At 58.3% G+C, this 57,671-nt stretch carries 54 protein-coding genes (2 of these 54 only partly in view); 29 read left to right on the forward strand and 25 right to left on the reverse strand.

Features of this window, described 5'->3' with window-relative positions; translation table 11 throughout:
• The 3 genes from rpoZ to QWJ10_RS08530 form a co-directional block, all read left to right on the forward strand.
• Nucleotides 1–73 carry the 3' portion of a DNA-directed RNA polymerase subunit omega gene (rpoZ, locus tag QWJ10_RS08520; protein WP_010796444.1) on the forward strand. It extends 200 nt beyond the left edge of the window, so the window shows 73 of its 273 coding nt (coding positions 201–273); the start codon falls outside the window, past its left edge; it ends in the stop codon at nt 71–73.
• 50 nt (nt 74–123) lie between these two features.
• On the forward strand, nt 124–2,238 hold the full coding sequence (spoT, locus tag QWJ10_RS08525) for a bifunctional GTP diphosphokinase/guanosine-3',5'-bis pyrophosphate 3'-pyrophosphohydrolase (RefSeq protein ID WP_074821129.1): 2,115 nt from the start codon (nt 124–126) through the stop codon (nt 2,236–2,238).
• Between the two features lie 85 nt (nt 2,239–2,323).
• Nucleotides 2,324–2,704, forward strand: a complete 381-nt coding sequence (locus QWJ10_RS08530; protein ID WP_010796442.1) for a RidA family protein — start codon at nt 2,324–2,326, stop codon at nt 2,702–2,704.
• A gap of 39 nt (nt 2,705–2,743) precedes the next feature.
• Here QWJ10_RS08530 and QWJ10_RS08535 read toward each other — a convergent pair whose 3' ends face one another.
• A complete protein-coding gene (locus QWJ10_RS08535; RefSeq protein WP_289925511.1) occupies nt 2,744–3,598 on the reverse strand; it encodes an NAD-dependent epimerase/dehydratase family protein in 855 nt (284 codons plus the stop codon).
• A gap of 275 nt (nt 3,599–3,873) precedes the next feature.
• Here QWJ10_RS08535 and QWJ10_RS08540 point away from each other — a divergent pair, with 275 nt between their 5' ends.
• From QWJ10_RS08540 to QWJ10_RS08565, 6 genes are all read left to right on the forward strand, one after another.
• Entirely contained in the window at nt 3,874–4,809 is a 936-nt protein-coding gene (locus QWJ10_RS08540; protein WP_074821121.1) for a hydrogen peroxide-inducible genes activator, read from the forward strand.
• Nucleotides 4,806–6,881, forward strand: coding sequence for an ATP-dependent DNA helicase RecG (gene recG / locus QWJ10_RS08545; RefSeq protein WP_074821118.1), 2,076 nt, complete (start codon nt 4,806–4,808; stop codon nt 6,879–6,881). The genes QWJ10_RS08540 and recG overlap by 4 nt, the downstream gene beginning before the upstream one ends.
• 85 nt (nt 6,882–6,966) lie before the next feature.
• A complete protein-coding gene (locus QWJ10_RS08550) occupies nt 6,967–8,370 on the forward strand; it encodes an aminoacyl-tRNA deacylase and HDOD domain-containing protein (RefSeq protein WP_010796438.1) in 1,404 nt (467 codons plus the stop codon).
• 127 nt (nt 8,371–8,497) lie between these two features.
• A complete protein-coding gene (locus QWJ10_RS08555) occupies nt 8,498–9,604 on the forward strand; it encodes a Gfo/Idh/MocA family oxidoreductase (RefSeq protein ID WP_289925519.1) in 1,107 nt (368 codons plus the stop codon).
• Nucleotides 9,605–9,726: 122 nt separating this feature from the next.
• Entirely contained in the window at nt 9,727–10,365 is a 639-nt protein-coding gene (locus QWJ10_RS08560) for an SCO family protein (protein WP_289925521.1), read from the forward strand.
• A complete protein-coding gene (locus QWJ10_RS08565) occupies nt 10,365–10,763 on the forward strand; it encodes a VOC family protein (protein ID WP_312124224.1) in 399 nt (132 codons plus the stop codon). The genes QWJ10_RS08560 and QWJ10_RS08565 overlap by 1 nt, the downstream gene beginning before the upstream one ends.
• 5 nt (nt 10,764–10,768) lie before the next feature.
• Here QWJ10_RS08565 and QWJ10_RS08570 read toward each other — a convergent pair whose 3' ends face one another.
• Nucleotides 10,769–11,194, reverse strand: coding sequence for a VOC family protein (locus QWJ10_RS08570; RefSeq protein WP_010796434.1), 426 nt, complete (start codon nt 11,192–11,194; stop codon nt 10,769–10,771).
• A 104-nt stretch (nt 11,195–11,298) separates the two neighbouring features.
• On the opposite strand from QWJ10_RS08570, the gene QWJ10_RS08575 reads away from it, so the two are divergent.
• Nucleotides 11,299–12,162: a LysR family transcriptional regulator gene (locus QWJ10_RS08575; RefSeq protein ID WP_289925523.1), complete on the forward strand. Its 864-nt coding sequence runs from the start codon at nt 11,299–11,301 to the stop codon at nt 12,160–12,162.
• On the opposite strand, the gene QWJ10_RS08580 is transcribed toward QWJ10_RS08575, so the two are convergent.
• From QWJ10_RS08580 to prlC, 4 genes are all read right to left on the reverse strand, one after another.
• Nucleotides 12,163–13,713 carry a phospholipase D family protein gene (locus QWJ10_RS08580; RefSeq protein WP_289925526.1) on the reverse strand — a complete coding sequence of 517 codons (1,551 nt, stop codon included), beginning with the start codon at nt 13,711–13,713 and terminating at the stop codon, nt 12,163–12,165.
• A 107-nt stretch (nt 13,714–13,820) separates the two neighbouring features.
• Nucleotides 13,821–14,594 carry a DUF1835 domain-containing protein gene (locus QWJ10_RS08585; RefSeq protein ID WP_289925528.1) on the reverse strand — a complete coding sequence of 258 codons (774 nt, stop codon included), beginning with the start codon at nt 14,592–14,594 and terminating at the stop codon, nt 13,821–13,823.
• Entirely contained in the window at nt 14,594–14,866 is a 273-nt protein-coding gene (locus QWJ10_RS08590) for a YheV family putative zinc ribbon protein (RefSeq protein ID WP_289925530.1), read from the reverse strand. The genes QWJ10_RS08585 and QWJ10_RS08590 overlap by 1 nt, the downstream gene beginning before the upstream one ends.
• Entirely contained in the window at nt 14,863–16,914 is a 2,052-nt protein-coding gene (gene prlC / locus QWJ10_RS08595; RefSeq protein ID WP_289925531.1) for an oligopeptidase A, read from the reverse strand. The genes QWJ10_RS08590 and prlC overlap by 4 nt, the downstream gene beginning before the upstream one ends.
• A gap of 181 nt (nt 16,915–17,095) precedes the next feature.
• On the opposite strand from prlC, the gene QWJ10_RS08600 reads away from it, so the two are divergent.
• Nucleotides 17,096–17,647: a gamma carbonic anhydrase family protein gene (locus tag QWJ10_RS08600; RefSeq protein ID WP_289925533.1), complete on the forward strand. Its 552-nt coding sequence runs from the start codon at nt 17,096–17,098 to the stop codon at nt 17,645–17,647.
• An 84-nt stretch (nt 17,648–17,731) separates the two neighbouring features.
• Here QWJ10_RS08600 and QWJ10_RS08605 read toward each other — a convergent pair whose 3' ends face one another.
• Nucleotides 17,732–20,374, reverse strand: coding sequence for a mechanosensitive ion channel domain-containing protein (locus QWJ10_RS08605; protein WP_289925535.1), 2,643 nt, complete (start codon nt 20,372–20,374; stop codon nt 17,732–17,734).
• 22 nt (nt 20,375–20,396) lie between these two features.
• Here QWJ10_RS08605 and QWJ10_RS08610 point away from each other — a divergent pair, with 22 nt between their 5' ends.
• A complete protein-coding gene (locus QWJ10_RS08610) occupies nt 20,397–20,597 on the forward strand; it encodes a DUF2905 domain-containing protein (RefSeq protein ID WP_289925537.1) in 201 nt (66 codons plus the stop codon).
• Between the two features lie 30 nt (nt 20,598–20,627).
• Here QWJ10_RS08610 and QWJ10_RS08615 read toward each other — a convergent pair whose 3' ends face one another.
• The 5 genes from QWJ10_RS08615 to QWJ10_RS08635 form a co-directional block, all read right to left on the reverse strand.
• Nucleotides 20,628–22,988 carry an FdhF/YdeP family oxidoreductase gene (locus QWJ10_RS08615; protein ID WP_289925540.1) on the reverse strand — a complete coding sequence of 787 codons (2,361 nt, stop codon included), beginning with the start codon at nt 22,986–22,988 and terminating at the stop codon, nt 20,628–20,630.
• Nucleotides 22,989–23,091: 103 nt separating this feature from the next.
• On the reverse strand, nt 23,092–23,421 hold the full coding sequence (locus QWJ10_RS08620; protein ID WP_010796424.1) for a four-helix bundle copper-binding protein: 330 nt from the start codon (nt 23,419–23,421) through the stop codon (nt 23,092–23,094).
• A gap of 39 nt (nt 23,422–23,460) precedes the next feature.
• Entirely contained in the window at nt 23,461–23,772 is a 312-nt protein-coding gene (locus tag QWJ10_RS08625; RefSeq protein WP_162997564.1) for a hypothetical protein, read from the reverse strand.
• A 90-nt stretch (nt 23,773–23,862) separates the two neighbouring features.
• On the reverse strand, nt 23,863–25,515 hold the full coding sequence (locus tag QWJ10_RS08630) for an isovaleryl-CoA dehydrogenase (RefSeq protein WP_289925546.1): 1,653 nt from the start codon (nt 25,513–25,515) through the stop codon (nt 23,863–23,865).
• Between the two features lie 119 nt (nt 25,516–25,634).
• The gene (locus QWJ10_RS08635) at nt 25,635–27,128 is read right to left on the reverse strand and encodes a YdgA family protein (RefSeq protein ID WP_289925548.1); all 1,494 of its coding nucleotides are present in this window, start codon (nt 27,126–27,128) and stop codon (nt 25,635–25,637) included.
• Nucleotides 27,129–27,457: 329 nt separating this feature from the next.
• On the opposite strand from QWJ10_RS08635, the gene QWJ10_RS08640 reads away from it, so the two are divergent.
• Complete coding sequence (locus QWJ10_RS08640; protein WP_197872434.1) at nt 27,458–27,940, forward strand: GNAT family N-acetyltransferase; 483 nt, start codon at nt 27,458–27,460, stop codon at nt 27,938–27,940.
• 241 nt (nt 27,941–28,181) lie between these two features.
• Nucleotides 28,182–29,780, forward strand: coding sequence for a diguanylate cyclase (locus QWJ10_RS08645; RefSeq protein ID WP_289925551.1), 1,599 nt, complete (start codon nt 28,182–28,184; stop codon nt 29,778–29,780).
• A 68-nt stretch (nt 29,781–29,848) separates the two neighbouring features.
• Here QWJ10_RS08645 and QWJ10_RS08650 read toward each other — a convergent pair whose 3' ends face one another.
• Complete coding sequence (locus tag QWJ10_RS08650) at nt 29,849–30,472, reverse strand: glutathione S-transferase family protein (RefSeq protein WP_289925553.1); 624 nt, start codon at nt 30,470–30,472, stop codon at nt 29,849–29,851.
• A 173-nt stretch (nt 30,473–30,645) separates the two neighbouring features.
• On the opposite strand from QWJ10_RS08650, the gene QWJ10_RS08655 reads away from it, so the two are divergent.
• Together QWJ10_RS08655 and QWJ10_RS08660 are read left to right on the forward strand one after the other, a co-directional pair.
• The gene (locus QWJ10_RS08655; protein WP_289925555.1) at nt 30,646–32,037 is read left to right on the forward strand and encodes an aspartate aminotransferase family protein; all 1,392 of its coding nucleotides are present in this window, start codon (nt 30,646–30,648) and stop codon (nt 32,035–32,037) included.
• Nucleotides 32,038–32,059: 22 nt separating this feature from the next.
• Nucleotides 32,060–33,427, forward strand: a complete 1,368-nt coding sequence (locus QWJ10_RS08660) for a glutamine synthetase family protein (protein WP_289925559.1) — start codon at nt 32,060–32,062, stop codon at nt 33,425–33,427.
• A gap of 435 nt (nt 33,428–33,862) precedes the next feature.
• Here the strand turns inward: QWJ10_RS08660 and QWJ10_RS08665 are convergent, their stop codons facing one another.
• Together QWJ10_RS08665 and QWJ10_RS08670 are read right to left on the reverse strand one after the other, a co-directional pair.
• Complete coding sequence (locus QWJ10_RS08665) at nt 33,863–34,402, reverse strand: hypothetical protein (protein ID WP_122041175.1); 540 nt, start codon at nt 34,400–34,402, stop codon at nt 33,863–33,865.
• A gap of 121 nt (nt 34,403–34,523) precedes the next feature.
• Entirely contained in the window at nt 34,524–35,282 is a 759-nt protein-coding gene (locus QWJ10_RS08670) for an SDR family oxidoreductase (RefSeq protein WP_289925561.1), read from the reverse strand.
• A 97-nt stretch (nt 35,283–35,379) separates the two neighbouring features.
• Between QWJ10_RS08670 and QWJ10_RS08675 the strand changes: the two genes are divergently transcribed.
• Nucleotides 35,380–36,024: an HAD family hydrolase gene (locus QWJ10_RS08675; RefSeq protein ID WP_019366526.1), complete on the forward strand. Its 645-nt coding sequence runs from the start codon at nt 35,380–35,382 to the stop codon at nt 36,022–36,024.
• 478 nt (nt 36,025–36,502) lie between these two features.
• Here QWJ10_RS08675 and QWJ10_RS08680 read toward each other — a convergent pair whose 3' ends face one another.
• The 3 genes from QWJ10_RS08680 to QWJ10_RS08690 all read right to left on the reverse strand — a co-directional run bounded on the left by QWJ10_RS08680 (nt 36,503) and on the right by QWJ10_RS08690 (nt 40,798).
• Complete coding sequence (locus QWJ10_RS08680) at nt 36,503–37,423, reverse strand: choline ABC transporter substrate-binding protein (protein WP_289925563.1); 921 nt, start codon at nt 37,421–37,423, stop codon at nt 36,503–36,505.
• A 68-nt stretch (nt 37,424–37,491) separates the two neighbouring features.
• Nucleotides 37,492–39,003 (reverse strand): choline-sulfatase, encoded by a 1,512-nt coding sequence (gene betC / locus QWJ10_RS08685; protein WP_019366524.1) that lies wholly within the window; start codon nt 39,001–39,003, stop codon nt 37,492–37,494.
• 154 nt (nt 39,004–39,157) lie between these two features.
• A complete protein-coding gene (locus QWJ10_RS08690) occupies nt 39,158–40,798 on the reverse strand; it encodes a methyl-accepting chemotaxis protein (protein ID WP_289925567.1) in 1,641 nt (546 codons plus the stop codon).
• Between the two features lie 168 nt (nt 40,799–40,966).
• On the opposite strand from QWJ10_RS08690, the gene QWJ10_RS08695 reads away from it, so the two are divergent.
• Together QWJ10_RS08695 and QWJ10_RS08700 are read left to right on the forward strand one after the other, a co-directional pair.
• Complete coding sequence (locus QWJ10_RS08695; RefSeq protein WP_289925569.1) at nt 40,967–41,902, forward strand: LysR family transcriptional regulator; 936 nt, start codon at nt 40,967–40,969, stop codon at nt 41,900–41,902.
• Nucleotides 41,903–42,004: 102 nt separating this feature from the next.
• Nucleotides 42,005–43,630: a methyl-accepting chemotaxis protein gene (locus QWJ10_RS08700; protein ID WP_289925570.1), complete on the forward strand. Its 1,626-nt coding sequence runs from the start codon at nt 42,005–42,007 to the stop codon at nt 43,628–43,630.
• A 63-nt stretch (nt 43,631–43,693) separates the two neighbouring features.
• On the opposite strand, the gene QWJ10_RS08705 is transcribed toward QWJ10_RS08700, so the two are convergent.
• Together QWJ10_RS08705 and QWJ10_RS08710 are read right to left on the reverse strand one after the other, a co-directional pair.
• A complete protein-coding gene (locus QWJ10_RS08705; protein ID WP_239383260.1) occupies nt 43,694–44,077 on the reverse strand; it encodes a VOC family protein in 384 nt (127 codons plus the stop codon).
• Nucleotides 44,077–45,246 (reverse strand): lactonase family protein, encoded by a 1,170-nt coding sequence (locus QWJ10_RS08710; protein ID WP_289925577.1) that lies wholly within the window; start codon nt 45,244–45,246, stop codon nt 44,077–44,079. The genes QWJ10_RS08705 and QWJ10_RS08710 overlap by 1 nt, the downstream gene beginning before the upstream one ends.
• 194 nt (nt 45,247–45,440) lie before the next feature.
• Here QWJ10_RS08710 and QWJ10_RS08715 point away from each other — a divergent pair, with 194 nt between their 5' ends.
• Nucleotides 45,441–46,457 (forward strand): NAD(P)-dependent alcohol dehydrogenase, encoded by a 1,017-nt coding sequence (locus tag QWJ10_RS08715; protein ID WP_019366518.1) that lies wholly within the window; start codon nt 45,441–45,443, stop codon nt 46,455–46,457.
• A 3-nt stretch (nt 46,458–46,460) separates the two neighbouring features.
• Complete coding sequence (locus QWJ10_RS08720; RefSeq protein WP_010796390.1) at nt 46,461–46,820, forward strand: DOPA 4,5-dioxygenase family protein; 360 nt, start codon at nt 46,461–46,463, stop codon at nt 46,818–46,820.
• 99 nt (nt 46,821–46,919) lie between these two features.
• Here QWJ10_RS08720 and QWJ10_RS08725 read toward each other — a convergent pair whose 3' ends face one another.
• Nucleotides 46,920–47,426 (reverse strand): anti-virulence regulator CigR family protein, encoded by a 507-nt coding sequence (locus tag QWJ10_RS08725; protein WP_177411886.1) that lies wholly within the window; start codon nt 47,424–47,426, stop codon nt 46,920–46,922.
• 300 nt (nt 47,427–47,726) lie between these two features.
• Between QWJ10_RS08725 and pbpG the strand changes: the two genes are divergently transcribed.
• Nucleotides 47,727–48,626, forward strand: coding sequence for a D-alanyl-D-alanine endopeptidase (pbpG, locus tag QWJ10_RS08730; RefSeq protein ID WP_258019740.1), 900 nt, complete (start codon nt 47,727–47,729; stop codon nt 48,624–48,626).
• 181 nt (nt 48,627–48,807) lie between these two features.
• On the opposite strand, the gene trpA is transcribed toward pbpG, so the two are convergent.
• Nucleotides 48,808–49,617: a tryptophan synthase subunit alpha gene (trpA, locus tag QWJ10_RS08735; protein ID WP_125888057.1), complete on the reverse strand. Its 810-nt coding sequence runs from the start codon at nt 49,615–49,617 to the stop codon at nt 48,808–48,810.
• The gene (gene trpB / locus QWJ10_RS08740; RefSeq protein WP_010796386.1) at nt 49,614–50,822 is read right to left on the reverse strand and encodes a tryptophan synthase subunit beta; all 1,209 of its coding nucleotides are present in this window, start codon (nt 50,820–50,822) and stop codon (nt 49,614–49,616) included. Before trpB ends, trpA begins: the two co-directional genes overlap by 4 nt.
• A gap of 99 nt (nt 50,823–50,921) precedes the next feature.
• Here trpB and QWJ10_RS08745 point away from each other — a divergent pair, with 99 nt between their 5' ends.
• Complete coding sequence (locus QWJ10_RS08745; protein ID WP_289925813.1) at nt 50,922–51,812, forward strand: LysR family transcriptional regulator; 891 nt, start codon at nt 50,922–50,924, stop codon at nt 51,810–51,812.
• A gap of 49 nt (nt 51,813–51,861) precedes the next feature.
• On the opposite strand, the gene QWJ10_RS08750 is transcribed toward QWJ10_RS08745, so the two are convergent.
• Entirely contained in the window at nt 51,862–52,182 is a 321-nt protein-coding gene (locus tag QWJ10_RS08750) for a DUF883 family protein (RefSeq protein ID WP_125888055.1), read from the reverse strand.
• Between the two features lie 179 nt (nt 52,183–52,361).
• Between QWJ10_RS08750 and QWJ10_RS08755 the strand changes: the two genes are divergently transcribed.
• From QWJ10_RS08755 to QWJ10_RS08780, 6 genes are all read left to right on the forward strand, one after another.
• On the forward strand, nt 52,362–52,577 hold the full coding sequence (locus QWJ10_RS08755) for a dodecin (RefSeq protein WP_010796383.1): 216 nt from the start codon (nt 52,362–52,364) through the stop codon (nt 52,575–52,577).
• 400 nt (nt 52,578–52,977) lie between these two features.
• Nucleotides 52,978–53,592, forward strand: coding sequence for a LemA family protein (locus tag QWJ10_RS08760; protein WP_019366510.1), 615 nt, complete (start codon nt 52,978–52,980; stop codon nt 53,590–53,592).
• Nucleotides 53,589–54,368 (forward strand): TPM domain-containing protein, encoded by a 780-nt coding sequence (locus tag QWJ10_RS08765; protein ID WP_289925583.1) that lies wholly within the window; start codon nt 53,589–53,591, stop codon nt 54,366–54,368. Before QWJ10_RS08760 ends, QWJ10_RS08765 begins: the two co-directional genes overlap by 4 nt.
• A 15-nt stretch (nt 54,369–54,383) precedes the next feature.
• On the forward strand, nt 54,384–55,001 hold the full coding sequence (locus QWJ10_RS08770; RefSeq protein ID WP_019366508.1) for a TPM domain-containing protein: 618 nt from the start codon (nt 54,384–54,386) through the stop codon (nt 54,999–55,001).
• 59 nt (nt 55,002–55,060) lie between these two features.
• Nucleotides 55,061–56,287 (forward strand): multidrug effflux MFS transporter, encoded by a 1,227-nt coding sequence (locus QWJ10_RS08775; RefSeq protein WP_289925585.1) that lies wholly within the window; start codon nt 55,061–55,063, stop codon nt 56,285–56,287.
• Nucleotides 56,288–56,406: 119 nt separating this feature from the next.
• Nucleotides 56,407–57,423 (forward strand): MerR family transcriptional regulator, encoded by a 1,017-nt coding sequence (locus QWJ10_RS08780; RefSeq protein WP_289925588.1) that lies wholly within the window; start codon nt 56,407–56,409, stop codon nt 57,421–57,423.
• Between the two features lie 23 nt (nt 57,424–57,446).
• On the opposite strand, the gene QWJ10_RS08785 is transcribed toward QWJ10_RS08780, so the two are convergent.
• Nucleotides 57,447–57,671 carry the 3' end of a hypothetical protein gene (locus tag QWJ10_RS08785; protein WP_289925590.1) on the reverse strand. The gene runs 297 nt beyond the window's last position, so 225 of the gene's 522 nt are visible here — the last part of the coding sequence; its start codon lies off the right edge, out of view; its stop codon occupies nt 57,447–57,449.

Genomic DNA, 57,671 nt, shown 5'->3' on the forward strand with positions numbered 1-57,671 from the left:
AGATATCGTTGAAGAAGAGCCGCTGTTCGCTGCTTTCGAAGAAAACAACGAGGCCGATAGCGAGGCGCTGTAAGATGCCGGACCGACGAGCCGTCACGTGGGCCGGCAGGAGATAAGCCATCCATGCCAGCCATAGACACGTTCTCCGAACGGCTCGCGTCCTATTTGGGCCCTGATCAGGTCAACCTGGTCCGCCGCGCCTATTACTACGCCGAGCAAGCTCACGATGGGCAGCGCCGCCGCAGCGGCGAGCCCTACGTGACCCACCCGCTTGCGGTCGCCAATATCCTGGCCGATATGCACATGGACCATCAGAGCCTGATGGCCGCCATGCTGCACGACGTCATCGAGGATACCGGCATTGCCAAAGAGGCGCTCATGGCGCAGTTCGGCGAAACTGTGGCCGAGCTGGTGGACGGGGTCAGCAAACTGACCCAGATGCAATTCGAGACCAAGGCCGAGGCTCAGGCGGAAAACTTCCAGAAAATGGCCATGGCCATGGCGCGTGACATTCGCGTCATTCTGGTCAAGCTGGCCGACCGGCTGCATAACATGCGCACCCTTGATGCCATGCCGCCGGACAAGAGCCGCCGCATCGCCAAGGAAACCCTGGAAATTTATGCACCGATCGCCAACCGGCTGGGCATGCACAACATGTATGCCGAGTTCGAGGATCTGGGTTTTCGGGCCATGCATCCCATGCGCGCCGAGCGTATCCGGCGTGCAGTCAAGGCAGCCCGGGGCAATCGTCGCGAGATCGTCAGCAAGATCCAGGAGTCACTGACCAGCTGTCTGCAGCGTGAAGGGCTTCCGGGCGAGGTGATCGGTCGCGAAAAGCACCTTTACAGCATCTACCAGAAGATGAGGGGCAAGCGTAAGTCGTTCAATGAAATCATGGACGTCTATGCCTTCCGCCTTATCGTCGACAAGGTCGACACCTGCTACCGCGTCCTGGGCGCGGTGCACAGCCTGTACAAGCCGATTCCGGGCCGCTTCAAGGATTACATCGCCATTCCCAAGGCCAACGGGTACCAATCCCTGCATACGACCCTGTTCGGCATGCATGGCGTACCGATTGAAATCCAGATTCGCACCCGCGAAATGGAAGACATGGCTAACAACGGCATTGCAGCGCACTGGCTCTACAAGTCAGGTGAAGAGGAGCCAAAGGGCTCCCACGCCCGTGCTCGCCAGTGGGTAAAGGGTATCCTTGAACTCCAGCAACGCGCCGGCAACTCCCTTGAATTCATTGAGAACGTGAAGATTGACCTGTTCCCGGACGAGGTCTATGTCTTCACGCCAAAAGGTCGGATCATGGAGCTGCCCAAGGGCTCCACGCCGGTCGACTTTGCCTATGCGGTACACACCGATGTGGGCAACAGCTGCATTGCCTGCCGCATCAACCGCCGTCTGGCACCGCTGTCGCAGCCGCTCAACAGTGGCGAGACGGTAGAGATCATTACTGCACCCGGCACACGGCCTAATCCGGCCTGGCTGAATTTTGTCGTGACCGGCAAAGCGCGGACGAATATCCGCCATGCACTCAAGCAGCAGCGCCGATCCGAATCGATCAGCCTGGGCGAGCGTCTGCTCAACAAGGCGCTGGCCAACTTCAATACCCAGCTCTCCAAGATTTCCCTGCCGCGTATCCTGCCGGTTCTGGCGGAATACAAGGTAGTGGTACTCGAAGACCTGCTGGAAGAGATCGGCCTGGGCAACCAGATGGCCTACGTGGTCGCCCGTCGCCTGGTATCGGCCGATGCCGAAAGCCAGGAAGACAAGGCGCAGACCGAAGGCCCGCTCGCGATTCGGGGTACCGAAGGGCTGGTCCTCAGCTATGCCAAGTGCTGTACGCCGATTCCAGGCGACCCGATCGTTGGGCACCTGTCGGCGGGCAAGGGCATGGTCGTCCATCTGGACACCTGCAAGAACATCGCCGAGATTCGCCAGAATCCCGAGAAATGCATCCCGCTCACCTGGGCAAAGGATGTGGTTGGTGAATTCAATGTAGAGCTACGCGTTCAACTGGAGCATCAGCGCGGCCTGATCGCCATGCTGGCGACCAGCGTAACGGCAGTGGATGCCAACGTTGAAAAGATCAGCATGAACGAGCGCGACGGCCGCATCAGCGTGGTTCAGCTGGTGGTCAGCGTGCATGACCGTGTGCACCTGGCTCGGGTCATTCGAAAACTGCGTACGCTTTCCGGCGTCGCCAGCATCACGCGCGTTCGCAGTTAACGAGCCTTTCCACCTATCCTTGATGCCTGCTAGCCTGTCGGTTCTATCGACAGGCTTTTTGTCATCTGGATAAAGGAGCGACTCCATGAGCAAGACCGTGATCCATACCGAGAATGCACCGGCCGCCATCGGCACCTACTCCCAGGCGATCAAGGTCGGGAATACGGTTTACCTGTCCGGGCAGATCCCGCTGGATCCCAAGACCATGGAGCTGGTAGAAGGCTTCGAGGCGCAGACCGTACAGGTATTCGAGAACCTGAAAGCCGTTGCGGAAGCCGCGGGCGGTTCGCTGGCCGATATCGCCAAGCTGAACATCTTCCTGACTGACCTCAGCCACTTTGCCAAGGTGAACGAGATCATGGGTCGTTACTTCCAGCAGCCCTATCCGGCGCGTGCCGCCATTGGCGTAGCAGCGCTGCCCAAAGGTGCCCAGGTGGAAATGGACGGTATCCTGGTTCTGGAATAAGCACGACAGGGCGCAGCCCCACGGCTGCGCCTGCTTGTCCTAGACATTCAGGATAGCGGAATAGCCTTCGCGAAAGCTGGGGTATTGCGGCATCCATCCTAATGCACGGGCGCGCGTATTGCGGCAGCGCTTGCTACCGGCCCGGCGTACGGCAGATTCCTCCGCCCAATGGGTAACGCCTAGTTGCTCACGCAACCACATGACGACATCGTGGAGCGGAGCGGGCTCGTCATCCACCCCCAGGTAAACAGACTCCAGCGCAACGCCCTGTTGATCCGCACTCAACAGATGAGCGAGCAGAGCGGCAGCATCATCAACGTGAATACGATTACCATACAGCGGTGGCTCACTGGCGACGCGATACCCCTGGCGAACCTGATTGAGTAGCCATTCGCGGCCAGGGCCATAAATACCGCTCAAACGCACAGCAGTAGCGGGCAGGCCGCTTGCCTGTGCCACCTGTTCGGCCTCCAGCAGGATCTTTCCGGAATAACCCTCGGGCTCGGTAGCGGCGGTCTCGTCGACCCACTCGCCGTTTTTCTGCCCGTATACGCCAGAGCTGGAAATAAAGACCAGCCGACGCGGCTTCTGCTGGTGCTGTGCAAGCCACGCCAGCACATGCTGAAGGCCCTCGACGTAAGCAGTACGGTAACCGGCCTCATCGTGCTGCGTCGCTGCGGCGGCGTATACAACGTAATCCAGCGGCTCGGTCGGCCATTGCGCTGGCGCTTCCGCAGCTGTCAGGTCGCCTGCGACCGGTAGAATAGCCTTGGGCAGTTGCTCCACCGAGCGGCGCAGCCCATGCACCGTCCAGCCAGCTGCCTGCAGGCGTACACCCAGGCGGCTGCCAACGTCGCCACAGCCGGCAATCAGAACACGAGGGGAGACGGACATAGGAATACCTGCATCAATAGCGATCGAATGGAGTAGCTTGCCGAGTCACGTTTTAAGCCTCAAGCCTTGCAACACAGCTTGGTTCAAAAAAGAGCAGCCGTTATGCTTGCAGGTGATAGTATTTGTTAATTGGTCATTAGCTGACCCGTCTGGCGAACGACTCGGAACGGACGACCTTCAAGCGTCGCCGTCATTTCGGAATGGCGCCTTGCCTGACACCTCGCCGAGCCTCGTGCGCCGCTGTGTATGGAAAGGCTCTAAGGATTGATTCAATCATGACCCTCACTGAACTGCGCTATATCGTAACTCTTGCCCAGGAGCAGCATTTTGGCCGTGCCGCCGAACGTTGCCATGTCAGCCAGCCGACCCTGTCGGTCGGGGTGAAGAAGCTTGAGGACGAATTGGGCATCCTGATCTTTGAACGCAGCAAGAGTGCGGTTCGCCTGACACCCACGGGTGAAAGCATTGTGGCCCAGGCCCAGAAGGTGCTGGAACAGGCCCAGGGTATTCGCGAGCTGGCCCAGGCGGGCAAGAACCAGCTCAGCGCTCCGCTGAAGATCGGCGCCATCTATACGATTGGCCCTTATCTGTTTCCCCACCTGGTTCCCCAGCTGAACCGTGTGGCGCCGGAAATGCCGCTGTATATCGAAGAGAATTTCACGCACGTCCTGCGGGACAAGCTGCGCACCGGTGAACTGGACGCCATCATCATCGCGTTGCCGTTCAGCGAGCCGGACGTTCTGACCAAGCCGCTCTATGACGAGCCTTTCTATGTCATGATGCCCGCACGCCACCCATGGACGGAGCTCAAGTCGATCGACAACTCCCAGCTCAGCGACAAGAGTCTGTTGCTGCTGGGTGAAGGACACTGCTTCCGCGATCAGGTGCTTGAAGCCTGTCCGACAGTGCGCAAGCATGGGGACGAAGCCAAGCATACCCAGGTCGAGTCCTCGTCGCTGGAAACCATCCGCCACATGGTGGCCTCCGGGCTAGGCGTGTCTGTCCTGCCGTTCTCGGCGGTGGAAAGTCATCATTATGCGCCGGGCGTGATCGAGGTTCGCCCGTTCACTGCGCCGGTGCCTTATCGTACGGTCGCCATTGCCTGGCGAGCCAGCTTCCCGCGTCCGCGAGCCATCGAGGTGCTGGCCGACTCGGTACGCCTGTGCTCCGTGGCCCGACCTGAAGCGGCAGGAGTCGTACAACCGGCATGACCGAACTGTCTGCGATCCCGGTCACCGCGCTGAAAGGCATCGGCGCGGCCATGGCAGAGAAGTTGGCCAGGGTAGGGCTCGAGAATCTGCAGGACGTCCTGTTCCATCTGCCTTTGCGCTACCAGGACCGTACCCGGGTCGTCCCGATCGGGGCCTTACGCCCTGGGCAGGACGCTGTTGTAGAAGGCGTCGTAGCGACCGCTGATGTCATCATGGGTCGCCGCCGCAGCCTGCTGGTTCGCCTGCAGGACGGCAGTGGCACATTGAGCCTGCGCTTCTTTCATTTCAGCCAGGCCCAGAAAGATGGCATGAAGCGTGGCACGCACCTGCGCTGCTACGGTGAAGTACGGCCCGGCGCATCGGGGCTTGAAATCTATCATCCAGAATACCGGGCCCTGAAGGATGACGCGCCAGCGCCTGTCGAACAGACACTGACGCCGATCTATCCGACCACCGAAGGGCTGACCCAGCTGCGCCTGCGACAGTTGACCGAACAGGCACTGGAGCGACTGGGGCCGCATAGCCTGCCAGACTGGCTGCCGCCGGAAATGGCAAAACAGTACAAGCTTGGCCCTCTGGCCGAGGCCCTGCGCTATCTCCACCGCCCGCCGCCGGACGCCGATGTCGAGGAATTGGCAATAGGTCATCACTGGGCACAGCGCCGGCTGGTTTTCGAGGAGCTGTTGACCCATCAGCTCTCCCTGCAACGTCTGCGTGAAACCATGCGCGCGCAGCAGGCACCGCCATTGCCACCTGCTAAAAAACTACCCAAACAATACCTGGCCAACCTGGGCTTCAAGCCTACCGGCGCCCAGCAGCGGGTTGGAGCAGAGATCGCCCACGATCTGGCCCAGCATGAGCCCATGCTGCGTCTGGTGCAGGGTGACGTGGGGGCAGGCAAGACCGTGGTCGCTGCCATGGCTGCACTGCAGGCCATTGAGGCTGGGTATCAGGTCGCACTGATGGCACCGACAGAAATCCTGGCCGAGCAGCACTACCTGAATTTTCAACGTTGGTTCGAGCCTTTGGGGCTAGAGGTTGCCTGGCTGGCTGGCAAGCTCAAGGGCAAGGCGCGCGCCGCGTCACTGGAGCGCATTGCGGCCGGAACGCCCATGGTTGTCGGCACGCATGCTCTGTTTCAAAGTGAAGTCCACTTTGCACGGCTGGCCCTGGTCATCATTGATGAGCAGCACCGCTTCGGTGTTCAACAGCGGCTGGCCTTGAGGCAGAAAGGTGTAGAAGGGCGCCTGAGTCCTCATCAGCTCATCATGACCGCAACGCCCATTCCGCGCACACTAGCCATGAGCGCCTATGCGGATCTGGATACCTCGGTGCTGGACGAGTTACCCCCAGGCCGTACGCCGGTCAATACCGTCACCATTACCGATACCCGTCGCGAAGAAGTCGTGGAGCGTGTGCGCGCCGCCTGCCTGGAAGGCCGACAGGCCTATTGGGTGTGTACGCTGATCGAAGAGTCCGAGGAGCTGACCTGTCAGGCCGCGGAAACCACCTTCGAGGAATTGTCGCTGGCCCTGGGCGAGCTGCGGGTCGGCCTGATCCATGGCCGGATGAAGCCCGCCGAGAAAGCCGAAATCATGGCGCAGTTCAAGGCGGGCGAGTTGCAGCTGCTGGTAGCCACCACAGTGATCGAGGTTGGCGTGGACGTACCCAACGCGAGCCTCATGATCATCGAGAACCCCGAGCGGCTGGGCCTTGCCCAGTTGCACCAGTTGCGCGGTCGGGTAGGGCGAGGCAGTGCGGTCAGCCACTGTGTGCTGCTGTTCCATCCTCCGCTGTCGCATATTGGCCGTGAGCGGCTAGCGATCATGCGGGAGACGAATGACGGCTTCGTGATTGCCGAACGGGATCTGGAATTGCGTGGCCCGGGTGAAATGCTGGGTACCCGGCAAACCGGTCTCCTGCAATTCAAGGTCGCCGATCTGATGCGCGATGCCGATCTGCTCCCGGCGGTACGGGATGCCGCTCAGGAACTGCTGGCAAAATGGCCCGCCCATGTCAGTCCACTGTTGGAACGTTGGCTACGCCATGGTCAGCAATACGGTCAGGTCTAAATAAAAGTTTGCGACCTTTGGTCAGAGGCATTCCAGTGCGGCGCGAGGTAGTTATACTGGCTACATCTGGCCTAGCGGAAATACCATGACTGACGTAGCCCACACCTCCGAGCCAACCCCTCATGCACCAGCGCCCATCAAGGAGATGCTGGATAAGCTGGGGGTGTCCTATCGTGAAGTGAATTCCACGATGGGCCTCTCTTCCAATGCCCAACGCGTACAGGCCGTCCTGCTGGATGACTCGACTGGAGTTCTGATGGTTCTGTTTCCGCAGAACCAGCTGCTCGACCTTAACCGTCTATCGGAATTAACCGGCCGCACGCTGACCGTCATGAAGCCTGAACGGCTGTCCCAGGCGCTGCACAAGCACGAACTCAAAGTGCTGCCGGGCCTGCCTACGTTGAGTAGTTCGCCCTGCCTGTATGACGAACGCCTGCTCAAGGAGCCCAACCTGCTGTTGGAGTCTGGCGAGGAAGATGTCTTGCTGGAAGTCTCCGTGGATGATTTCCGTCGCCTGCTGGCCGAGGCCAACCCGGGCCGTTTTGGCGAGCCGCTGCTGGACATTCAACCCAATCAGACGCGCCCGGAAGCGGACGATGCGGAAATCACCCGCGCCGTCACGCATTTCACGGCGCGCCGTATCAAGCAGCGCCTCGATGAGACGCTGGAAATTCCGCCGCTGTCCAAGACAGCTGAGAAAATCATCAAGCTGCGCGTCAATCCCGAAGCAACAGTCGATGATCTGGCCGGCGTGGTGGAAACCGACCCGGCGCTAGCCGCCCAGGTCATCAGCTGGGCGTCTTCTCCGTATTACGCGGCGCCCGGCAAGATTCGCTCCGTGGAAGATGCAATCGTCCGGGTTTTGGGTTTCGACCTGGTCATCAACCTGGCGCTGGGCCTGACACTGGGCAAGACGATCACATTGCCCAAAGACAAGCCGCAAAGCGCAACGCCGTACTGGAAGCAGTCTATCTTTACCGCCGCCGTTATCGAAGGGCTGGCGCGCGCCATGCCACGCAAGGTTCGTCCTGAGATGGGCATTGCCTACCTGTGCGGGCTGTTGCATAACTTTGGCTATCTGGTGCTGGCTCATGTGTTCCCGCCGCATTTCTCACTGATCTGCCGTCACGTGGAAGCCAACCCGCATCTGGACAGCAGCCTGATTGAGCGCCACCTGATCGGCATCACCCGTGAGCAAATCGGCGCCTGGCTGATGCGTAACTGGGAAATGCCGGAAGAGCTGGTAGCCGCACTTCGCTTCCAGGCCTATCCGGCCTATGACGGGCCCAACGCCATCTATGCCAACCTGACCTTCATGGCCGTGCAACTGCTGCGCGCTGAAGGCATTGGCAGCGGCCCGGCACGCCCCATTCCGCCTGAGCTGTATGAGCGCCTGGGGCTGACTCCTGAAAAGGCGCAGGAATGCCTGAGCCGCATCATGGGTGCCGAGGCGGCCTTGCGCGAACTGGCGTCTCAACTGCCTCAGTAAAAACTGCAGGCTAGACGGCTTTCTTCATGAACAGTCGTCCAGCCTGAGGAACTTCACCCCTCGCTTGCTTGCCGACAGAAATAAGGGTCAGGCTTTTCGCCTGCCCATCGAATGGAGGACAAGCAACATGCCAAGTGCAGAGGGCAAGATCCGTTATGCGGTTGTCGCGGGTGGCTGGATTTCCCAGGGTGCGTTCATGCCAGGTGTCGGCCAGACCAGCAATTCGGTCATGACGGCGTTGGTGACAGGCGACCCGGTCAAGGCCGACGAACTGGCCAAACGGTACAACCTCAAGAGCTATCGCTACGAGGACTTTCCGGCACTGCTGTCCTCCGGTGAGATCGACGCCATTTACCTGGCTACACCCAACTTCCGCCACCGCGAATTTGCCGTACCGGCACTTGAGGCAGGTATCCACGTGCTGCTGGAAAAGCCCATGGCCACCAGCGAGGACGATTGTAAGGCCATTATCGAGGCGTCCAAGAAGTCGGGTGCCAAGCTCATGATCGCTTACCGCCTTCACTGCGAGCCGGGAATGGTCGAGATGGTTGAGCGCATTCGCAACGGCGACATTGGCGACCCGCGTATCTTCACTTCCACGTTCACCCAGCCTTTAGACCCTCAGAATCATCGCGCCCTGAATGGCTACTGGGCAGGACCGGTACCAGACATGGGGCCATACCCGCTCAATGCCGTTCGCAACCTGTTTGGTGACGAGCCGATCGAAGTACATGCCGTGGGGGTCAATACACCCGGGCGTGACATCACGACCTATGACGCAGTGTCCGTCACCCTGCGCTTCCCTGAGGAGCGCCTGGCGCAGTTTACCGTCAGCTACAGCGCACCCAATACCGAGCGCTTCCAGGTAGTCGGCTCGAAAGGCGAAATCGAGGCGTCGCCCTGTTTCGGTTTTGGTGAAGGTGTAGCTATCACCTATCGTGCGACCATCGAGGGTGAGACACAGGAACATGAACATCCTGTCGTCGACCAGTTCGGTGGCGAGACCGAATATTTTTCCGACTGCATCCTGAATGATCGGGTACCTGAGATGGACGGTGATGAAGGCTGGCGGGACATTCGGGTGTTGGCTGCCATCGAGCGGGCGCTGGAAACCGGACAGACCCAGACGCTGGAGCCATTGCCGCCCCGCCAGGGTCCTACTCAGGCGCAGGTGCGTACACTGCCGCTCGCCAAGGTGCCGGACTACATCAATACCACCGAACCTACCACCTGATGCTGTTACAGGCCCGCGAAGCGTCTTGAAACGCTTCGCGGGTCGATCCGGCCTGCTGACAATGCGAGGCGGGCCCACATCCAGTACCCTGATGCACATTCCGTTGCTCAAGGTTGTCCGTCATGACCAATGCTCGCCGTCTCGTTTTTATTCTTGCCATCTTTCTTGCCGTGATTGCGGTGGCAGCCCTCGGCTACCGTGTCTATCGAACCGATGCGGCGCCAACACCTGCCGAGCTGATGGACGCGGGCATCGTCATGCTGCCTCAAGGCAAGGCACTTCCTGCACTCAACTTTACGAATCAGGACAAGGAAGCAATTACGCTCGACTCGCTGAAAGGGCAGTGGCGGTTGATGTTCTTTGGCTATACCTTCTGCCCGGACGTCTGTCCGGCGACCCTGGCGCAGCTCAAGCAGCTGTTCACCAAACTGCCTGAAAAGGATCGCAATGCGCTGGGCGTAACGTTTGTAACCGTCGATCCTGCCCGGGATACACCGGAGCGGCTGAAACAATACGTAGAGTTTTTCAACCCAGGCTTCAAAGCCCTGGCAGGTGACATGGCTGACACCCAGACGCTGGCCAATACCGTCGGGATTCCCTTCATTCCGGCCGATACCACCCAGCAGAGCTACACCGTGGACCATGGCGCCAATCTGGTTCTGATCGACCCGAACGGCCGTGCTGTCGGTTATGTACGCCAGCCCATGCAGCTGAACCTGCTGGCCCAGCAATTGCCACGTCTGATGGAAGCCAAGCGCTAATGACTATACGCTTACTGATCAATCTGGATGTCGACGACCTGGAGCGCGGTATCCAGTTTTATACGCAGGCGCTAGATCTGACGGTGCAGCGTAAGCTCTATGATGAACACGTCGTTGAGCTAGCCGGGGCAGATGTTCCGATCTATCTGCTACAAAAGCCAGCGGGTAGCGAAACCGCAGGACAGGTGCGCCAGTACGGCCAGCACTGGACACCTGTACATCTCGACGTTGTAGTCGATAATCTTGATGCTGCCCTGGCAAGGGTGTTAGCCGCCGGGGCTACATTGGAGGGTGACGTCCGGCGTTCGGCATTTCGAGACATGGCCGTGCTTCGTGATCCTTTTGGCCATGGCTTCTGCCTGCTGCGCTTTTATGGCGAACCCTATAGCGACGGCTAATAGCCTCACTTGGCGAATAGTTGACCGATGTCCTTGAACGCCTTGAACTCCAGCGCGTTACCGCAAGGGTCCAGCAGGAACATGGTGGCCTGTTCACCTACTTGTCCCTTGAAGCGCACGTAGGGCTCGATAACAAACGCTGTTTCACGTGCCTTCAGGCGATCCGCCAACGCTTCCCATTCCTCCCATCTCAATACGACACCAAAGTGCGGCACAGGCACATCATGGCCATCCACCGGATTGGTATGGGCATGTTCCTGCGCAGCGGTAGGCGGGTGCTCGTGAATCACCAACTGATGGCCAAAAAAGTCGAAATCGACCCATTGCTCGCTGCTGCGACCTTCAGGGCAGCCAAAAACGTCACCATAAAAATGCCGGGCGGCTGCCAGGTCGTAAACAGGGATAGCCAGGTGGAAAGGGGAGAGCGCCATGAGAAACCTCATCAGTTTGGGCAAGACCCTATTGTCAGCCACAAGCGTTTCGATGGAAAAACGAATATTCTTGCTGCCGAGCAGCAACTATTTTGAGGCTGACAGTGCTTCGGGAATTGAAGACCTTTATTGCAGTTGCACGACATGGCACCTTTTCAGCGGCTGGGCAACAGGTTGGCCTGACGCAGTCGGCAGTCAGTGCACAAATGCGCCAGCTGGAACGCGACCTGGGCGTACGGCTCTTTGACCGGACCGGCCGCGCGGCGCTGCTCAATGCTTCCGGCCAGCAAGCGCTTCCGCTGGCGGAGCAGATCCTCTCGCTGTACGAGCAGATGGCGGCCCCCACAGATGTCGCTCATTGGCAGGGCGAACTGAAGATCGGCGCAATCGCCACGGTTCAAACCGGCGTGCTGCCCGAAGCGCTGATGCGCTTTCGCCAAGATGCTCCCCAAGTGGACCTCAAGCTGATTCCTGGCGTCTCGTTGCAGCTTCTGGGCCGTGTGGACGCTGGCGAAATCGACCTGGCGCTACTGATCAAACCGCCATTTGCCTTACCCAAGGAACTGGATGAAATCCCGTTGGTCCAGGAGCCATTCGTGCTCATCACGCCCGCCACATTGCCAGGCGACGATCCGCTGGCCTTATTGGCAACACAGCCCTTCGTTCGCTATGACCGAGGCTCCTTTGGTGGCCGACAGGTGAGCCGGTTCCTTCAAGAGCACCGGATTGCCGCTCGTGAAGCGCTGGAGCTTGATGAGCTGGAAGCTATTGTCAGAATGGTCGAGTGTGGTCTGGGGGTGGCGTTGATTCCTCAGGCTGGTCTGCAACTGGCTCAGGCGCGCGTGCGGACTCTCTCCTTGGGGCCGCTCACGTTTCACCGTGAGCTGGTCGCCATTTGCCGCCGGGGGCTGCGCAAGCAGGCGGCGCTGTCGTTCTTTTTGGAATGCGTAAAGGCGGCAAAAGGCTGATCAGAGCATACGCTCAAGGCCTACTGCACGCACGATCCAGGCGTTGAATCGGCGCCACAATCCGCCAGGCTCATGGTCCAGCTCATACAGCTTGCCGTCGCGCTCTTCCAGCCAGATCAGCTTGGTTGTTCCGTCGCGGTCGACCCGCTTCACCTGATAGCTGACACCCAAGGCCATACCATCGAGAATCAGCTGACGGACCCGGCCGGCAAGGGCAGGGCTGTCTACCATGATGCCAACCTCGGTATTCCACAGGATAGAACGCGGATCGAAGTTGAAGGACCCGACAAAGGTATGCTCACGGTCAATCACCATGGCTTTGCTGTGCAGGCTGGAAGCCGACTGACCAAAGCTATAAGGCGAGGCATGCAGGCCCTTTTCCGGGCGGTTGCGCATTTCATAGAGCTTGATGCCCTGCTTGAGCAGTCCGTCGCGGTACGGCGCGTATCCGCCATGAACAGCGGGAACGTCCGTTGCCTCCAGCGAGTTGGTCAGCACGCGAATATCTACCCCCTCGTGGGCTTTCTCACCCAAGTATTCCACTCCTGTCTGGGTTGGAACGAAATAGGCGGAGACCAGGAAAAGCTCCTTATGCACGTCGTCAAGGCTGGGCATCAACTGAGTCGTCAGTAACAGGTTTCGGTCCGGCTCGCCCTCTGCCAACACTTTACATGGCGCGTCCCAGAGCGCCTTGCCATTGGCCCAGGTCAGCTCATGAAGCCAACCCTCCATTTGCGGTGCAGTGTCGTAACGGCGCAATCGGTTGTAGAGCGCCGAATCCTTTACCCGCTCGCTGTCCAGGTAGCGCTTGAGCCCCGTGCGCATTCGAGTCAGCGCGTGAGCCGTGGGCGGGCGGCGCAGAAAACCTGTAATGGGCTGGCTGATCTCGCTGTTCCAGTATTGGTCGAAGCTTACGCCGAGCTGATGGGCGACAGGACCCGCTCCAAGCAGGTCGAGGTCCGTGAAATTCATTTCGGGCTTGGCATCGAAATACTCATCCCCCAGGTTGCGACCGCCTACAATGGCTACGCTGTTATCGGCAAGCAATAGCTTGTTATGCATGCGACGATGCTGCTGCGACAAGTGCAGGAAGCGCCCCATGTAACGCGTAACGCCGGTACTGCGACCGATATGCAGCGGGTTGAAGACGCGAACGTCGATGTTGGGATGGGCTGCCAGTGCCGCCAGGGCATAGTCATTACCATCGCTGCTGGTGTCGTCAAGCAGGAAGCGAATCCGCACACCACGGTCAGCAGCGGCCAGCAGCTCATTGACCAGCATGCGCGTGGTCACCCCATCGTGAACAATGTAGTACTGAATATCCAAACTGCGCTGGGCCATGCGGATCAGCTCGGCGCGAGCGGTAAAGGCGTCGGTGCTGGACTCCAGAAGGCGAAACCCTGATTGTCCGGGATGCTTGACGGCCTGCCGTTGAAGCACACTGTTGAGGTGCGTGCCGGCTGGCGCGAGCATGGAGGAGGGAGTTGGTGTCTGGACCTGAGCGCAACCCGTCAACAGGACGAAGGACAGCAGTAATAAACGGGCGTACACAGATTCCCTCCAGGTCGAATGCGTATCCCTTCGACGCTTGCGTTGCGGTTAAATTCAGAAGATCAGGGCAAAAGGCCATGATAAGACCGGCCTGTGCCTGTCATTGTTCAGACCCTTGGCAGGCAGACCATTTGCTGGGAGTAATGCCCCTTTTCAGGCCCTTGCAGGACAAGGAGGCCTCTATGAGCCAAATCGCGGGCACGCCAGCCTAGAAAGGTATCCGTCGCGAAAAATCCTTCGCTGCGTATCATGACTTTGGCTATCACCCGTGCGAGCGGTTGCCATTCTGGCGTGCAATGCTGGAGGAGGATAGTGTCGACCGTTTCGTAGTCGCTGTACCAAAAACCACCGTCTAACCATCGTCTGATACCGGCCTTGGCTTCGACTGCCTCATGCCAGGCTTTAGCCAGATCTTGTTGCTGCTCGGGCAGGATCAGGGCAGGGCTATACAGTTTCTTCAACAACTCAGGTGAACATTGGCCAACCGCACGGCGAGTCTGTACATCGTTACGATGTGTTCCACATGGAACACTGTATAGCGCAACAGGCGCATTGTGCAGAGCGGCAGCGATACGACATAGCAGGAGCTGCTCAGAGGCACTGTCGCCGTGCCAGACGGTGATAGGACGACTGCCTTGTGCTACGTGCTCGAGCCACTTGACATCGTCCGCCAGTTGGCGTGAAAAGTCGGGAGCAACAACACTATCTGGCCAGACGGTCTCCCAGAAGGTCGACCGAACCAGGCAGGGCGGCTGGTGTACGTCTACCAGCGGCCCTACAGCCAGATCGTCACGCATTATCCGTAGCGATGCAGCGGCATCCGCATCAATTACCTGATGGACGCCTTCAGCCGCGGCATCACCACAGACAACGTGCCACATCAGTCAGGCTTGTCCTTCTTGAGCTTGGGATTCGGGAAGAACTGAGCTACTTTGACCTGAGCCGTGGCAGGCTTTGGCTGCTTGGCCGCAGTGACGCGCGTAGGCAATTCCTTGGGAACCGAATTGCCGCGCTCGTCCAGCGTATCCCCATAGCCACAGGAGGCGCACTCGCGATGCGGTACGCCATCCTCGTTCCACATCTTCATCGTGTCCACCGTCTGGCAGGCGGGGCACACGGCCCCGGCGATGAAGCGTTTTACCGGTCCGCTCATGCAGCCTCCTCGGTAAGACCGGAATGGCGTAGCAGCGCGTCGATACTGGGCTCACGGCCGCGGAAGTCCACGAACAGCACCATCGGCTCTAGCGAACCACCGCGGGCCAGGACGGCCTCACGGAAGGCGCGGCCGGTTTCGGCATTGAACACACCTTCTTCCTCGAACTTGGAGAAGGCATCGGCTGACAGGACTTCCGCCCACTTGTAGCTGTAATACCCCGCGGCGTAACCGCCGGCGAAGATGTGAGCAAAGCTGTTGGCGAAGCGATTGTAGGCCGGCGGACGCATAACCGAGACTTCATCGCGGATGGATTCCAGCACGTCCAGTACGCTACGGCCATCTCCATGGGTGGCATGCAGCTCGAAGTCGAAGAGCGAGAACTCCAGCTGACGCACCATCATCAGTCCGGACTGGAAGTTTTTCGCAGCCAGCATTTTGTCCAAGAGCTCCTGGGGCAGTGGCTCGCCGGTCTCGTAATGGCCGGAGATCAATGCCAGACCTTCCGGCTCCCAGCACCAGTTTTCCATGAACTGGCTCGGCAGCTCGACCGCATCCCATGCCACGCCGTTGATGCCGGAAACACCTGCATGCTCAATGCGGGTCAACAGATGATGCAGGCCATGACCGAACTCGTGGAACAGGGTAGTCACTTCATCGTGGGTCAGCAGGGCGGGCTTGCCACCGCTGGCCGGAGTGAAGTTGCAGACAAGGTAGGCGATCGGGTTGATCAGCTCGCCCTGGGCATTGCGACGCTTGTCGCGAGCACCGTCCATCCAGGCACCGCCACGCTTGTTGGCACGGGCGTAGAGGTCGAAGAAGAAACGACCTACGTGCTTACCGTTTTCGGTGATTTCGAACAGACGGACGTCCGGGTGCCATTTGTCGAAGCCATCCTTGATCTCGCTGATCTCGATACCGTAGAGCTTTTGCACCACAGCGAAGAGACCGGACAGTACCTTGTCGACCGGGAAGTAGGCGCGCAGCTCTTCCTGGGAAAGCGAATAGCGGGCCTGACGCAGCTTCTCGGCGAAGTAGCCGGTGTCCCAGCTCTTAAGATCAGTTACGCCCTGCTCAGCAGCAAAGGCCTTGAGCTGATCCAAGTCACGCTGGGCAAAAGGTTTGCTGCGCTGGGCCAGATCACGCAGGAAATTCAGGACCTGCTCGCTGGATTCAGCCATCTTGGTCGCCAGGGACAGCTCGGCATAATTGGCATAGCCCAGCAGGCGCGCCAGCTCCTGGCGCAAGTCAAGAATCTCTTCCATCACCGGACCGTTGTTGAACTGGCCGGCATTGGGGCCTTGGTCGGAGGCACGAGTGCAGTAAGCCGCATAAACTTCCTCACGCAGGGCACGGTCGTCGGCGTAGGTCATCACGGCGTAGTAGCTGGGAAATTCCAGATTGATCAGCCAGCCGTCGAGCCCTTTGGCCTGGGCGGCAGCAGCCATCTGGGCCTTGGCGGAATCTGGTAGACCCGCCAAAGCAGATTCGTCAGTCACATGCTTGGTCCACGCCTGGGTAGCGTCCAACAATTGGTTGGAAAACTTGCTGGACAGCTCCGATTTGCGCGACTGGATCTCGCCGTAGCGCTTCTGCTGTTCAGGCGGCAGATCGATACCCGATAAGCGGAAATCACGCAGGGCGTTGTCAAGAATCTTCTTCTGAGCAGCATCGAAGCCCTTGGCCTCTTCGCTTTCGGACAGTTTCCGGTAGGCCTCGAAAAGGTCCTTGTTCTGCCCGATCTCCGTGGAGTATGCGGAGAGCTTGGGCAGGCAGGCCTCATAGGCCGTACGCAGCTCAGGATTGTTACACACGGCATTCAGATGAGTAACCGGGCTCCATGCCTGGCCCAAGCGGTCGTTCAGCTCGTCGAACGCCACGACCAGCCCCTGCCAGGTCGGGTTTTCCTTTTGGGTCTTCAGCAGCTCGGCAATGGCGGCGCGGTTGTCTGCCAGGATCTGATCGATGGCCGGCTCGACAAATTCAGGCTTGATCGCGGAATAGGGTGGCAGATCGTAGGGCTGTAACAGAGGATTGCTGGCGCTCACGGTGTTCCCCTCAAGGATATATACGGGTAGCTTGAGCCCCGCGCCGACCGGGATACGGCTATGCTGCCTCAAAGGACGCATTGGCCGGGTCTACCCAGTCAACGAAAGGCTCTCAAAGAAGACTATATGGAGCCCATCTTAACCAGACTCAAGGCTCGCCTGATTAGAAAAGGTATCTATCGTGACCATTCGCACTTACCAGAATAAAACGCCCGTGCTGGGCGAACGCGCTTTTGTCGATGCCACCGCTGTGGTCATTGGTGACGTGGAGCTGGGCGCAGACAGCTCCGTCTGGCCGCTGACCGTGATTCGCGGTGACATGCACCGCGTGCGCATCGGTGCCCGTACCAGCATTCAGGACGGCAGCGTGCTGCACATCACCCACGCCGGCCCATACAACCCGGACGGCTATCCTCTGATCGTAGGCGATGATGTGACGGTCGGCCACAAGGTCACCCTGCACGGCTGCACCATCGGCAATCAGGTCCTGGTGGGGATGGGCAGCATCGTCATGGACGGGGCCGTGGTGGAGAGTCAGGTGATCATCGGTGCCGGTAGTCTGGTGCCGCCCGGCAAGACACTGGAAAGCGGGTTCTTGTATGTGGGCAGCCCGGTCAAGCAGGCGCGCCCGCTCACGGAAAAGGAGCGTAGCTTCTTTGAATACAGCGCAGACAACTATGTGAAATTGAAGGATCAACACCTTGCCGAAGGCTACGACCAACACGACGCCTGAGCCGCAGCGGCAATGAATTTACGGTTGGGAAGATAAAGAGCGCTTTGCCGGAGCACAGCGCTCTTCCTCCTATCAGCCAAGCCCTCAGGCGTCGGGGCTTGGCTGATTGCTGGGCAGATGGTTACCGTGTGGCAGGGGCGATCGATCCGTAGCAGCAGTCTCGCTTGGCATGACCAGATAGGTACGTGGGTCGGCAATGGTGATACCCAGCTCTCGGAAGCGTTTGAGGATGCGGCGATTGGTTTCGCGCTGCACACCCCAGCGGCCCTTGTCGATACACCGCATTTGGCCCAGTACCGTCACCATGGAGCCGTCGACCGCGTCCACCCCCCAGACCTCCAGGTCATTGATGATCAGATCCTTGAAGGCCGGGTCCTGTCGCATTTCCGCACCGATGGCTTTCAACTCATCGAAGACCTGATCGATGTCGGTGTTGTAGCCCACATTGATACGGATGGACGCGTTGCCGATTCCACGGTTGATATTGTTGACCGTCGAGACCGAACTGAACGGCACGATATGCAGCGAACCGTCACCGGCCCGAAGCCGCACTGTACGAATCGACAAGTATTCAACCGTACCGGAAACACCGGCAACCGTTACCCAATCGCCTACCTGCATGGCGTTTTCCATGAGGAGGAAAATGCCGGTGATGAAGTCCTGCACCAGTTTTTGCGAGCCGAAACCGACAGCCACACCGATAATGCTTGCGCCAGCCAGCAGCGGCGTCGTGTTGATACCGATCTGGTTGAGCGCGGTCAGACCTACCACCAGCACAATTGCAATAAGCAGAAAGCTACGCAACATGGGCAGCAGCGTACGCAGCCGTGCTGCTCGCACCAAGTCGCCTTGTTCCGTCCATAGGGTCAGTCGGCGCTGTACAGCCGCGTTAGTGGATTCCCATACCGCAATGGCTACCACGGCGGCGATAAGGATTGTAAGGACTGCTGAAAGCAGGCTGCGCCCGATAGTGCCGCTGCCAAACCAGGCCAGCGTATTGAAACCCCACACTTGGAACAGGACGATTATGGTGCAGACGCTGATCAAAAGAGTAACCAGGCGTCGAGCCAAGGGATAATAGCGATCCGCGAGGCGTGCCCGGCTCTGTGGAGCCGGGTTCTGGTCGTTTTCCATGTCATCAGCGGGACGGAAAGCACGTCCTATGGCACCCAGTACCAGCACAGCGATCAGCCGCGCGGCAATGACGACGGCACCCGACATACCAATGAAGTTGATCAGCTTGGGAAAGCCGTTCTCGACACCCAGTGCCCAGACGACCCACATACCAATCACAAAGGCCGCTGCAAAAAAGGCCCAGACTAACGCCAGCCAGCTACGTAGAGCTGCCACCGGACCGGTGGCCTCTACCGGAGCCTCGATAAGCGCACCAACTGGCTTACGCAACTTGATGATCAACACGACCAAACAGAGATGCACTAGAAGCGAAAAGAGCTTGATGATGGCAAGGTGGCCCGCTTTACCTGCTCCAAGGGCTTCTACGGCCTCTCCTAATGCGAGACCGAACGTCGCCAGCACTACAGAGTACCGTATCCACGTTTCTAAGGTCTTGGCAATGTCGGTTCTAACCTTGATGATCCGCATGCCATGGCCAATCGGCGAAATCAGCAGGCGAACCACGGCCATGCAAACACGTACCGAAACGTAGGCGCCCACGAACCCTTGTACAACCGTCAGGACACTAGGCTCATCGCCGGACAGTGCACGCATGATCAACGCTGCAGTGCCAAAGAATAGCGCCAGCGGCAGTAGGTCCAACACCAGTGAACCCAGAGCATACGGGAGATGGCGCAGGGTGCTCCAATGCTCTCCCGGCATGTCTGTATGCTTGGCTTTGGAAGGTGCTGCCTTTGCAGCTTCCTCCGCTGCGGAGTTTGTTCTCGTTAAAGCAGACGCCTCAGCAGTAGGGCCTCCAGCCGCCGAATTGGACGCGCCTACCGATACAGCTTCGAGCTGCTCCACGCCATCCCGCGTCGTCTGTACCAGTGCCACATTTTCATTAGTAGGACGAATACCGCCAGCTTCTGCAGCCTCGGCAGTAGCAGCCTGCTCGGACTGATACTGTTCATCGCCAACTTTTTCCTGAGCCTGCCGCTGTTTTTTCTCTACTTCGGCCTGTTGACGGCGGGCTCGTGCATCCGCTTCTTCAGCATGTTGAATAAGCGCACGGCGGGGTCGTCCGAGAAGATAGCGAAATCCCCACTCAAGGATCAGACCTACCGCAAATACGATCGCTAGATCGATTACTGCTTCATTGAGAATATGACGGCCACGCTCACTCGTGAAGCGGGTCCGTGACCAAGCAGGAAGCTCTAAGGTGGCCTGTTTAATTTGTCGGAGCTGATCCTCCAGACCATCGCCCCAGCGACTAACCTGTCGTAACGTACGCGCAATCAGACCGTTTGCTTCGATAGCGGCGGCGGCAGGCTTTTCGGCGGGTGCATCGGTATCAGTAGCGGTACCAGCTGCTGTCTGATTCTCTACCGGTGTCGAAGCGGCCCCCTCATCAGGTGAACCATTGGCAATTGCCTTGAGGGTCCGCACCGCTTCGGCACGCTGTTGTTCGTCCTGCAACACACTGACGGCACGGCGGGCATCGCTTGGGGAAATGGTTTCATCGGCCGTGGCGGATTGATCGGCCGCCGAAGCGTGTCCTAGAGAAAGGATTAAAAGGAACGCAAGGCACACTCGTGAAATCTGTTTAGGCATGGCTCTCGAATCGGATGATGATATGTCTCGTACCCTGATCGTCATAGGACTGCTGATAGTTGCCGTCGGCCTGCTATGGCCCTGGATCGGACGCTTACCGCTGGGTCATCTACCGGGCGATATCGTCGTCAAACGGGAGAACGTCTCGTTCTTTTTCCCTATCACCACCATGATTCTGATCAGTGCGGTGGTATCCGTTGTGCTGTGGCTGATCAATCGCTGAGCCCTGCCGGACCGCCAGGGCTCAGTTCACTTATACCGCGCCCACTCCGGCCGGTGAGGCCGGCTCGGACGGGACGTTGCGATCCTTCACCACGGCGATTACCTTGCGCAGCCGAATCGGAATGGACTTGGCGGCAGGTACTTTGCTGCGCTCCGCGTAATGCCAGAGCGGAATCAGCGGATTGCATTCGGGGTAGTAGCCACCGCAACAGCCCTCGGGGATGTCGTACGGCGTCACCCGGAGTGGGCCGACTTCCCGGTGTACGCCATCGTCCACCGCAGTAATGGCCTGGATCATGTCGCCTTCGGCCAGCCCGTGGCGGGCCATGTCACGACGGTTCATGAGGATGACCGCCCGCGTCCCATAGACTCCGCGGAAGCGGTCGCTGTAGCCATAAACGGTGGTATTGAACTGGTCGTTACTGCGCAGCGTCATCAGCTGCAGCACGCCCTGCTTTTTGAGATCAGGCTCGATGTCGTCATCGGGCGTGAGCTTGTCGGGAGTGATGAAGTTGGCCTTGCCGGTCTCGGTGGCCCACTTGCGCTCGGAGGCACCGAGTGGACGATGGAAACCGCCGGGCTCCAGCATCCGCACGTTGAAGTCATGGAAGATATCGGGATAGCTCTCGGCGATGGCGTCACGGATCAGACTGTAGTCGGCGACCCAGGCATCCCAGTCGAGCCGGGGATTGGGTTCTAGTGTTGCCTTGGCCAGTGCCGCCACGATGGCGGGCTCCGATAACAGATTAGGCGCCGCCGGCTTGGCAACGCCGCGCCAGGCCCGGATACACCCTGTGCTGTCTTCGGTTGTATGGCGCTGCTCACCGGTGGCCTGCACATCGATTTCCGTACGGCCCAGGCATGGCAGGATGTAGGATTTCTCACCGTGCACCAGATGGTTACGGTTGAGCTTGGTGGAAATCTGCACGGTAAGCCTGAGCTTGCGCCAGGCCGGCTCCATCAGCAGTGTTTCCGGAACGGCTCGTACAAAGTTGCCGCCCAAACCGATAAAGGCCTTTACCTTACCGCTGACAATGCCTTCGCACGCCTCGACGGTGTTCATGCCGTCATCCTGGGGCGCTTGGAAGCCGAACTGCTTCTTGAGGTTTTCCGCCGGGACGTGGCTGGCCTTCTCGGTGATTCCGACGGTACGCTGCCCTTGCACGTTAGAATGACCACGAACGGGCAGGATACCGGCGCCTTCCTTGCCCATGTTGCCGCGCAGCAGCAGTAAATTGACAAGCATCTGGATGTTCATCACGCCCTGGCGGTGCTGGGTAAGCCCCATGCCATATACGCCAATGACGCGCTCGCAGCGGGCATAGACCATTGCCGCCAGCTCCATGGCACTGCGGGTAAGGCCGGAACGACGCTCCAGCTCTTCCCAGGTATAGCTGCGGATCTTCGCCTCGAAGGCCTCCAAGCCGTGAGTGTGCTGTTCGATGAACGCTACATCCAGCACGCGTGGCTTCCCGGCGGCACGCGCCTGGTCGTCCATCTCGAACAGCTTTTTGCACATCCCGGCCATGGCCGCAATATCACCCCCAATGGCGACCTGATTGTAATGGGTGCTGATGGTGATTTCCTTGCCGGTCGCCATCTCGGTCGGGGACTGCGGGTTAGTAAATTTCTCCAGCCCGCGCTCGCGGATCGGGTTGAAGGTAACGATAGGCGCGCCGCGCTGACGCGCCTCTTCAAGCTGGTGAAGCATGCGCGGACTGCTGGTGCCGACGTTCTGACCGAAGAAAAACAGGCCGTCGGTTTTCTCCATGTCGTTAAGCGTCACAGTGGCCACCGGCACACCTATGCTTTCCGGCAGGGCGATGGAGGTGCTCTCGTGACACATGTTGGAGCTGTCGGGCAGGTTGTTTGTCCCATACATACGGGCAAACAGCTGAAACATGTAGGAGGTTTCCAGCGCCGCCCGGCCCGAGGTGTAGAACACCACGTCGTTCGGATCGGCCATAGCCCTCAGCTCATCGCCAATCTCGCGAAAGGCAACGTCCCAGCGAATCGGCTCGTATTTGTCCGTCTCGGCGTTCCAGCGCAGCGGATGAGTAAGTCGACCTTGTTGCTCTAGGTCGTAGTCACGCCAGTTGAGTAATTCCGTCACGGTATGCTGCGCGAAAAAATCAGGTCCGCAGCGGTTGCTGGTGTTTTCCCAGGCGGTGGCCTTGGCCCCGTTTTCGCAGAGCTCAAAAGGGCGGGCCGGGTGGGGCTTGGCCCAGGCGCAGCTGACGCAGGCAAAGCCTTCGATCGGCTTGTTTTGCTTGAGTAGAAGAAGACCGGAGCCGACAGGCGACTTCTCACGGATCAGGATATTCGCGACTGAGAAAGCCGAACCCCAACCACCAGAGGGTGATTTATAAGGCTTGAAACGAGGTTTGTTCACGCGTAGCTCCTTGCAGGCAGATGGCCGCTGACCTTGTCAGCTCACGGTTGGCCACATTCCAAAGCAAAAGGGCCCGGCGCCGGAGCGCCGGGGTACGGATGGATCAGGCCGCCATGCGCTCGCATTCTTCCGCGCAGCTCAGGCAAGCCTTGGCACAGGCCTGGCAGTGGTCCATGTCATGCTTGGCACACTCTTCACCGCAAGCACGGCAGGCCTTGGCGCACAGCGCACAAAACTCCTTAGCCAAAGGACTCTCGCGCTGCATCAGCACCGCTGCCAGGGCGCACAGGTCGGCGCAGTCCCGGTCAAGCTGAATACAGCGCGCCATCATTTTCACGTCTTCTTCCCGCAGGCACGCCGATGCGCACATTTCGCAGACGAGGGCACAATTGGAGCAGGCTTTGATGCAGGCGTCGTAAGCAGAAGTCGTCATGATCGTTCTCCGTTTGAAATAAAGGTTTGATTGATGGGCTCAAACGGGCATGGCCTTGGGAGGCGGATCAGGCAGGGAGGGGTATACAGAGTGGTAGAAGGACGGCGCGTAAGGGTCCGAAGGAAGGGGGGCACGGGCAAGTGTTAGCCGTACCGCAGCAGCCTGTGCCGGAACGCAGCAGCATGCCTTGACCATCAGGGTGTTCTGAGAGGCAGGAGAGGGCGACGAGTGGCGAACGTCAATCTGTTCGGCCTGCATGAAAGGGCACGGAGATCCGGGCGCACAGCATGCCTGGGCGTAGCCACTTCCAAGGAAGAAGCCCAGCAACAGCACCAGAAAGGAGGCGCGCATACCCATGCCTGTCGTCACCTGCTTGTACACGATACAGGTATGAACCGCAGGAGCCGCCCAAGGTTTCATTACCGGACAGGAAAGCTGGCGCTATACCATCAAGGGTGCGCTGCGGCGCAGGATTGCCTCATGCGCCACGCCCAGAGGCAGCGTGCCGTAGACATAACCGTGCCGCTCGCCTAGCCGGCTGGCCAGAAAGGCATCACTTACTTCATGGTTACCCGCATCCAGCAGCAGACGCGCCTGGAGGGCCAGGGCAATGCTCTCCGTGACCTGCCGGGCGCGGTACGGCAGATCATCCTGCTCAGCCAAGGCGGCCTTCAACCGCGCCACATGGGCTTGCAACCGCACATCTCCACGGCCTTCATCCAGATGTTGGAACAGGACGGCCGCCACGTCCGGATTGCGCGACAGCGTACGAAGCACATCCAGACACTGCACATTGCCGGAGCCCTCCCAGATGGAGTTCACCGGCGCCTCGCGATACAGCCGCGGCAGGAGGCTGTCCTCGATATAGCCCGCCCCACCCAGGCACTCCTGCGCCTCGTTGATAAAGGCGGGAGCCCGCTTGCAGATCCAGTATTTACCCACCGCCGTGACCAACCGCGCGAAGACCCGTTCGCTCATATCGTCCGGCTGATCCAACGCTTGTGCCAGACGCAGCGTGAGTGCCAGAGCGGCCTCGCTTTCCAAGGCCAGGTCAGCCAGAACATTTTGCATGAGCGGTTGCTCAACCAACCGTTTGCCGCTGACCTGCCGGTGAGCACAATGGTGCATGGCTTGTGTAAGCGCCTGCCGCATGAGCGAGCTGGAACCAATCATGCAGTCGAAGCGGGTCATCCCCACCATGGTCAGGATATTCGCCACACCACGGCCTTCCTCACCGATCAGCCAGGCCAGCGCACCGCGGTATTCCACCTCGCTGGAGGCATTGGAGCGGTTACCCAGCTTGTCCTTGAGGCGCTGGATGTGAAACTGATTGCGGCTGCCGTCCGGCCGGAAGCGCGGCAGCAGGAAACACGAAAGCCCTTGGGCGGTCTGCGCCAGCGTCAGGAAGGCATCACACATGGGCGCCGAGCAGAACCACTTGTGGCCAACCAGTTCATAGGCCTCGCCCGGGCCAGGGGAGCCCACAGGGTGAGCCTGAGTAGTGTTGGCGCGCACATCAGTGCCGCCTTGCTTCTCGGTCATGGCCATGCCAAGTGTCACACCGCCCTTGGTCTCCATGGGCGCATGGGACGGATCGTAGACACGCGCCGTGACCTTGGGAAGCCAGCGCGCAGCCAGCTCCGGCTGGTGCAACAGGGCCGGTACGCTGGCAAAGGTCATCGTCAGCGGGCAGCTCGTACCGGCTTCGGCCTGATTATGCAGGTACATGAGGCCTGCCCGTGCCACGTGAGCGCCAGGCTGCGGATCGGTCCATGGCAGGGAAGGGATACCGTGCTCGACGGCAGTACGCATCAACTCGTGGTAGGCAGGGTGAAACTCGACCTGGTCGATACGATGACCGTACCGGTCATGGCTGTGAAATTCGGGGGGATACCGGTTCGCCAGAAAACCGGCCGCCATCAGAGGTCCTCCCGCCAGCGCCCCATAGACACCGAGACGGTCATCTGCCCAACCACCGCGGTAGCGGTGTATCCACTCCTGAAGTGGCGTATCCAGCCGATAGAGGTTGACTCCTTCCAACGGCGGGACCTGATTGAACACCTCGTGCGTTTCGGCGAACTGACTCCACAACATGGCGACCGCTCCCTGACTAAGGTGGGTTAGTTATAGCGCCATTGTCCGGGGGCGGGGAGTGCTATTTGCCGAGACCGATGAAACGCGGCGGCATCAGCCAGCCACCGCGTGCACCAGAATCACTGTGCTTGGGGCGCCAGTGCTGACATGGTGATAGCCGCCAGTGCGGTGTTCTGCATTAGCATGGCGAACTGCTCCGGGGTCATTTTCTGGCCGTTGAAGTCGACCATGTGGTCGGCATAGTTGAGCGTAGCGATAATGTCATCGCCTTCCACCCGAGCCATCTGCGACGACGCCGCCATGTCGCCTATCGCCTCACCTGCCGCCTTGGCCTCCTGGGCAGCGTCGGCAGCGTCCTGGGACGGATCACTCTTGAGCGCAAGCAGGTCAGCGATCATCGGCTTGGAAAGGCGAAGCTGCATATCCAGCCGGCTGATCATCTGCTGGTACACCTCGGCGGGCGACAGATGGTCATATTCCGCCGGACGCGTCAGATTGACCGCCATGTTGAAGCGGCTCTCGCCGTGGACGGTCTTGAAGGACAACTCGTCCAGCGTGACCACGGGATTGGCCGCCAGCAACGTACTGCCAAAGGCCTGCATACGGGCCCGCTCTTCCGGCAGCATCGCGGGCATCTGCTGGGTTTCCGGATCGATTTGGACACGCTCGGCATACTGCGAATAGGTGGTCGCCATGCCTTGCAAGGCTGCCGCATCGATATCCCTGAAGCTCAGGGACATACGGCCACTTCCTACCTCCTTACCGTCAACCGTCATGCCACCCAGTGTGTAGTGGATGGTATCGGCGAGCCGCAGGCCGTGCTCCTGCAGATTGTCCTGGGCAGTGACATCGCGCATGACTACCGGTGGAAGGGTGTCTCCCTGGATCTGCATCGACTGAAGGCCCAGGTCCGAGCGGCCCGTATACAGCCCGCTCTGTCCCAGGCGGCGATCGGCGGTAACACGCATGCCTTTCAACGCCGTGCTGACCATCGCTCCGCTTTTAGTCGGTGAGGTCAATACCAAGCTGTCCGCCGACAGGTCGAGCTGATAGCGTTTCAGCTCCAGATCGGTCTTGAACCCAAGCGTTGCCCCAGCGAAGGCTACGTGTCGCTCATCCTCATTAAGCTCGAAGGGCTGCAGTGTCAGCGTGCCATTCACCTGCTGGTCGTAACCGATCACTGCGGTGCCGTACGCGGGTACTGCATTATTGGCAGCCGTAAACCAGGCCTGCAGGCTGGGGCTGGATTCCAGTGCAAAGTGGCTGCTGGCCATGACCGGCGCCAGCTTGAAGGAGGCCAGGCGGGACGCAGGGAAAGGGCCGTGCTCCAGGTGGTCGACCATGAGCACTTCAATCGGCGTGTCCAATCCCAAGCCGCTACCCGGCAGAACGATGCGGTAATGGGCGGTACTCTTGAAGAGTCCCTTGTCCAGGCTGACCAGTTCCATATGCGCCGATTGATCAGGTAGCGTCTTGGCCCATTGTGCATTGGTCTGGTCAATGGCCTGGCTCAGCGCGCCTTCCAGTTGGGTACTTGTATACCAGGCACCGCCTACAGCGACCGCTCCAACGACCAGGGCAACACCGACAGCAATTCCAGCTGCTTTTTTCATGAGAAAACTCGTATAAGGGGTGAAAATCCATTTTCAGCCGGTCGAGCGCCAGCGGCGCGGCCAGTCGAAAGGTCCGGCTTGCGGCTTCAGGCCTGCAAGCCGGCGCGATTATGCCAATCGCCTTTGACCACCGCTATGCCATCCCATCATCAGATGTGGCTCAGGTAACTATCTATAGCCCTGAACGATATGCCCACTCGCCTGCTTTCATGCAACCAAGGCGCTGCTATAGATTAGGTACTACGCATGGGATTAAACAGAACGCAAACGTAACGTTTTGCGGTGCGAGCTGGCATTATCAAAGCCAGAACGAACGCAGGAGTACTCTTATGAATATTCGTCCCATTACCGCCGCTGACTTTGATCAGGTTTGGCCGATCATTCAGGCGGTCGTCCAAAGCCAGGAAACCTATGCGCTTGATCCGGCCATGGACCGTGACGCCGCCTGGAAGCTCTGGGTTGAGCTGCCCAAGGCCACCTTTGTCGCTGAGCGAGACGGGCAAATCCTGGGCACCTATTACATCAAACCCAACGCTGCCGGCCCAGGCAGCCACGTATGCAACTGCGGCTACATGACTGCCGAAGCCGCACGTGGGCAGGGCGTTGCCAGTGCCTTGTGCGCCCACTCCCTGGAGATGGGGCGCGAGCTGAGCTTTCTCGCAATGCAGTTCAACTCGGTGGTCTCCACCAATCAGGTGGCGGTCGCCCTGTGGAAAAAGCATGGTTTTGAGATCGTCGGTACGCTGCCCAAGGCCTACCGCCATCGCACCCAGGGGCTGGTGGACTGCTACGTGATGTTCCGCGCGCTGTAACAGTTAGTCTGCCTAAGCGAACCGCCCACGAAACGGTTAACGTCTATTGGCCGTTTCGCTTCATACTAGATAGTTGTGGGCCTCCAGCACTTTTTTGATGGCCTACAGCTTTGCCACTAATGGCCGATAAGTCTCACACTTCCTCCCCTTAACAAGCCGCAGCGCTTCTTGTTGCTCTTGCACATGCACTCCTGAACAAATGCTCATTTTCTCCAGTTTACGTACTCGATTCGCGTTAATTGTGGCGCTTCTCATTATTTCCCTAAGCTGGATCTTTGGCGCGCTCATCGGAACCGCCTCGGTCAACCGCTTGAGGGATCAGATCGGACGCGAACTGGCCGAATCGGCGCTCGACATGGTCGATCATCTCGACCGGGACATGGATGGCCGCGCCCGAGAGCTGACTGTATTGAGCCAGCTCCAGGCACTGCGCGATCCTAGTCACAACAAAGAGGCGAAGCGGCTACTTAATCACCTGCAGGAGCAGTTCCCCAGCATTGCCTGGATTGGGCTCACAGATGCCCAAGGAAACGTCATGGCATCCAATGACGGTATTCTGGAAGGCGCCAGCATCGCTAAGCGTCCGGTTTACTTGAACGCGCTGCAAGAGCCTTTTATAGGAGACGTGCACGAAGCTGTACTGCTGGCCAAACTTTTGCCTAACCCTACTGGTGAGGCAATGAAATTTGTGGATATAAGCCTGCCCATCAAGGACGACAATGGAAAATTGATTGGGGTATTGGCGTCGCATCTCTCCTGGGGCTGGGCTGATGAAGTGAGGCAGTCTTTGCTCAAGCCCATTCAGCAACGCTTACCAGGGCTTGAGTTCATGGTGGTCAGCAAAGACTACACCATCCTCTTAGGCCCGAAGGAGATGATTGGCCAACAGCTGAACTTCAAATGGGACGCTATTGAACAACAGTCTTGGTCGCTTCAACGTTGGCCGGATGGACAGGTTTACCTTACCGGCTTCGCAATGAGTGATGGGCACGGTGACTATCCCGGCCTGGGCTGGACTGTTGTAGCACGCCAACCACTGGACGCTGCATATGCCTCTGCCCATGAATTACAGACAGAAATACTCACAGGGGGCATTGTGCTGGCTGTGATATTTGCCGTCATCGGCTGGCTGCTGGCGGGGTTCATTACCAAACCGCTCAATCAAATCGTAACGGCCGCCAGGCGTTTATCAGCCGGTGAAAACGTTGAGATTCCCGAATTGAAGGGAACTGTCGAAGTACACAGCTTGAGCCAGGCCATCCGCCAACTCGTTCAGAGCCTGAGCCATCAGGGAGACCAACTGGATGCGATGGAAAGCATTGCCTACCAGGACACATTGACTGGTTTAGCCAATAGAGCTGCGCTTGAACGCTATCTACCGCAGGTTCAACAACATATCCAACAGCAGGGCGGTAGCCTTGCTTTGCTATGCCTGGACCTTGATGGGTTCAAGCCCGTCAATGACCGTTTCGGCCATGGTACGGGAGACCTGCTTCTGCAAGGCGTTGCACAACGATTGCTCACATGTTTTCGAGAGAATGATCTAGTTGTACGGCTAGGCGGTGACGAGTTTCTGATGCTTGTACCGTTCGCTATCACCGATACGAAAGAGGTTATCGATGCCATTGCCCTGCGTATCATCCGTTCCCTTGATAACCCTTTCTTCTTGGCCAACGAAAAAATCAAGGTAGGGTGCAGCATAGGCGTAGCCCTGTGGCCACAGGATGCGATGGACATTGAAGAGGCTATAACCTTGGCTGACCAAGCGCTGTACAGCGCCAAGCGCGCCGGTAAAGGCCGGGCTCACTTCCATGAGGCAGCTGCCACCCAAATCACCTAGGACACAGCGCTCATAAAAGCGTCGGCCCTTAAGGCCCCGACTGAGCAGGACCTTTCCTAAGGTCAAGCTCAGGCAGGGGCAGCCTTTGGCAGCTCTACATAACCCTTCAACGCCTGCACACGACGCAGCCATTTCTGAACCGCTACAAAGGGGGCAAGATCAATGCCGCCTTCTGGCGCCATGGCGGTGTATGGGTAGCAGGCGATATCGGCAATCGTCGGGCCGCCGGCCTCCGGCACCAGCCACTCTTCGCCAGTCAGCTGTTTCTCCAGAACCTCTAGTCCAGCCAGACCCAAGGCCTGACAATCCGTCAGGTTGCCGGTACGCGCAAAGACCGACGTGTTGTTAAGGCTGATCGACCGGGCACGGCCCAGTCCATAGCGACCTTCGTTCTGTTCGAAGGCCAGCCACTGCATCACCTTGGCCATGGTCACGGAATCGGTAGGCAGCCACAAACCACGCCCGTACTGACGAGCCAGATACACCAGGATCGATGTGGAGTCCCAGAGCGTCACGCTGTCATCCACCAGAACCGGAATCTGCCCCCGAGGGTTGATGGCTAGAAACTCCGGCTGCCGGTTCTCGCCGGCATTGAGATCGACCTTGACCCGCTGATAGTTCAACTCCAGCACGGACAGTAGCAGACGGATCTTGTAGCAATTACCGGATCGTTCCAGATCGTAGAGAATCAAGGCTGTAACCTCATACAGGAGTCAGGCCGCACGGCAGCAAAAACGTCATCTTACAATGTCCGGGACATGAACACGTTGTAAGGCCCCTCTAATAGAAAACGTTCTCTCGCCAACACCTTGCGTTTTACGCGGTTACTCATAGCATGAGGAGACGTCCAAGCGAGGTGATCTGCATGACCGCCAGTGGCATCCACCCATCTGCTGTAGAAACCTTTACCGCTCAAGAGCGCGAGCGTTTTCTCGCCAACAATCCGAACTCCGTGGCGCTGGCCGAGCGCGCCCGAAAGTCGCTTTATGGAGGCGTTCCCATGCACTGGATGGCCGACTGGTCCACGCCGGTGCCCCTATTCGTCGAGCGGGCCAAGGGCGCACGCTTCTACGACGTGGACGGCCATGAATACATCGACTTCTGCCTGGGCGATACCGGTACCATGTTTGGTCACTCGCCGGCCCCCATCGCCAAGGCATTGACCGAACAGGCGTCCAACGGTCTTACCACCATGCTGCCGGGCGAGGATGCGGTCGTGTGCGGCGAGTTGCTGGCCGAACGCTTCGGCTTGCCGTATTGGCAGGTCACCGCCACAGCAACCGATGCCAATCGCTACGTGCTGCGCTGGGCGCGTGCCGTAACCGGGCGCAAGACGCTTCTGGTATTCGATGGCTGCTACCATGGCACGGTGGACGATGTGATGGTGCGCCACCGCAACGGTCGGACGGTGCCTCGTTCCGGCCTGATTGGCCAAGCGTATGACCTGACCGAATACAGCCGCGCTATTCCCTTCAACGATGTGGCAGCCTTGGAGGCGGCCTTGGCCGAAGGGGATGTCTGCGCACTGCTTTGCGAGCCCGCCATGACCAATATTGGCATGGTCCTGCCGGAAACAGGCTTTCTACAAAAGTGTCGGCAGCTGACCCGCCAGTATGGCGCGCTGTTGATCATCGACGAGACCCATACCATCTCTACCGATATTGGCGGCTGCACCCGCCTGTGGAACCTTGAGCCAGACTTTTTTGTGATGGGCAAACCCATCGCTGGCGGCGTACCCTGCGGCGTGTTTGGTTGCAGTGCGGAAATGGCCGAACGCATGCACACAGCGCGCGAACAGGCGCAGGCGCATAGCCACGGACACGGCCACAGCGGCATGGGCACCACACTTTCCGCCAACGCCCTGGCCATGCACTGCATGCGCGCCAACCTGGAACAGGTGATGACACCCGCTGCCTATGCCCACATGCTGCCGCTAGCCAAGCGCCTCGCTGATGGCTTCCGCCGGTTGATCGCCGGACATGACTTGAAGTGGTCTGTGACCGAGCTGGGCGCACGGTGCGAGTTTCAGTTCTGCCCAGTCCCGCCCAAGACGGGTGCCGAAGCCGAGGCAGCCTTTCATGATGAATTACAGATGGCGCTGCACCTGTATCTGATCAATCGCGGCATCCTGATCACGCCGTTTCACAACATGACGTTGTGCTGCCCCGACTCCACCGAGGCAGACGTAGATCGTCTCATCGCCACGCTGGATAATGCATTGACCGATCTGCTGGCCCTGCCCAACGCCCGCGAATAACCCAACAACAAGAGCCCTGATCATGACCTTTGCCGATCCCCAGGAAGCCCGCGATTTTCTTGCCCAGCACCCTGACGTGCGTAGCATCGAGCTGATATTGATCGACGCCAACGGTGTCCCACGCGGCAAGCTCCTGCATCGCGACGAACTGCTGGCCATTTATGAAAATGGTCGCCCGCTGCCCAGCTCTATCCTGGCGCTAACCATCCAGGGGGAGGACGTTGACGAGACAGGGCTCGTCTGGGACGTGGCGGATGCCGACTGTTGGACATACCCACTGCCCGGCAGCCTGACGCTGCAACCCTGGCGCACCGTACCCACCGGGCAGGTGCAGGTCAGCATGCACCCGGAGAAGGGCCTACCTGCCACCCCGGCGGACCCTCGGCATGTGCTGGTGCGCGCCGTGGATCGACTCCAGGCGGACGGTTATCACCCGGTCATGGCGGTGGAGCTTGAGTTCTATCTGTTGGACAAGCAGCGCGACGCCCAGGGCCGCCCGCAGCCTGCCGTGCAAATGAATGGCATCCGCCCACAGGCCCCGCAGGTATACGGAGTGTATGAGCTGGAGCAGCTGCAGCCATTCCTGGATGACCTGTACGCCGCCTGCCAGGTACAAGGGCTGCCGGTACGCACAGCCATTTCCGAATACGCTCCATCCCAGATTGAACTGACCCTGGAGCACCGCTTCGATGCGCTGCAGGCGGTGGACGAGGGCGTGCGTTACAAGCGGCTGGTCCGTGGCGTAGCCAACCGGCACGGCTTGCAGGCCTGCTTTATGGCCAAGCCCTTTGGTGATCTGGCGGGCAGCGGTTTGCATATGCACGTCAGTCTTGCCGACACCAACGGCAACAACCTCATGGCCAGCGAAGACCCATACGGTACGCCGTTACTGCGCCATAGCATTGGCGGCATGATGACCACGCTGAATGACGCCTTGGCGATCTTCTGCCCCAACGCCAACTCGTTCCGTCGTTTCCAGGCCAACAGCTACGCCCCGCTGGCCAAGAGCTGGGGTGTAAACAACCGCACCGTGTCTTTGCGTGTTCCTGGCGGCCCGGCACACAGCCGCCACATCGAGCACCGCATCTGCGGCGCCGACGCCAACCCGTACCTCGCCGCCGCCGCGATCCTCTCCGGTATGCATAAAGGGATTCGTAAAGAAATCGATCCCGGCGAGCCCATCACCGGCAATGGCTATGAGCAGGTTCGTGAAACCTTACCCACAGACTGGCTCACTGCACTACGCAACCTGGAAGCTTCGCTATGGGCGCGGGAGGCATTGGGTGAGGAATTTCTGAAAGTATTTCTAGCCATCAAATGGGCCGAGTACCGTCAGTTCATGGGTGAAGTGGGGGAGCAGGATTGGCGGTGGTATTTGACGCATGCGTGATGACTTGGGTGAAACAGTGAATAAAGTCATCAGGCTAAAGAGAAGCACAACCTATTTGGAAGCGAGCAGCAGAAATGTGGTGTGGGCGCGGCTGCACTGTGTCTACTTTGAGAGGCTGGATCAGGTAAATTTTTTGAATCTGAGCCGAACTAGTATATACGTCATCCCCCCAATACTCGGTAAAAACTAAGAGGACCAAGCCCAACAGGTTGAGGTAGACCGTAAATAGCTAAGCCGTAGTTTGAAGCGAAAGGCCATAAATCGATTAATTATAAATGACGGAGTAAGCAGCATGGAATGAAGATACTGATATCGCAGGACAATAAAAATTACTATACTTAGTCGACGGCATGGGCAAATTTCTCAACTTCAATATATAATTAGTTAATTTTAAGATCCAAAACTACTTTTTATTGCATCAGTATTTATCTTTAACTACAAATTACTCATTTCCTTTTTAATATTATTAAGCTCATGTATGTGTTCTTTTTTCTTTGCAACACAGCTTTCAAAAAGATCCGCTTTTTCTCTATTTCCAGAAATTTTCTCCAGCACCTTGTCCATCCTATCTATTTCTGAAGAATGATACTGCTGCTTTGCCTGTAAAATATGAATCTGATTCTTGATTTGCTGCTGCCTAAGTTGCTGTAGCATGGTGCTAGAAATTTCTAAGTTTCTATCATTTAACTCTTTTTGATATATAATTTGTTTTAAAAGTGCTTCTGCTTGTTCATTCTGTGCTCTAGTGGAAGCTTTTAACTCTTTACCTTGTAAAAGAACGGCTATAAGCGCAAGAAATATTGCTACTGCTGAAAACAGGCCATTTAAAATACCTAAAGAATCACCATATTCAGCTGTGTTTTTAGGCAGCTTTAAATTTGCCAAAGATAAATCTATATATCCAAGCAGAATCCCACTGAGGCCACACCACATACCAATTAGTATTAACGCAATAAATAATAACCAAAACCTCATGCGGAATTCCTAGATTATTAGTTAAGGAGTTTTATATACATCATTTCTTGAATGCATGCTCCCGCCCAAAAAGACAGCTAGTAAACTCTAAGTAACGAGTTCATAAATTACTGGTTAAGTATTACCCCCGCCCCACATACGGCATCTTTGTCGCCATCACTGTCATGAATTGCACATTCGCCTCCAGCGGCAAACCGGCCATATAACTCACCGCGTCCGCCACGTGCTGCACATCCATGCGTGGCTCGATGGCTTTTTCGCCGTTGGCTTGCAGGATGCCTGTGCTCATGCGCTCGGTCATTTCGGTGGCGGCATTGCCGATGTCGATCTGGCTGCACGCAATGTCATAAGCGCGGCCGTCGAGGGAGAGAGATTTGGTCAGGCCGGTGATGGCATGTTTGGTTGCGGTGTAGGCTACGCTGAAAGGCCGTGGGGCGTGGGCGGAGATGGAGCCATTATTGATGATCCGACCGCCGCGGGGTGTCTGGTAGCGCATGAGGCGGAAGGCGGCGCGGCTGCATAGAAAGACGCCGGTCAGGTTGGTATCGACCGTAGCGCGCCAGGCACTGACGTCCAGCTCATCAATAGGTACGGCCTGGGCACCGATACCCGCATTGTTGAATAGGACGTCGAGCCGGCCATAAGTAGCCTTAATGCGCTCGAATAGGGCGTCTACGCTTTGCTCGTCCGTCACATCGCAGACAACGGCCAGGGCTTCCTGACCTGCAGCCTTGGCTTCTTCCATAAACGCCTGCAATGGCGCTTCGCGGCGAGCAGCGACTACGACGCGATACCCATCATTCAATAGCGCCTGGGCAACGGCCTTGCCGATCCCTTGGGAGGCCCCGGTGACAAGCGCGACTTTACCGGCTGCGTTCATGCGTGAATCCTTCTTCTTATTAGGTAAGGCCTGAGCCTAAACCAGCCCGCGCGGTTAGGGTAGGCTCTGTTATCCACAGCCTTGATGAGAAGACTTTATGCCTTATGCCAATCTCCTGTTCGATCTGGACGGCACACTGACCGATCCCAAGCTCGGCATCACACTGTCCATCCAATATGCACTGGCTCAGATGGGTATCAATGAGCCGGATCCAGACACGCTCACTCATTTTATCGGCCCACCGCTGCACAGCGCCTTCATGGCATCTTATGGATTCGACGATGCCCAGGCCTGGCAGGCCGTGGAGCACTATCGGGTGCGCTTTAAAGAGAAGGGCCTGTATGAAAATACGCCGTACCCAGGCATCCGTGAAACGCTGGCAGCGTTCAAAGAGAAGGGGTACAGCCTGTATGTGGTGACGTCCAAGCCTTGGGTGTTTGCTAATGAAATCGCGCGCCACTTTGAGCTGACGGAGTATTTCAAGGCCATTTATGGCAGCGAGCTGGATGGCACGCGTACGGATAAGGGCGAGCTGATCAAACATGTGCTGGAGACGGAAAAGCTGCAGCCCGAGACCTGCCTGATGATTGGGGACCGCAAACACGACCTCATAGGTGCTCGACGCAATGGTGTAGATGCAGCCGGTGTGAGCTACGGTTATGGAGGCCGTGCAGAGCTGGAAGCGGAAGGGCCGCGGTTTGTGTTTGAGACACTGGAGGCGTTGAAAGAAGCGCTGGCGTGACGAGCAGGATGGGTTGAGCTGCGCGATACCCATCATCAAAACACTCATGCCACTGAATACAGAGAAAAGCAGCAAAATCGCTTCGCTCAACATGCTCCTTAACCGCCGATATTCCCTCCAATGTAGGCCGCGAAATCATGTGTAGCGCTCTCTAAAGCTCGCTACACGACCCAGTGAAGTTACTCATAACCGCCCCACTTCGTTAGCAATAGGTATGACTATTTATCTGGCGATTTCGCACAGCCTTTTAAGTCATACGATGTCTGACGTATGACGTTTCATAAGTTTGTGAAATACAGGAAATAAGGGGGGTGTAGCCGATAAGGGACATTTTTTGTCCGCTGCACACGGTGCGATAAAGGCTATCGCCGTGTTGTGACAGCCTAGTGAATATGGCTATCGATAGGGGCTGGTTCAGCCTGTAGCTGCAGGGAAAACGGGTTAGTGATACATCCCGTTTTCCCTGCGCAATCATGTTCTACAACTTTGCCTTGACCGCGTCCAGACCGTTGCTACCGTCCTTGGTTTTCACACCCTGCAGCCAGGGCTCAATGGCCTGTGGATTAGCCTTGAGCCAGTTCTGTACAGAGTCGGCATAACTGATCTTTTTCTCCACCACATCGTTCATGATGGCGTTTTCCATATCCAGCGTGAACGCAAGGTTGGAGAGTAGCTTGCCTACGTTCGGGCACTGCTCGGCATACCCTTTACGTGTCAATGTATGAACCGTGCCCGCCTCGCCAAAGTACTTCTCACCGCCGGTGAGATACTTCATCTCGTAATTGATGTTCATGGGGTGGGGCGTCCAGCCCAGGAAGACCACCCACTGGTTGCGCTTCACAGAGCGGCCTACCTGCGCCAGCATGGCCTGCTCACTCGATTCCACCAGTTGCCAGCCGCCCAGATCGAACTCGTTACCGTCGATCATCTTCTGGATCGACTGGTTACCTGGGGCACCCGAGCCGATGCCGTAGACTTTCTTGTTGAACTTGCCAGCATGCTTGGCCAGATCGCTAAAGTCTTTCACACCGGCGTCCCAGACATACTTGGGCACGGCCAGGGTGAATTCAGTCCCGTTCAGGTTTTCCCTGAGGTCGGTCACCTGGCCGCTTTTAACGAATTGGTCGTAGTACCCTTGCTGCGCAGGCATCCAGTTGCCCAGGAAGGCGTCGATCTTGCCATCCTTCAAGCCGCCAAACACGATGGGGACGGAAAGCGTGTCGACCGTGCTCTGGTAGCCCAGCGATTCGAGCAGAAAGCCGGCAACGGCGTTGGTAGTGGATATATCGCTCCAACCCGGATCAGCCATACGAACAGTGCCGCAAGCGGCATCTTCAGCGTGAACCTGCGTACCAAACAGGGCGGCACCAACCATCAAGAGCGTGGGTATTGGTTTCATGCGTGCGTCCTTCAGCGTGTGTTATCGGGTCTACAGTGGCCCGTCAGCATCCTTCGAGCAAGGGTTGATTACAGCGGCTGTGGATAACGGGCACGCCGCTCCAGATCATCCAGGTCGATGTGGTTGCGCATGTATTGCTGGCTCGCATCCACGAACGGCTGGTGATCCCATGCTGTACGTACGCCTTTATTCAGCGCCTCGGCGACAAAGCGGCGACGCCGCTGGCTGGCCAGCACATCGGCATGGATATGGGGTATGGACCATCGGGTACGGGCCTCCTGTACAAAGGTATCCAACACGCTCTGGTATTCACTGCTGGTTGCAAGGTTCTCCAGCTCCTGGGGATCATTGGCGAGATCAAACAGAAGCAGCGGGTCCTGCTCGGAGTAGATGAACTTGTAGCGGCCACGCCGAATCATCATCAGCGGGCTATGAGTACCTTCGGCCATGTACTCACCGATGACTTCATCGTGGCCTTCCCGATTCTCCAGGTGCGGCAGCAGTGATTGACCATCCAGGGGCAGGCCGTCCTGCACACAGCCTCCGGCCAGCTCCACGAGGGTCGGCAAGAGGTCCATGGTGGAAACCGACGCACTGACGTGCCGCGCCGCAAACTGTTTGGGGGCGTGGATGAGCAGGGGTACGCGGGCAGACATCTCGAACCAGTGCATCTTGTACCAGAGGCCGCGCTCACCCAGCATGTCGCCATGATCGCCCGAGAAGACAATGATCGTATCCTCTGCAAGTCCGCATTCTTCCAGAGTCTTGAGCAGCTTGCCGATATTGGCATCCACATAACTGCATGCCCCGTAGTAGGCGCGGCGCGCATCCCGAATCTTTTGCTCCGGCAACGGCTTATCCCACAGGTCGATGACCTTGAGCAGGCGCTGGCTGTGAGGGTCCTGCTCATCCTGGGACAACGTCACCTGTGGCAACTCGATGTCCGTTTCCTCATACAGATCCCAGAATTCCTTGGTAATCGTGTAGGGATCATGCGGGTGGGTCATGGAGACAGTCAGGCAGAAGGGCTGGTCATCCCCCCGGCGGACATGGTCGTAGAGGTATTGCCTGGCCTTGAAGACCACTTCCTCATCGAAGTCCAGCTGATTGGTGCGGATGGAAGGCCCGGCCTGCAGCACGGATGACATGTTGTGATACCAGCTTGCACGCACATCCGGCTCGTCCCAGTTCACCGCCCAGCCATAATCGGCAGGGTAGATGTCGCTGGTCAGACGCTCCTCGAAACCGTGGAGCTGGTCCGGTCCGCAGAAATGCATCTTGCCGGAGAGGGCAGTGCGATAGCCCAGGCGGCGTAAGTAATGGGTATAGGTCGGAACGTCCGCAGGAAAGTCAGCGGCGTTGTCGTAGGCCCCGATTCTGGAAGGCAATTGCCCACTCATCAGAACAAAGCGAGAGGGCGCACACAACGGGCTGTTGCAGTATGCCGAATCGAACACCACGGCCTGCTGTGCCAGACGCTCAAGATTGGGAACCTTGATGGGCGAGTCGGCACGGTGGAGCGGCAGCAGCGGCGCAGCCATCTGGTCCGCCATGATGAAAAGGATGTTTGGCTTTTTCACATACCCTCCGACCTGTGTTGATGATTACGTACTCACATCTGCAATCATCATCAGACGAGGGCTCCTGATCGGTAAACCGCATAGGGAGGCATGACTTGGATAAGTACAGCTTATGCCATAAACCGGGCTCCATCCGTGGAGCCGGATCCTGTACTTACAATTTGAACTGAGCAACCAACTCATTAAAGGAACCAGCAAGACGTGACAACTCTTGGCTGGAGGCGCTGGTCTGGTGAGCGCCTGTGGCAGTCTGGGTAGATAGGTCGCGGATATTCAGCAGATTACGGTCTACCTCACGAGCAACCAGTGCTTGCTCTTCCGTTGCACTGGCAATCACCAGATTACGCTCGTTGATGCTAACGATCTTATCGGTGATCCGCTCCAGCGCCTGATCCGCCGACTGCGCCATCTGCTGAGTGTTGCGAGCCAGTGTCTGGCTATTTTCCATAGCGCGAACCGCTTCCTCGGCGCGCGCCTGTACACTAGCAATCATGGTTTCAATCTCACCCGTCGAAGCCTGGGTCCGGTGAGCGAGCGAGCGGACCTCATCTGCAACCACTGCAAAACCACGGCCTTGCTCACCGGCACGGGCGGCTTCAATGGCGGCATTAAGCGCGAGTAGATTGGTTTGTTCCGCTACAGTACGGATGACGTCCACAACCTTGCTGATATCGCGTACCTGCTCGGCCAGGTTTTCAACCGTTCCTGTCGAGACATCAAGCTCATTGACCATGCTGGTGATGGCTGTAGCCGCTTCCTGTACCTGCTGGCGACCCAAACGTGCTTCTTCAGTAGAGCTTTGCGACGCTTCGGATGTAGACACGGCGTTACGGGCTACCTCTTCAACGGCTGAAGTCATTTGATTGACGGCTGTTGCTGCCAGCTGGACTTCGTCATTCTGGCGAACCAGCCCTCTTGAGCTTTCCTCGGTTACAGCGCTCAGCTCTTCAGCAGCGGAAGCCAGTTGATCCGATGCGCTGGCAATCTGTTGGAGCGTACTCTTGAGGCTATCCTGCATATCCACCAAGGCCAGCAACATCTGGCCAGGCTCATCTTGACGAGTTGTTTCAATACGCTGAGTCAGATCACCCGCGGCGATACGCTTGGCACTGGCCACTGCCTCAGCGATAGGACGAGTAATCAGGCGGGTAATAAAGAGGCCTAGCCCAATTGCCAATACAAAGGCCAATGCAACACCACCAAACAGGGTCAGCATTGCGCTGGATTGCAATGCTTTAGATACTTTGGTGCTTTCTTCAACCTGGCGGTTATTAGACGCAAGAATAGTTTTGAGGTCGCCAATCAGTTGCTCGAATTGAGGCTGGATCGTCGAGATCAGTAGTTCCCGGGCATGGCTGATATCACCCTGAGCCAGGTTGTTCAAATATTGGTCAACGCTGACCAAATAAGCAGGCCAGATACGTTCGAAATGATCACCCGCCTGCTTTTCATCCGGTGCCAGGCGTGTGTTCCGGTAGGTGGTAAAGGCATTTTCACCTGCCGCTTGTTCTGCCTTGAGGTTTTGCAGAATTTCAGCTTTTTCAGCTTCCGTCGCACCGCCTACCGTGACAGCCAATAGACGATAAAGGTAGCGGTTTTGAGAGATGACGCTTCCCAACGCTTCGTTGGCCCGGCTCACCGAAACCAGATTATTGGTGGTTAATTCATCCATCATGCCTGCTAGGCGATTGATACCTTGCAGACCTAAAGCTCCTACGCCCAAAGTAATGAAAGCGCACAGAGTAAATGTCAGGGTCAGTTTGTACGCGAGCTTTAACTGCATAAACCAGCTCATGGAATTAGCCTCGATAGGTGCTGCTAGGTGGCAATTTAATATCGCGAGCTTGGAGCTGAAAATTGTGAAACAGTTCGCATAGTTTTTCTTTATGGTTATTGATGATCTTCCCTATCAGAGAGAGCCATAGCCGATTCGCTCCTATGGATCACTGTCAAAGGGATTGCCATGATTAACACCTCGCCCTCCTTGGATACATTAAGAATCTTCAGTGTTGCTGCACGCCTGCTCAGCTTTACGGCCGCAGCCTTGGAATTAGGAACAACCCAGCCAGCGGTCAGCCAGCAGATCAAGCGTCTGGAGCAAGACTTGGGCGTACGGCTTTTTGATCGAATCTACCGCGGCCTTGTTCTGACTGAAGCGGGTAAGTTGCTCCATCACCACGTACAGATGGGAATGGAAAACATCGAAACGGGATTGGCTACGCTAAGGGAGCACCCTGCCCATGAGGTTTTGCAGGTGGCGACTGATTTTGCCTTTGCGTCCTACTGGCTGATGCCTCGTCTGCCGCGCTTTCATGCTGCCCACCCCGAGCTGGATGTCAGCCTGATTACAAGCGACAGGATGATGAATCTGATGCGTGAAGATATCGATGTAGCTTTGACCTTTGGCGATGGTCGCTTCAAACATGGTGAGTCGCTGGCCTTGTTCCGAGAAGAGGTTTTCCCGGTCTGTAGTCCGCGCCTTGTTCAGAGCATGACACTGCCGCTCCCCAAACAGACGCTGGCCAGCCTGCCCATGCTGCATTTGAAGCCGGAGCTGTCGAGCAAATGGTTCGACTGGAAAGGACTCTTCCAGGCGCTGGATATTCAGGCCCCGCCTATTCCGGCGGTGTTGAGCTTTGATAACTACACCCTCGTCATTCAGGCCGCTATCGCTGGCCAGGGCGTTGCGATTGGCTGGCGGTATCTGGTGGACAATCTGGTCGAGCAAGGGCTGCTATGTCGCCCGATCGCCGAGTGCGCCACGTCCGCCTATGGCTATCATGCGCTGATTCCCGAGCGGAAGCGGCGGGGCAGGCTGGTCGAGCAGTTCGTCGGGTGGCTGCATAATGAGATCAACGGTGAAACCCTTGCGCTAGACAGGTTTCGACTCAGTGTATGAAAACTATTCTATTGCGATATGTAAAAAGCCTATCAAGCTAATAGCGCCCGGACCGATAGGACAAGCAAAGGCTTTTTGCCTATTGTTCCTGAGGATGGACTCATGGCGTTACGCACTCTGAAAATCGCCCCCCGCCTGGCCGTAGGCTTTGGCCTTATGGCACTCATCGTTCTAGGGCTCGGCCTGTTTTCAATGAGCCAGATGAGCAATATGCGGGAGCAGTCACGGCAGGTTGATACGCATTGGTTACCGGCTATCAATGCGCTGGGCGAGATCAACATGGACATGATGCGTATCCGTGTCTTTACCTTGCGCCTGTTTACTGCAGATACGGCGCAGCGTCGCCAGGAAGATAGCCAGAAGGCAAACGATATCAAGGCGAGTCTTCGCGATACTCAGGCCCGTTATGAAACGCTCCTGGTACTGGACTCTGAAAAAGAGGCCTACGCTCACTTCAAGCAGTGGCAGGACAAGTATTTTACCGATCAGGCTGAAGTGACACGCTTGGCGCTGGCGGGCGACATGCAATCAGCCTCGGCCATACTCAACAAGAGTCTGAACGAATACGCCAACCAGATGGCTACCCAGCTCAAGAAGCTGGCAGCGCTCAGTGCGGACGAATCCGGCAAGGCCGCCGACAAGGCGGAGGCAGCTTATAACGCCGGCAAGCTGGGCGTCAGCCTTGCCATCGCCCTGGCGTTTGCAATCACCGTATTGCTGGCCTGGGTCATGAGTCGCAGCATCGTACGTCCGCTGGGCCAGGCTGTGAGCAGTGCGCGCGCCGTAGCATCCGGCAACCTGAGCGTGCCGGTTCTGGTAGACGGCAAGGATGAAGTAGGGCAGCTGCTCGAATCCCTCGCCGTCATGCAAGGTAACCTGCGCGATGCGATCGAACAGATCTCCTCGTCCTCCACACAACTGGCCTCTGCGGCAGAGGAGCTGAATCTGGTTACGGAAAGCTCATCCATGAACCTGACCCAGCAGAACCACGAGATCGAGCAGGCTGCAACTGCCGTGACCCAGATGAGCACCGCTGTCGAGGAAGTGGCCCGTAACGCCGTGTCCACCTCCGAATCGTCCAAGCGCTCGGCACAGGCTGCTCACGAAGGCCGCACCAAGGTCGACAACACAGTTACAGCCATTGAGCACATGGCCGGCGAGGTGGACAAGACGTCCACACTGGTCAGCGGACTGGCCGAACAGGCCCACGATATTGGCAAGGTGCTGGATGTAATTCGGGCCATTGCCGAGCAGACCAATCTGCTGGCCCTGAACGCGGCCATCGAGGCAGCACGGGCCGGTGAAGCGGGGCGCGGCTTTGCCGTGGTGGCGGATGAGGTGCGTGCCCTGGCCCACCGCACCCAGGAGTCCACCCGTGAAATCGAACAGATGATCAGCGCTATCCAGGGCGGTACGCAGGAAGCCGTAACATCCATGCAAAGCAGCGCCAGCCAAGCGCAAAACACGTTGGCGATTGCCCAGTCTGCCGGTGCGGCGCTTGAAGAAATCACCCAGCTCATTGCCGAGATCAACGAGCGCAACATCGTGATTGCCAGCGCGTCGGAAGAGCAGGCGCAGGTGTCTCGTGAAGTGGACCGTAACCTCGTCAATATCCGTGACCTGGCCTCCCAGTCCGCAACCGGTGCGGCCCAATGCAATGCTGCCAGTGCGGAACTGTCTCGCCTGGCGGTGGACCTGAACGGACTGGTGAAACGTTTCGAGATCTGACGCCTGTGTAAAACGAAAGGCAGCTCCAAGAGCTGCCTTTTTTATTGGCTGATGGCCTCGTCTTTAGCGCTCGTAGAGCTCAAGGGGCAGGTCGTCCGGATCGCTGAAAAAGGTAAAGCGTTTCTGCGTCAGCTCATCTACCCGAACAGGCTCTACGGCAACGTCATGCTGCTTGAGATGCGCAACGGCAGCGTCCAGATCTTCCACGGCAAAGGACAGATGACGCAGGCCTTGCGCTTCCGGCCGGGAAGGTCGCGGTGGCGCGTCCGGGAAGGAGAACAGCTCAAGCTGGGCGTGATCACCAACAGCCAGATCCAGCTTCCAGGACTGGCGCGCCTCACGAAAGGTTTCGGCTATCACCCTGAGCCCCAGCACCTCGGTGTAAAAACGCTTGGACGTGGGGTAGTCGGAGCAGATCAGCGCCACATGGTGCAAACGGTCGAACATCAGGGCACCGCCACGAACTTCAGGTCGGACGGCATGGCTACGTCGACACTCTGCAGCTCTTCGCCCAGCTTGCCAGTCTGCGGATCACGCGCGAACACCTTCAGCTGGCTGCTGCCCTGGTTGGCCACCAGCATGTAGCGTCCCGTCGGATCAATGCTGAACTCACGGGGCTCGCGGCCGTTCACGGAGCGGCGGTCGACAAAGGTCAGCGTGCCTTCCACCGGATCGACGGCAAACACATCGATGTGGTTGTCATCGCCTCGGTTGGCAGCGTAGAGGAAGCGGCCATCGTTGGACAGATGAATGGCGCCTGCACCTACCTTGCCGCTGAACCCTTCCGGCGCCAGGGTATAAGCCTGAAGCTGTCGTAGCGCACCATTTTCGTGGGCGAACACCATGACCTGTCCAGTTAGCTCAAGGGTCAAGTAGGCGAAACGGCCATCACCGCTAAAGACGATATGGCGCGGGCCGCTGCCTGATGGAACAGGCGTGTAGGGGGTTTCAGCTGGAGACAGCGGACGTTCCTGTCGCGCAGGGTTATAGCGATAGGCAAAAATCTTGTCAGCGCCGAGGTCTGGCGAGAACAGATACTGGCCGTCTGGCGTAAACGTCACCCCATGTACATGGCCGGACGTCTGCCGCTCCGGGTGATTATTACTGGCCTGGAAGAATTCGATCTGGGCAACCGGGCTCAGCACACCGTTGCTTTGCACCGGCAGCGCGGCCAGAGAGCCTTCGGGCTCGACGGAATAGTTGGCGACAAACAGGAACTGTCCGTCAGGGCTGAGCGTCGAGTGGGTTGGATGATCCCCCAGGGTCTTGACCTGGCTGATTTGTTGCAGCCGGCCGCTTTCTGGATCGAAGCGATAAGACGTGGCGCGGCCAATGTCATCGCCCTGGCTGCCACGACCGTTTTCATTGACGACAAATACGGTACGGCCATCGCGCGCCAGTGTCAGGTAAGAAGGATTGTGGGCTTTGACAACGCGCAGCGGTCCGGTGACCTGCCCGGCGCGGCTATCGAATCGGTAGACATAAAGCCCCTGGCTACTGCCGTTGGTGTAGGTCCCTACCAGCAGGTTGTACAGTCCCGGCTCAGCGCTGGCGGTGGTCGCGATGCCGGTCAGTGGCGCGAGCAGGAACAGTGGTAGCAAAGAGGGCAGCTTCATGGCGTTTACTCATTCTGATCAGTGAGGCACGGGCAAAAAAGTTAGCTAACAGACCTGAACCGGTGATATCAGTTCGCTTTGTGACACATTCTGTTGAGCTTCATCGTTTCCATGCGGTCCGACCCAAGTGTAACGGTTTGAACCTTTTTCTGTGGCGGCCCTGAGCCCGCTCATTTCTCAAACAGGAGAGTACGATGCGTTTCTATTGCCTGCCTAAAGCCGAATCCTATGCCGACCTGACCCTGCGCGAGCGTGATACACCCAAGCCGGGACGCGGCCAGGTTCTGGTCAAGATGAAGGCCGCCTCGCTGAACTACCGCGACCTCATGGTCGCAACCGGCCGTTACGCACGTGGCGGTCTGCCCAAGGATCTGGTACCCCTGTCCGACGGTGCAGGGGAAGTAGTGGAGATCGGAGATGACGTTGACCGCGTCAAAGTAGGCGATCGCGTGGCCGGTATCTTCATGCAGACTTGGATTGGCGGCCATCTGGACCCCACCCACGGCGCCTCCGCCCTGGGTGGCGCCATCGACGGGGTGCTGTCCGAATACGTACTGTTCGACCAGAACGGCGTGGTTACACTGCCGGAGCACCTGTCCTATGAGGCTGGCGCTACCTTGCCTTGCGCCGGTGTAACCGCCTGGCATGCACTGTTTGGCAGTGTTCAGCCATTGGTGGCTGGTCAGACCGTGCTGCTGCTGGGTACAGGCGGTGTGTCCATCTTTGGTCTCCAGTTCGCCCGTGCGGCCGGGGCGCGTACCATCATTACCTCATCCAGCGATGAGAAGCTACAAAAGACCAAGGCCTTGGGTGCCCACGAGACCGTGAACTACAAGCAGCATCCAGAGTGGCAGGAGCAGGTGCTAGGCCTGACCGAAGGGATCGGCGTTGACCATGTGGTAGAAGTCGGCGGCGCCGGTACGCTGCCTCGCTCGCTGCGCTCGACTCGTCCGGGCGGCGCCACCCACCTGATCGGTGTGCTGACGGGTGGAGAGATCAACCCGGCAGCGCTGATCCAGCGCTCTGTCGTACTGGAGGGTATCTATGTCGGCTCACGCGAGATGTTCGATGCCATGAACCGTGCCATCGCCCTGCATCGCATCGAGCCGGTGATCGACAAAGTCTTCAGCTTCGACGAGGCCGAAGCGGCGTATCGCTACATGGACGGACAGAGCCATGTGGGCAAAGTCGTCATTCGCTTTGAAGGGTAAGACATGACAGCGGCTATCCAGGGCTACCACGCCCATGTCTATTTCGACGCCACGACACTGGAGCAGGCCAGGGCGCTGTGCGAAGAGGCCGCGCGCCGCTTTGCCGTGACGATGGGCCGGGTTCACCAGCGACCGGTCGGCCCTCACCCGGACTGGAGTTGTCAGCTGTCGTTTCGTCCAGAGGTATTTGCGGACGTGGTGCCCTGGCTGGCGCTCAACCGGAACGGGCTGGTGATCTTTCTTCATCCCGTGACCGGCCATGATCGTGCCGATCACCGCGACCATGCCTTATGGATGGGTGCGGTAAGGCCGCTTGACCTGTCCGTGCTACCCGAAGAACCCGTGCAATACGACTTTCAGTAAGCCCGTTATGACGCACTGTGCGGCACCACGGATTGCTTCAGTCTAGGCAAAGGCGCACTAACGCAGGGTTACTGCGCCACCACCCAAAGGATTGACCAATCAATCCAGCACGTTGTGCAGGACCTCATACACGATGCCGGTCGTGATAGCGATCAGCACCATGTCCGTGCCCAAGCGGCGCCATTCATAACCGTCATAGCGGGGCAGCTGCTTGGCGATGCCGGGTGGCAGCGGCTTGCCATAACCATGGGGTAGCGGCTTGCCCTTGGCGATCACCAGCCCCGGCGGAAGCGGTGAGCCGCGGCCGATCTCGCCCTTGTGGGCCCGTATGGTTTCACGTACCGGGCTGAAATCCTGCGGAGGTAACCGCTTGCCATGGCCCTGGCTGGCCTGCGGACCGCCATGTCCTTGATTGCCCTGGTTACCCTTCGACTGGGCAGAACCGCCTTTATGGTCCTGGCCATGCGGCATCTGCGCGCCCTGACCGTGTCCCTTGCCGCCGCCCTGCGGCCCATTCATTTGATCCGGCGGCGCAGCCAGCGCAAGTGGCGATCCCACACACAACGTAACGCATACGCTGGCGATGGCTTTTTTCATGCGATTCATGGTGGTCTCCCACATGGCGATCCAGAGGATCCTGATTCAAAACAACCCGTTACCTACGGTATGGGCTGTTTTCAGTCTATCGTCATCCGCGTCGTCAGAGCGCTATGTCAGCAAACCTTTACCTTCGCATCATGAAAAAACTTGGGTAAGGGGGTTCCATCGCCCGGGAGGGTGCCCTTTATACTGCCGCTGCGCCGGACTCAGGACCTGCCAGAGTGCCTTTCGAGACGCCAGACAGGTCGAGTCTGCTATTTACCTCTTCAGCCGGACGATATTCACGTGAAATATCTTTCTCTCGTATTGAGCGCTGTATTGATTGGGGGCAGCCTGGGGGCTGCAAATGTCAGTGCAGCCGAGGCCAAGGCCACTGTACCGATGCGGCAAGAACTGGCATCGGGCAGCGCCCTGCTGGTCGACATGCAAACGGGCCAGCCCTTGTATTCCAGCAACCCCGACGTCGTGGCTCCCATTGCGTCCGTGACCAAGCTTATGACCGCCATGGTGACTCTGGATGCCAAGCAACCCATGGATGAAATGCTGACCGTCAAGATTGACGATGTGCCGGAAATGCGTGGTGTGTATTCGCGTGTGCGTCTGGGCAGCGAGATCAGCCGTCATGACATGCTCTTACTGGCGCTGATGTCCTCGGAAAACCGTGCAGCCACCAGTCTGGCCGAGCATTACCCGGGCGGTGTAAAGGCCTTTGTGGCCGCCATGAACGCCAAGGCACGCGCCCTGGGCATGACCAATACCCACTATACCGAGCCGACAGGGCTGTCCCTGAATAACGTCTCGACCGCCCGTGACCTGGTCAAGCTGCTCCAGGCCACCCGCAATTACCCGCTGATTGGCCAGCTGAGCACCACGCAAGAGAAAACCGTGGCGTTCCGCAAGCCCAACTACACCCTGGGCTTCCACAACACCAATCACCTCGTGGGCAAGAGCGACTGGAATATTCAGGTCACCAAGACCGGCTTTACCAACGCAGCCGGCCATTGTCTGGTCATGCGTACGGTCATGAACAACCGTCCCGTAGCGTTTGTGGTACTGGATGCCTTTGGTAAATACACCCACATGGCTGACGCTAACCGTCTGCGTAAATGGATAGAGACCGGCAAGGTCACTCCAATTCCAGAGGTTGCCAAGGCTTACAAGCAGCAGCGCCATATGGCCGCTCGCCAGGCAGTCGCCGCTCAATAAGACGCGGTATGAGCGGGAATAATGGGTATCGCCAAGCTCAACCCATCCTGCAAAACAAAAGCCGCTGCAAATGCAGCGGCTTTTTTGTTTGAGGCGAGTGCGTTACGCGCAGTACCGGCAGGGTATTAACCCATAAGGTAGATTGAGCGAAGCGATATCCATCACTCAAGCCACTTATCTATCACCGCCTCGCGCTGCGTACCGCTTCCGCCAGACTGCCACACAGGCTCAATACACCCTCGACGGCCTCGGTGCTGCTTTGCGCCTTGGCGATCTGGTCGACCAAGGCGGAGCCCACTACCACCCCATCCGCCAGCTGAGCGACCACTCTGGCCTGCTCGGGCGTCCGGATACCAAAGCCTACGCACAACGGAAGCTGGGTGAACTGCCGCAGCCGCTCGACCGCATGCTCGATGTGCTCGGTCGTGGCCGAACCCGCCCCTGTCACACCCGCCACCGAGACGTAATATACAAAGCCTGAGCTGCTGTTCAGCACACGCGGCAGGCGGTTATTGTCTGTAGTAGGTGTCGTCAGGCGGATAAAGTCGATGCCTACTGCCTGAGCCGGGTCACACAGCTCGGCGTCGTGCTCGGGCGGCAGATCCACCACGATCAGGCCGTCTACACCGGCATCCCTGGCTTCGGTCAGGAAGCGTTCAACGCCATAACGGTGAATCGGATTGTAGTAACCCATCAGCACGAGCGGCGTTTCGGCTTCTTCCTGGCGAAATTCACGCACCATCTCCAGCGTTTTTGCCAGGGTCTGCCCATTCTTCAACGCACGCAGGGCCGCAGCCTGGATGGCCGGGCCATCCGCCATGGGATCGGTGAAGGGCATGCCCAGCTCGATCACATCGGCACCCGCCTTGGGCAGGCCCTTGAGGATTGCCAGCGACGTGGCATAGTCCGGATCACCCCCGGTGGTATAGGTCACGAGCGCGGCGCGGCCCTCTTGCTTCAGCTGGGCGAAACGGGTTTCCAGACGACTCATAGCTTGTCTCCCAGATGGCTCATCACGGTTTGCATGTCCTTATCGCCGCGGCCGGAGAGGCAGACGATCATGATGTGATCCTTGGGCAGCGTAGGCGCGCGCTTGTAGGCTTCAGCCAGAGCGTGAGCGGATTCCAGCGCCGGAATGATGCCCTCCAGGCGGCAGGTCTGGTGGAAAGCCGCCAGCGCCTCGTCGTCATTGATCGGCACATACTCAACGCGCTTCATGTCATGCAACCAGGCGTGCTCCGGACCAATGCCCGGATAGTCCAGGCCGGCGGAGATGGAATGCGCGTCGATGATCTGGCCGTCGTCGTCCTGTAGAAGAAACGTACGATTGCCATGCAGGACGCCAGGAACACCACCGTTCAGGCTGGCGGCGTGCTTGTCGGTACTGACACCGTGACCACCGGCTTCAACGCCAATGATCGCCACGTCCTTGTCATCCACGAATTCATGGAACAGCCCCATGGCGTTTGATCCACCGCCCACACAGGCGATCAGGCTGTCGGGTAGGCGACCTTCCTTTTCCAAAATCTGCGCCTTGGCCTCACGACCGATCACAGCCTGGAAATCACGAACCATGGCCGGGTAGGGGTGCGGACCGGCGACGGTGCCAATCAGGTAGAAGGTATCGGCGACATTGGTCACCCAGTCACGTAGTGCCTCGTTCATCGCATCCTTGAGTGTGCCTGTACCGGCAGTGACCGGGATCACCGTCGCTCCCAGGAGCTTCATGCGAAAGACGTTGGCCTGTTGCCGGTCGATATCGGTGGTGCCCATGTAGATCACACAGGGCAGGCCGAAGCGGGCCGCTACGGTGGCTGTGGCCACGCCGTGCATGCCGGCGCCAGTCTCCGCAATGATGCGGGTCTTGCCCATACGCTTGGCCAGGAGAATCTGGCCGATGCAGTTGTTGATCTTGTGCGCGCCGGTGTGGTTCAGCTCTTCGCGCTTCAGATAGATCTTGGCGCCACCAAAATGCTCGGTCAGGCGCTCGGCAAAATACAGCGGATTGGGGCGGCCAATGTAGTCGCGCTGGAAATAGGCCAGCTCATCCAGAAACGCCTGATCCTTCATCGCGGCGGTGTACTCCCGCTCGAGATCCAGAATCAGCGGCATCAGGGTTTCGGCCACATAGCGGCCACCAAATTGGCCGAACATGCCCTGAGCATCAGGGCCTTGGCTGTAGGTCATGTCTGTCATGGGAGAGCTCCCTGTGAATATGGTTTTACACTAACCGGTTGCTGGGCAGGAATAAATCGATAAGATCGCCTGTATCTGTCAGGAAAACTCACAGGTCGGATAATGAACGATCTTCCTCCTTTAAATGCTCTGCGTGCCTTTGAGGCAGCGGCACGCCTGGGCAGCGTCAGCAAGGCAGGAGCGGAGCTGTTCGTTACCCATGGCGCGGTAAGCCGTCAGATCCGTGCATTGGAGGAACAGCTGGGCGTGGTGCTGTTCGTCAGGGAAGGGCGGGGCCTTGCGCTAACCGAAGCGGGTCTTCGACTGCGGGACGCCAGTGCCGAAGCGTTCGAGCGGCTGCGCAGCGTCTGCGCCGATCTCAAACGCGGCGCCAGCGATGCCCCCTTTGTGCTGGGCTGTTCGGGCAGCCTTCTGGCTCGCTGGTTCATTCCGCGGCTGGATCGACTCAACCGTGAATTGCCTGAACTACGGCTGAGCCTGTCCACCAGCGAGGGCGAGCTCGATCCCCGCCGTCCCGGCCTCAACGCCACGCTCTTGTTTGCCGAGCCAACTGCACCGCCGGACATGCATGTACACGTGCTGGCCCCTGAATGTATCGGCCCGGTCGTCAGTCCTCGGTATGCCAATGCGTCCCTGTTTCAGAACGCACCACCTACGGCATTACTGGGCGAGCCACTATTACATACTGCTTCCCGTCCACAGGCCTGGCCTGCGTGGGCGCAACGCCATGGTCTGCCAGCTGACAGCCTGACGGCTGGCGCAGGCTTCGAGCACCTGTATTACCTATTGGAAGCAGCCGTGGCCGGGTTGGGCGTCGCCATTGCGCCTAAACCCCTGGTGGCTGGAGATCTGGCGGCAGGACGGCTGATAGCACCGTGGGGATTCGTTGAGACCGAAGCGGTTTTGGCATTATGGGTGCCGGGGCGGCTGGCGGATCAGCGGGCACAGCGGCTTGCACAGTGGCTGCGAGCAGCGCTGGCAGAAGACTAGGAAGGATCATCGCCGCCCGGCAAGGCGAGCGGCGAAAAAGGCGACATTATTATTCGTCGCGCAGCAGCCACCAGCCTGCCAGTACAGTCAGACCGGCCACCACGCCTACAGTAGCCCAAGGGTGCTTGCGCACACTTGTACCGGCTATTTTGCTGGCTTCTAGTGCTAGTACACGTGCTTCGTCATAAAAATCTTCCAGGCTCTCACCCGAGCGGTGCAGCGCGTGGCTGGTGTTGTCCTTGAACGACTTCAACGAATGACGGGACTCCGCCGAAGCACTGCGCTTCAAGGAGGAGAGAGAATCTTTCAGTGCCTGAATCTGGTCTTCAAGATTTTCAAGGGTTGCCTGATAGGAACTGTTACGAGCCATGGCGTGAACCTCCTGTTTCATTGGGTGTTCCGGGTCTGACTTCACCCGGCAGCGAAAGTGCGACACAAACTTGATCAACACTTGTACACACTGAACTAATCCACGTTTTGATGAGACTCATTAAACAAGCGGTTTTTTCCTTGGCCAGATGATTGGCCAACTACAACCAGGAGGTTTTCATGTCTGATCATCACACGTACAAGAAGCTGGAAATTGTCGGCTCCTCCACCACCAGCGTCGAAGATGCCATCAACAACGCCCTGGCGGAGACCAGCAAGTCCATCAAGAATATGGAGTGGTTTGAAGTCGCCGAAACGCGCGGTCATATTCAAGACGGTAAGGTAGCGCACTACCAGGTAACGCTAAAAATCGGTTTCCGTATCGAAAACAGCTGATCTGATAAAAAAGACCTCGCAGTGAACCAATAAGCGGCGAAACGCTCTATTGCTGCGAGAACTTCCCGGAGCTGCCCGGCAGGTGATAGCGCAGCGGCCTTTGCGCCGATCCGCTATCAACCCCCGCGCAGCTCCGTAATCCCATTCCTCTGCATTACCCCTCTCTTTATCCCATCTGCAACAAAACCCTAATACCTGTTCCGGGCAGTTCCGTCTGCCAGATAATGAGCCTCGCTCGCCTTACCTCAATGGGCAGTGGTTGCGACTTTCGTGGCAACAGCGGAGGCGATTGGCCTGAACTCTTGCGGGGTCGCGCTATCCGTATTTATACGCACGCTTCGTCATCACGAAGCCATGACTGCCACCCATATTCAGGTATACAAACGGAGAGTTACACGCAATGTACATGACCCAGGGACTACGCTTGAGCTGGAAGATTGCGGTCTTCGCCGTACTGGCTTCGCTCTTGAGCGGCTGCGGTATCAACACTATTCCTACCTACGACGAGCAGGTGAAGTCGGCTTGGGCGCAGGTGGAAAACCAGTATCAGCGCCGTGCCGATCTCATCCCGAATTTGGTTGAGACTGTAAAGGGTTACGCCAAGCAGGAGCAGGATACCCTCACCGCTGTGATCGAGGCCCGTGCCAAGGCGACCTCTATTCAGGTCGATGCCAGTACGCTTAACGATCCCCAGAAACTTCAACAGTTCGATCAGGCCCAGCAGCAGCTGAGCGGTGCCCTGAGCCGGTTGATGGTGGTGTCCGAGCGTTATCCGGATCTGAAATCCAACCAGAACTTCATGGCTCTGCAATCCCAGCTGGAAGGTACTGAAAACCGTATTGCTGTCGCCCGCCGGGATTTCATTGCCTCGGTCGAGCGCTATAACACCGAAATTCGCACCTTCCCGGGTAGCATCTGGCACAAGATCTTCTATAGCGACCTGCCGGTTCGCGAGAACTTCAAAGCCACGACGCCCAACGCTGATCAGGCACCCAAGGTCAACTTCAATCAATGATTGATCGCCCGGTGTTTCGCGCCTTTGCGCTGTGGATCCTGTTCTGGGCCTGTGCAGCGGTGGCACAGGCCCAGCAGGTTCCTGCCTTCCCACCCTTGACCGGCCGGGTCGTTGATCAGGCCGGAATGCTGGATGTCCAGACCAAGGCCCGGCTGGAGCAGATGCTCAAGGCCCATGAGCAGGCAACGAGCGAGCAGGTGGTAGTTGCTACCATTCCCAGCCTGCAAGGCCGCTCCATCGAGGAGTATGGCTATCAGCTCGGTCGCCATTGGGGGATCGGGCAGAAAGGCAAAGACAATGGTGCGTTACTTCTTGTCTCGCGTGACGACCGCAAGGTCCGAATCGAAGTCGGCTATGGTCTGGAAGATCGCCTGACGGATGCGCAGTCCTTCCTGATCATCAATCAGGTCATTGTTCCCGCGTTCCGGCAGGGTCAATTTGCTCAAGGCATTAACGAGGGGGCTAGCGCCATGCTCAAGGTACTGGGCGGCGATCCGCTGGCACGCCCGGCACAGGATGATACATATCACGACAGTGAAGATCGTCCTACCCCGATTCTGTTCATCGTCCTGTTTGTCATCATCCTGTTCATGATGAAAGGTGGCGGAGGCGGTCGTGGTGGACGTGGCGGGCGAGGCAATTCGGTGCTAACCGGCGCAATCCTTGGCAGTGTTCTCGGCGGTGGTGGCCGCTCGGGAGGCGGTGGCCTTGGAGGAGGTGGTTTTGGTGGGGGCGGCGGCAGCTTTGGCGGCGGCGGGGCTTCAGGTGATTGGTAAGGAGAGCGGACCTCTATGACATTACTCAACGAGCACGAGCAGCGACAGGTCGCTGAAGCCATCTCTCGCGTTGAACGCGATACCGATGCAGAGCTGGTCACGGTGCTGGCCGCACGGGCCGATGATTACACCTATATCCCGTTACTCTGGGCGAGCCTCATTGCATTGATCGTTCCAGGCGCAATCAATTACTACCCAGGTTGGTTGAGCCCCCATGAACTCCTGCTGGTCCAGTGGGGCACGTTAATTGTGCTGAGTCTGATCTTCCGTATTCCAGCCATCACGACGCGTCTGATTCCGCGCCAGGTGCGTTGCTGGCGCGCGTCCAACCTGGCACGCCGTCAGTTTCTCGAGCATAACCTTCACCACACGCAGGCGGAAACCGGCATGCTGATCTTTGTATCAGAAGCCGAACGCTATGTGGAAATTCTCGTAGACCGAGGTATTTCGCAAAAGCTGAGTGACGAAACCTGGCAGTCGATCATCGCAACCTTTACACAGCAGGTTCGTCGCGGCGAAACCTTGCAGGGCTTTCTGACCTGTATCGACGCATGCGGTGAGCACCTGAAGCAACACCTGCCGGCGACCCATACGCGTAACGAGCTACCGGACCGGCTGATCATCCTGCCCTGAGGGGTAGGCGTTTCCCTTGTTTGACGCGGGCCACTGTGGCCCGTGACAGGTTATTCCCCTTGCAAACGACCACCACCTCTATTCCTCGCTACCCCGTGATGGTGCTGATCCTCGGCGCCCTGGCCTGTATCGGCCCCATGTCGATTGATGCCTACCTGCCGGCCTTTGGCGCCATCGGCCGGGATTTTCAGCTGACACCTGAAAAGACCCAATTGACGCTCGGCCTGTATATGCTGGCGTTCGCATTCATGACGCTTCTGCATGGCACCCTGTCCGACTCGTTCGGCCGCCGGCGGGTCATTCTTTCGGCCCTGGCGGTGTACATTGCCGGCTCGCTGATCGCGGCGCTCGGCCCGAGCTTCGACTGGCTGCTGGCAGGCCGTGTCTGCCAGGGCCTGTCCGCTGGTGCAGGAATGGTGGTGGGACAGGCCATCGTGACGGACTGTTACAAGGGTCCGGTGGCCCAGAAAACCATGTCCTACATCATCATGGTCTTCAGCGTGTCCCCGGCCTTTGCGCCGATCATTGGCGGCTACCTGTCAGAACACACCGGTTGGCGCGGCGTATTCTTTTTCCTCGCGGCGCTTGCCGTTTTCAGCGCCTCGCTCTGCGCGTTCCTGATGCCCGAAACCCTGGCGCCAGAACGCAGACAAGCCTTCGATCTGAGCGTCCTGTCGCGCAATTACGGACGAGTCATGCGGGACGGGCAGTTCATGGCACGCGCCGTGGTCTTCGGCGCCCTGTTTGGCGGCTTCGCCTTCCTGATCGGCGCCGCCCCCGATTTTGTCACCCAGGTACTGGGGCTGGCCGAAACCGACTTTGGCTATCTGTTCATTCCCATCGTGATCGGATTGACAAGCGGGTCCTTTCTGGCAGCACGGCTTTCCTCACAATTGCCTTCCGGTCGACTGATCGGCTTTGCCTACGCCATGCTTGGCCTGAGCTGCCTGATCAACCTGACCTATACAGGTCTGGCTACCGACCTGAATGTCTATGCGGCCGTCATCCCGCACGGGCTGTTCGTCTTCGGCCTGTCGCTGGGCATTCCTACCATGACGCTACGCATCCTCGAGCGCGTACCGGAGCTGTCTGGTACCGCCGCGTCAGTCCTGGGGTTTGTCCAGATGATCTTCTTTTCCATCGTCAGCGGCTGGCTTGCACCGTTGGTGTACGGCAGCGCCTTCCGTCTGGCCGTGGCGCTGTCCATTGGAGTCGTGGTAAGTGGCTTGGGTTGGGTGCTGGTCACGCGTCTTTCCTCATCGGCCGAGCCCGCCTCAACGCGGTAATGTCTTTCCGGGCTGGCCATTTAAATAGTCAGCCCGCGTCTTTGTTCACAGCCCCCTTGACCCTATCGTAACGTGAGGCCTCAGGATCAATTCCGCACGTGGAAGAAAGGAGCAATTCGATGCTATTGAAAGTGGGCGAACTGGCTAAGCAGTCGGGTCTTACGATTCGGGCTCTTCACCATTACGACAGCATTGGCCTGCTCACACCCTCCGCGCGTTCCGATGCCGGCTACCGACTGTACAACCGGGCCGATATTGCCCGGCTGCACCAGATCCAGGCCCTGCGTGGCATGGGCCTGTCGCTGGCCGAGATCGGAGCCCTTCTGGCGCGGCCAGACGTTGCGCTCCTGACCATCACCGAGCAGCAGATCCGCCGGCTGGACCGACAGATTACTCAGCAAACCAATCTGCGTAATCGCCTGGCAGACCTGCATCGCCAACTCAGTGAAGGAGAGGAGCCTGACTTGGCCGATTGGTTGAAGACCCTGGAATTGATGACCATGTACGAACAGCATTTCGCCCCTGAAGACCTGAATGATCTGCCTTTCTACACTCCCGCCAACCAGCAGGCTTGGCGCGCACTGGTGCAGGAAGCCCATCAGCTCCTCCAACAAGGGCTCCCCCCTGAGTCCGTTCAAGCACAGTCGCTGGCACGGCGCTGGATGACGCTCCTGGAGTGCAATACATCAACCAACCCGGCCCTGGCCATACGGCTCAACGAGCTGTTCCGCCAGGAGGCCCCGCTACAGGAGCAGACGGGTGTCACCACCGAGATGACCCGCTTTATCCTGAAGGCCTTCACGGCCGGCAAGCTTGCGATCTATGAACGGTATCTCACACCCGAAGAGTTCGCCTTCATGCAGGCAAGCTATGGCGAGCAGGTCCCGAAATGGCTACCGCTTCTGGCCGATCTACGCCGCATTATGGATAACGGACTGCCTCCCCACTCTCCAGAGGCGCTGCAGCTGGCGCAACGCTGGACCGCATTGTTTACCGCCTATGCAGGCACAAATCCCGAGACCCACCATAAACTGCGTCAGGCCCATGCCTGCGAACCGCAGCTGGCTGAGGGCACCTGGATGACAGACGATATCCAGCGTTATCTCGGCCAGGCCATGGCAGCACTGCGCACCTAGCCCTGCAAGCCCTGATCCTGTGATCAGGGCTTGGCAAATGAGAGAGACAGCGAGGGCAGCTCCAGCGGAGGCTTGGTCAACCAGGCCTCCTCTTCCGCCTGGGTCGGCACGAACCGGCCTCCTGTCGCCTCTTGTGGCACCTGACCGGCCAAGGCGAAGGAACCCATGCCGAGCGTACAGGCCGAACTTGGATAGTGACTGGAAATGGCATAGTCATCCGTCAGGGCATGGGCGCTCATTGCACCGTT

The sequence above is a fragment of the Pseudomonas sp. WAC2 genome, from assembly GCF_030403525.1.
Taxonomy (GTDB): Bacteria; Pseudomonadota; Gammaproteobacteria; order Pseudomonadales; family Pseudomonadaceae; genus Chryseomonas; species Chryseomonas luteola.

Coding starts and splice junctions, on each gene's coding strand:
- spoT (WP_074821129.1), top strand. CDS start 124: ATGCCAGCCATAGACACGTTCTCCGAACGGCTCGCGTCCTATTTGGGC.
- QWJ10_RS08530 (WP_010796442.1), top strand. CDS start 2,324: ATGAGCAAGACCGTGATCCATACCGAGAATGCACCGGCCGCCATCGGC.
- QWJ10_RS08535 (WP_289925511.1), bottom strand. CDS start 3,598: ATGTCCGTCTCCCCTCGTGTTCTGATTGCCGGCTGTGGCGACGTTGGC.
- QWJ10_RS08540 (WP_074821121.1), top strand. CDS start 3,874: ATGACCCTCACTGAACTGCGCTATATCGTAACTCTTGCCCAGGAGCAG.
- recG (WP_074821118.1), top strand. CDS start 4,806: ATGACCGAACTGTCTGCGATCCCGGTCACCGCGCTGAAAGGCATCGGC.
- QWJ10_RS08550 (WP_010796438.1), top strand. CDS start 6,967: ATGACTGACGTAGCCCACACCTCCGAGCCAACCCCTCATGCACCAGCG.
- QWJ10_RS08555 (WP_289925519.1), top strand. CDS start 8,498: ATGCCAAGTGCAGAGGGCAAGATCCGTTATGCGGTTGTCGCGGGTGGC.
- QWJ10_RS08560 (WP_289925521.1), top strand. CDS start 9,727: ATGACCAATGCTCGCCGTCTCGTTTTTATTCTTGCCATCTTTCTTGCC.
- QWJ10_RS08565 (WP_312124224.1), top strand. CDS start 10,365: ATGACTATACGCTTACTGATCAATCTGGATGTCGACGACCTGGAGCGC.
- QWJ10_RS08570 (WP_010796434.1), bottom strand. CDS start 11,194: ATGGCGCTCTCCCCTTTCCACCTGGCTATCCCTGTTTACGACCTGGCA.
- QWJ10_RS08585 (WP_289925528.1), bottom strand. CDS start 14,594: ATGTGGCACGTTGTCTGTGGTGATGCCGCGGCTGAAGGCGTCCATCAG.
- QWJ10_RS08590 (WP_289925530.1), bottom strand. CDS start 14,866: ATGAGCGGACCGGTAAAACGCTTCATCGCCGGGGCCGTGTGCCCCGCC.
- QWJ10_RS08605 (WP_289925535.1), bottom strand. CDS start 20,374: ATGCCTAAACAGATTTCACGAGTGTGCCTTGCGTTCCTTTTAATCCTT.
- QWJ10_RS08610 (WP_289925537.1), top strand. CDS start 20,397: ATGTCTCGTACCCTGATCGTCATAGGACTGCTGATAGTTGCCGTCGGC.
- QWJ10_RS08620 (WP_010796424.1), bottom strand. CDS start 23,421: ATGACGACTTCTGCTTACGACGCCTGCATCAAAGCCTGCTCCAATTGT.
- QWJ10_RS08625 (WP_162997564.1), bottom strand. CDS start 23,772: ATGCGCGCCTCCTTTCTGGTGCTGTTGCTGGGCTTCTTCCTTGGAAGT.
- QWJ10_RS08630 (WP_289925546.1), bottom strand. CDS start 25,515: ATGTTGTGGAGTCAGTTCGCCGAAACGCACGAGGTGTTCAATCAGGTC.
- QWJ10_RS08635 (WP_289925548.1), bottom strand. CDS start 27,128: ATGAAAAAAGCAGCTGGAATTGCTGTCGGTGTTGCCCTGGTCGTTGGA.
- QWJ10_RS08640 (WP_197872434.1), top strand. CDS start 27,458: ATGAATATTCGTCCCATTACCGCCGCTGACTTTGATCAGGTTTGGCCG.
- QWJ10_RS08655 (WP_289925555.1), top strand. CDS start 30,646: ATGACCGCCAGTGGCATCCACCCATCTGCTGTAGAAACCTTTACCGCT.
- QWJ10_RS08660 (WP_289925559.1), top strand. CDS start 32,060: ATGACCTTTGCCGATCCCCAGGAAGCCCGCGATTTTCTTGCCCAGCAC.
- QWJ10_RS08665 (WP_122041175.1), bottom strand. CDS start 34,402: ATGAGGTTTTGGTTATTATTTATTGCGTTAATACTAATTGGTATGTGG.
- QWJ10_RS08670 (WP_289925561.1), bottom strand. CDS start 35,282: ATGAACGCAGCCGGTAAAGTCGCGCTTGTCACCGGGGCCTCCCAAGGG.
- QWJ10_RS08675 (WP_019366526.1), top strand. CDS start 35,380: ATGCCTTATGCCAATCTCCTGTTCGATCTGGACGGCACACTGACCGAT.
- QWJ10_RS08680 (WP_289925563.1), bottom strand. CDS start 37,423: ATGAAACCAATACCCACGCTCTTGATGGTTGGTGCCGCCCTGTTTGGT.
- QWJ10_RS08690 (WP_289925567.1), bottom strand. CDS start 40,798: ATGAGCTGGTTTATGCAGTTAAAGCTCGCGTACAAACTGACCCTGACA.
- QWJ10_RS08695 (WP_289925569.1), top strand. CDS start 40,967: ATGATTAACACCTCGCCCTCCTTGGATACATTAAGAATCTTCAGTGTT.
- QWJ10_RS08700 (WP_289925570.1), top strand. CDS start 42,005: ATGGCGTTACGCACTCTGAAAATCGCCCCCCGCCTGGCCGTAGGCTTT.
- QWJ10_RS08705 (WP_239383260.1), bottom strand. CDS start 44,077: ATGTTCGACCGTTTGCACCATGTGGCGCTGATCTGCTCCGACTACCCC.
- QWJ10_RS08710 (WP_289925577.1), bottom strand. CDS start 45,246: ATGAAGCTGCCCTCTTTGCTACCACTGTTCCTGCTCGCGCCACTGACC.
- QWJ10_RS08715 (WP_019366518.1), top strand. CDS start 45,441: ATGCGTTTCTATTGCCTGCCTAAAGCCGAATCCTATGCCGACCTGACC.
- QWJ10_RS08720 (WP_010796390.1), top strand. CDS start 46,461: ATGACAGCGGCTATCCAGGGCTACCACGCCCATGTCTATTTCGACGCC.
- QWJ10_RS08725 (WP_177411886.1), bottom strand. CDS start 47,426: ATGAATCGCATGAAAAAAGCCATCGCCAGCGTATGCGTTACGTTGTGT.
- trpA (WP_125888057.1), bottom strand. CDS start 49,617: ATGAGTCGTCTGGAAACCCGTTTCGCCCAGCTGAAGCAAGAGGGCCGC.
- trpB (WP_010796386.1), bottom strand. CDS start 50,822: ATGACAGACATGACCTACAGCCAAGGCCCTGATGCTCAGGGCATGTTC.
- QWJ10_RS08750 (WP_125888055.1), bottom strand. CDS start 52,182: ATGGCTCGTAACAGTTCCTATCAGGCAACCCTTGAAAATCTTGAAGAC.
- QWJ10_RS08755 (WP_010796383.1), top strand. CDS start 52,362: ATGTCTGATCATCACACGTACAAGAAGCTGGAAATTGTCGGCTCCTCC.
- QWJ10_RS08760 (WP_019366510.1), top strand. CDS start 52,978: ATGTACATGACCCAGGGACTACGCTTGAGCTGGAAGATTGCGGTCTTC.
- QWJ10_RS08765 (WP_289925583.1), top strand. CDS start 53,589: ATGATTGATCGCCCGGTGTTTCGCGCCTTTGCGCTGTGGATCCTGTTC.
- QWJ10_RS08770 (WP_019366508.1), top strand. CDS start 54,384: ATGACATTACTCAACGAGCACGAGCAGCGACAGGTCGCTGAAGCCATC.
- QWJ10_RS08780 (WP_289925588.1), top strand. CDS start 56,407: ATGCTATTGAAAGTGGGCGAACTGGCTAAGCAGTCGGGTCTTACGATT.